The 41,863-nt window shown below is 42.5% G+C and carries 53 protein-coding genes, 1 tRNA gene and 1 pseudogene; 48 read left to right on the top strand and 7 right to left on the bottom strand.

Annotated elements, in window-relative coordinates:
* Window positions 1-233 precede the first annotated feature (233 nt).
* Window positions 234-1,021, bottom strand: a protein-coding gene (locus ACKTSF_RS12215) for an IS5 family transposase (protein ID WP_407889814.1) whose coding sequence is annotated in 2 segments (ribosomal slippage) — window positions 234-763 and window positions 763-1,021 — 789 coding nt in all. Because the reading frame shifts where the segments join, the coding sequence is not laid out codon by codon here.
* Window positions 1,022-1,978: 957 nt separating this feature from the next.
* On the opposite strand from ACKTSF_RS12215, the gene ACKTSF_RS12210 reads away from it, so the two are divergent.
* The gene (locus ACKTSF_RS12210) at window positions 1,979-3,427 is read left to right on the top strand and encodes an S-layer protein (RefSeq protein WP_407889812.1); all 1,449 of its coding nucleotides are present in this window, start codon (window positions 1,979-1,981) and stop codon (window positions 3,425-3,427) included.
* A gap of 351 nt (window positions 3,428-3,778) precedes the next feature.
* Here ACKTSF_RS12210 and ACKTSF_RS12205 read toward each other — a convergent pair whose 3' ends face one another.
* The 3 genes from ACKTSF_RS12205 to ACKTSF_RS12195 form a co-directional block, all read right to left on the bottom strand.
* On the bottom strand, window positions 3,779-4,060 hold the full coding sequence (locus ACKTSF_RS12205) for a putative quinol monooxygenase (RefSeq protein ID WP_407889810.1): 282 nt from the start codon (window positions 4,058-4,060) through the stop codon (window positions 3,779-3,781).
* A gap of 59 nt (window positions 4,061-4,119) precedes the next feature.
* On the bottom strand, window positions 4,120-4,431 hold the full coding sequence (locus tag ACKTSF_RS12200; RefSeq protein ID WP_407889808.1) for a hypothetical protein: 312 nt from the start codon (window positions 4,429-4,431) through the stop codon (window positions 4,120-4,122).
* A gap of 126 nt (window positions 4,432-4,557) precedes the next feature.
* On the bottom strand, window positions 4,558-5,265 hold the full coding sequence (locus ACKTSF_RS12195) for a helix-turn-helix domain-containing protein (RefSeq protein ID WP_407889806.1): 708 nt from the start codon (window positions 5,263-5,265) through the stop codon (window positions 4,558-4,560).
* 153 nt (window positions 5,266-5,418) lie between these two features.
* Here ACKTSF_RS12195 and ACKTSF_RS12190 point away from each other — a divergent pair, with 153 nt between their 5' ends.
* From ACKTSF_RS12190 to ACKTSF_RS11960, 47 genes and pseudogenes are all read left to right on the top strand, one after another.
* Window positions 5,419-5,655: a helix-turn-helix domain-containing protein gene (locus ACKTSF_RS12190; RefSeq protein WP_258115716.1), complete on the top strand. Its 237-nt coding sequence runs from the start codon at window positions 5,419-5,421 to the stop codon at window positions 5,653-5,655.
* Between the two features lie 19 nt (window positions 5,656-5,674).
* On the top strand, window positions 5,675-6,391 hold the full coding sequence (locus ACKTSF_RS12185; RefSeq protein ID WP_407889804.1) for a Rha family transcriptional regulator: 717 nt from the start codon (window positions 5,675-5,677) through the stop codon (window positions 6,389-6,391).
* A 15-nt stretch (window positions 6,392-6,406) separates the two neighbouring features.
* Window positions 6,407-6,571: a hypothetical protein gene (locus ACKTSF_RS12180; RefSeq protein WP_407889802.1), complete on the top strand. Its 165-nt coding sequence runs from the start codon at window positions 6,407-6,409 to the stop codon at window positions 6,569-6,571.
* Window positions 6,561-6,764 carry a hypothetical protein gene (locus tag ACKTSF_RS12175; protein WP_407889800.1) on the top strand — a complete coding sequence of 68 codons (204 nt, stop codon included), beginning with the start codon at window positions 6,561-6,563 and terminating at the stop codon, window positions 6,762-6,764. Before ACKTSF_RS12180 ends, ACKTSF_RS12175 begins: the two co-directional genes overlap by 11 nt.
* A 109-nt stretch (window positions 6,765-6,873) precedes the next feature.
* On the top strand, window positions 6,874-7,164 hold the full coding sequence (locus ACKTSF_RS12170; protein WP_407889798.1) for a hypothetical protein: 291 nt from the start codon (window positions 6,874-6,876) through the stop codon (window positions 7,162-7,164).
* Window positions 7,155-7,367, top strand: coding sequence for a hypothetical protein (locus ACKTSF_RS12165; protein ID WP_367296617.1), 213 nt, complete (start codon window positions 7,155-7,157; stop codon window positions 7,365-7,367). Before ACKTSF_RS12170 ends, ACKTSF_RS12165 begins: the two co-directional genes overlap by 10 nt.
* Before the next feature lie 2 nt (window positions 7,368-7,369).
* A complete protein-coding gene (locus ACKTSF_RS12160) occupies window positions 7,370-7,855 on the top strand; it encodes a siphovirus Gp157 family protein (protein WP_407889796.1) in 486 nt (161 codons plus the stop codon).
* 9 nt (window positions 7,856-7,864) lie between these two features.
* Window positions 7,865-8,548 carry an ERF family protein gene (locus tag ACKTSF_RS12155; protein ID WP_407889794.1) on the top strand — a complete coding sequence of 228 codons (684 nt, stop codon included), beginning with the start codon at window positions 7,865-7,867 and terminating at the stop codon, window positions 8,546-8,548.
* Complete coding sequence (gene ssb, locus ACKTSF_RS12150; protein WP_407889792.1) at window positions 8,541-8,972, top strand: single-stranded DNA-binding protein; 432 nt, start codon at window positions 8,541-8,543, stop codon at window positions 8,970-8,972. The genes ACKTSF_RS12155 and ssb overlap by 8 nt, the downstream gene beginning before the upstream one ends.
* Window positions 8,973-8,986: 14 nt before the next feature.
* Window positions 8,987-9,703 carry a putative HNHc nuclease gene (locus ACKTSF_RS12145; RefSeq protein WP_407889790.1) on the top strand — a complete coding sequence of 239 codons (717 nt, stop codon included), beginning with the start codon at window positions 8,987-8,989 and terminating at the stop codon, window positions 9,701-9,703.
* A complete protein-coding gene (locus tag ACKTSF_RS12140; RefSeq protein WP_125766135.1) occupies window positions 9,669-9,860 on the top strand; it encodes a hypothetical protein in 192 nt (63 codons plus the stop codon). The genes ACKTSF_RS12145 and ACKTSF_RS12140 overlap by 35 nt, the downstream gene beginning before the upstream one ends.
* A 15-nt stretch (window positions 9,861-9,875) precedes the next feature.
* The gene (locus ACKTSF_RS12135; RefSeq protein WP_407889788.1) at window positions 9,876-10,574 is read left to right on the top strand and encodes a helix-turn-helix domain-containing protein; all 699 of its coding nucleotides are present in this window, start codon (window positions 9,876-9,878) and stop codon (window positions 10,572-10,574) included.
* A gap of 1 nt (window position 10,575) precedes the next feature.
* Window positions 10,576-11,346, top strand: coding sequence for an ATP-binding protein (locus tag ACKTSF_RS12130; protein ID WP_407889786.1), 771 nt, complete (start codon window positions 10,576-10,578; stop codon window positions 11,344-11,346).
* Window positions 11,347-11,515: 169 nt separating this feature from the next.
* A complete protein-coding gene (locus tag ACKTSF_RS12125) occupies window positions 11,516-11,917 on the top strand; it encodes a hypothetical protein (protein WP_407889784.1) in 402 nt (133 codons plus the stop codon).
* A 233-nt stretch (window positions 11,918-12,150) separates the two neighbouring features.
* On the top strand, window positions 12,151-12,354 hold the full coding sequence (locus tag ACKTSF_RS12120; RefSeq protein ID WP_407889782.1) for a hypothetical protein: 204 nt from the start codon (window positions 12,151-12,153) through the stop codon (window positions 12,352-12,354).
* The gene (locus ACKTSF_RS12115; RefSeq protein WP_407889780.1) at window positions 12,351-12,707 is read left to right on the top strand and encodes a DUF3310 domain-containing protein; all 357 of its coding nucleotides are present in this window, start codon (window positions 12,351-12,353) and stop codon (window positions 12,705-12,707) included. Before ACKTSF_RS12120 ends, ACKTSF_RS12115 begins: the two co-directional genes overlap by 4 nt.
* Window positions 12,688-12,885, top strand: a complete 198-nt coding sequence (locus ACKTSF_RS12110; protein ID WP_407889778.1) for a hypothetical protein — start codon at window positions 12,688-12,690, stop codon at window positions 12,883-12,885. The genes ACKTSF_RS12115 and ACKTSF_RS12110 overlap by 20 nt, the downstream gene beginning before the upstream one ends.
* Before the next feature lie 130 nt (window positions 12,886-13,015).
* Entirely contained in the window at window positions 13,016-13,441 is a 426-nt protein-coding gene (locus ACKTSF_RS12105) for a DUF722 domain-containing protein (RefSeq protein WP_407889776.1), read from the top strand.
* A 73-nt stretch (window positions 13,442-13,514) separates the two neighbouring features.
* Window positions 13,515-13,572 (top strand) — tRNA-Ser (locus ACKTSF_RS12100).
* Between the two features lie 389 nt (window positions 13,573-13,961).
* Window positions 13,962-14,141 carry a hypothetical protein gene (locus tag ACKTSF_RS12095; RefSeq protein ID WP_407889774.1) on the top strand — a complete coding sequence of 60 codons (180 nt, stop codon included), beginning with the start codon at window positions 13,962-13,964 and terminating at the stop codon, window positions 14,139-14,141.
* The gene (locus tag ACKTSF_RS12090; RefSeq protein ID WP_407889772.1) at window positions 14,111-14,401 is read left to right on the top strand and encodes a DUF2829 domain-containing protein; all 291 of its coding nucleotides are present in this window, start codon (window positions 14,111-14,113) and stop codon (window positions 14,399-14,401) included. Before ACKTSF_RS12095 ends, ACKTSF_RS12090 begins: the two co-directional genes overlap by 31 nt.
* Window positions 14,379-14,891: an HNH endonuclease gene (locus ACKTSF_RS12085; protein WP_407889771.1), complete on the top strand. Its 513-nt coding sequence runs from the start codon at window positions 14,379-14,381 to the stop codon at window positions 14,889-14,891. Before ACKTSF_RS12090 ends, ACKTSF_RS12085 begins: the two co-directional genes overlap by 23 nt.
* A 6-nt stretch (window positions 14,892-14,897) precedes the next feature.
* Window positions 14,898-15,212, top strand: coding sequence for a hypothetical protein (locus tag ACKTSF_RS12080; RefSeq protein WP_407889769.1), 315 nt, complete (start codon window positions 14,898-14,900; stop codon window positions 15,210-15,212).
* 163 nt (window positions 15,213-15,375) lie between these two features.
* The gene (locus ACKTSF_RS12075; protein ID WP_203561595.1) at window positions 15,376-15,831 is read left to right on the top strand and encodes a phage terminase small subunit P27 family; all 456 of its coding nucleotides are present in this window, start codon (window positions 15,376-15,378) and stop codon (window positions 15,829-15,831) included.
* Window positions 15,832-15,865: 34 nt separating this feature from the next.
* Window positions 15,866-17,772 (top strand): annotated as a pseudogene (locus ACKTSF_RS12070) (terminase large subunit).
* A complete protein-coding gene (locus ACKTSF_RS12065; RefSeq protein ID WP_407889767.1) occupies window positions 17,762-17,959 on the top strand; it encodes a DUF1056 family protein in 198 nt (65 codons plus the stop codon). Before ACKTSF_RS12070 ends, ACKTSF_RS12065 begins: the two are co-directional and overlap by 11 nt.
* Before the next feature lie 2 nt (window positions 17,960-17,961).
* A complete protein-coding gene (locus ACKTSF_RS12060; RefSeq protein WP_407889765.1) occupies window positions 17,962-19,116 on the top strand; it encodes a phage portal protein in 1,155 nt (384 codons plus the stop codon).
* Window positions 19,094-19,825: a head maturation protease, ClpP-related gene (locus tag ACKTSF_RS12055; RefSeq protein WP_434056357.1), complete on the top strand. Its 732-nt coding sequence runs from the start codon at window positions 19,094-19,096 to the stop codon at window positions 19,823-19,825. Before ACKTSF_RS12060 ends, ACKTSF_RS12055 begins: the two co-directional genes overlap by 23 nt.
* Window positions 19,825-21,057 (top strand): phage major capsid protein, encoded by a 1,233-nt coding sequence (locus tag ACKTSF_RS12050; RefSeq protein ID WP_407889761.1) that lies wholly within the window; start codon window positions 19,825-19,827, stop codon window positions 21,055-21,057. Before ACKTSF_RS12055 ends, ACKTSF_RS12050 begins: the two co-directional genes overlap by 1 nt.
* Window positions 21,058-21,079: 22 nt before the next feature.
* Window positions 21,080-21,406 carry a head-tail connector protein gene (locus tag ACKTSF_RS12045; protein WP_407889759.1) on the top strand — a complete coding sequence of 109 codons (327 nt, stop codon included), beginning with the start codon at window positions 21,080-21,082 and terminating at the stop codon, window positions 21,404-21,406.
* A complete protein-coding gene (locus tag ACKTSF_RS12040) occupies window positions 21,390-21,746 on the top strand; it encodes a phage head closure protein (protein ID WP_407889757.1) in 357 nt (118 codons plus the stop codon). Before ACKTSF_RS12045 ends, ACKTSF_RS12040 begins: the two co-directional genes overlap by 17 nt.
* Window positions 21,739-22,185, top strand: coding sequence for a phage tail protein (locus ACKTSF_RS12035; RefSeq protein ID WP_407889755.1), 447 nt, complete (start codon window positions 21,739-21,741; stop codon window positions 22,183-22,185). Before ACKTSF_RS12040 ends, ACKTSF_RS12035 begins: the two co-directional genes overlap by 8 nt.
* Window positions 22,182-22,556 carry a DUF806 family protein gene (locus ACKTSF_RS12030; protein ID WP_407889753.1) on the top strand — a complete coding sequence of 125 codons (375 nt, stop codon included), beginning with the start codon at window positions 22,182-22,184 and terminating at the stop codon, window positions 22,554-22,556. The genes ACKTSF_RS12035 and ACKTSF_RS12030 overlap by 4 nt, the downstream gene beginning before the upstream one ends.
* 16 nt (window positions 22,557-22,572) lie before the next feature.
* Window positions 22,573-23,196 (top strand): phage tail protein, encoded by a 624-nt coding sequence (locus ACKTSF_RS12025; protein ID WP_407889751.1) that lies wholly within the window; start codon window positions 22,573-22,575, stop codon window positions 23,194-23,196.
* A 119-nt stretch (window positions 23,197-23,315) separates the two neighbouring features.
* Window positions 23,316-23,717 carry a phage tail tube assembly chaperone gene (locus ACKTSF_RS12020; protein WP_407889750.1) on the top strand — a complete coding sequence of 134 codons (402 nt, stop codon included), beginning with the start codon at window positions 23,316-23,318 and terminating at the stop codon, window positions 23,715-23,717.
* Between the two features lie 41 nt (window positions 23,718-23,758).
* Window positions 23,759-23,908 (top strand): hypothetical protein, encoded by a 150-nt coding sequence (locus ACKTSF_RS12015; protein ID WP_156405762.1) that lies wholly within the window; start codon window positions 23,759-23,761, stop codon window positions 23,906-23,908.
* A 16-nt stretch (window positions 23,909-23,924) separates the two neighbouring features.
* Window positions 23,925-29,213: an aggregation-promoting factor C-terminal-like domain-containing protein gene (locus ACKTSF_RS12010; RefSeq protein ID WP_407889748.1), complete on the top strand. Its 5,289-nt coding sequence runs from the start codon at window positions 23,925-23,927 to the stop codon at window positions 29,211-29,213.
* Window positions 29,200-31,194: a distal tail protein Dit gene (locus ACKTSF_RS12005; RefSeq protein ID WP_407889746.1), complete on the top strand. Its 1,995-nt coding sequence runs from the start codon at window positions 29,200-29,202 to the stop codon at window positions 31,192-31,194. Before ACKTSF_RS12010 ends, ACKTSF_RS12005 begins: the two co-directional genes overlap by 14 nt.
* 16 nt (window positions 31,195-31,210) lie before the next feature.
* Window positions 31,211-33,805: a phage tail spike protein gene (locus tag ACKTSF_RS12000; RefSeq protein ID WP_407889744.1), complete on the top strand. Its 2,595-nt coding sequence runs from the start codon at window positions 31,211-31,213 to the stop codon at window positions 33,803-33,805.
* Window positions 33,802-34,812, top strand: coding sequence for a tail fiber domain-containing protein (locus ACKTSF_RS11995; protein ID WP_407889742.1), 1,011 nt, complete (start codon window positions 33,802-33,804; stop codon window positions 34,810-34,812). Before ACKTSF_RS12000 ends, ACKTSF_RS11995 begins: the two co-directional genes overlap by 4 nt.
* Window positions 34,809-35,048 carry a hypothetical protein gene (locus ACKTSF_RS11990; RefSeq protein WP_407889740.1) on the top strand — a complete coding sequence of 80 codons (240 nt, stop codon included), beginning with the start codon at window positions 34,809-34,811 and terminating at the stop codon, window positions 35,046-35,048. Before ACKTSF_RS11995 ends, ACKTSF_RS11990 begins: the two co-directional genes overlap by 4 nt.
* A complete protein-coding gene (locus ACKTSF_RS11985; RefSeq protein ID WP_407889738.1) occupies window positions 35,041-37,692 on the top strand; it encodes a hypothetical protein in 2,652 nt (883 codons plus the stop codon). Before ACKTSF_RS11990 ends, ACKTSF_RS11985 begins: the two co-directional genes overlap by 8 nt.
* A 14-nt stretch (window positions 37,693-37,706) precedes the next feature.
* The gene (locus ACKTSF_RS11980) at window positions 37,707-38,066 is read left to right on the top strand and encodes a hypothetical protein (RefSeq protein WP_407889736.1); all 360 of its coding nucleotides are present in this window, start codon (window positions 37,707-37,709) and stop codon (window positions 38,064-38,066) included.
* Window positions 38,066-38,251 (top strand): XkdX family protein, encoded by a 186-nt coding sequence (locus ACKTSF_RS11975; protein WP_407889734.1) that lies wholly within the window; start codon window positions 38,066-38,068, stop codon window positions 38,249-38,251. The genes ACKTSF_RS11980 and ACKTSF_RS11975 overlap by 1 nt, the downstream gene beginning before the upstream one ends.
* 58 nt (window positions 38,252-38,309) lie before the next feature.
* On the top strand, window positions 38,310-38,738 hold the full coding sequence (locus ACKTSF_RS11970) for a hypothetical protein (RefSeq protein ID WP_407889732.1): 429 nt from the start codon (window positions 38,310-38,312) through the stop codon (window positions 38,736-38,738).
* Window positions 38,731-39,549 (top strand): GH25 family lysozyme, encoded by an 819-nt coding sequence (locus ACKTSF_RS11965; protein ID WP_407889730.1) that lies wholly within the window; start codon window positions 38,731-38,733, stop codon window positions 39,547-39,549. The genes ACKTSF_RS11970 and ACKTSF_RS11965 overlap by 8 nt, the downstream gene beginning before the upstream one ends.
* A complete protein-coding gene (locus ACKTSF_RS11960; RefSeq protein WP_267668862.1) occupies window positions 39,549-39,821 on the top strand; it encodes a hypothetical protein in 273 nt (90 codons plus the stop codon). The genes ACKTSF_RS11965 and ACKTSF_RS11960 overlap by 1 nt, the downstream gene beginning before the upstream one ends.
* Window positions 39,822-39,972: 151 nt before the next feature.
* Here ACKTSF_RS11960 and ACKTSF_RS11955 read toward each other — a convergent pair whose 3' ends face one another.
* The 3 genes from ACKTSF_RS11955 to ACKTSF_RS11945 form a co-directional block, all read right to left on the bottom strand.
* Entirely contained in the window at window positions 39,973-40,125 is a 153-nt protein-coding gene (locus tag ACKTSF_RS11955; protein ID WP_407889728.1) for a DUF5388 domain-containing protein, read from the bottom strand.
* Window positions 40,126-40,217: 92 nt separating this feature from the next.
* Window positions 40,218-40,451 carry a hypothetical protein gene (locus tag ACKTSF_RS11950; protein WP_125765999.1) on the bottom strand — a complete coding sequence of 78 codons (234 nt, stop codon included), beginning with the start codon at window positions 40,449-40,451 and terminating at the stop codon, window positions 40,218-40,220.
* Window positions 40,444-41,232 (bottom strand): ParA family protein, encoded by a 789-nt coding sequence (locus tag ACKTSF_RS11945; protein WP_125765998.1) that lies wholly within the window; start codon window positions 41,230-41,232, stop codon window positions 40,444-40,446. Before ACKTSF_RS11945 ends, ACKTSF_RS11950 begins: the two co-directional genes overlap by 8 nt.
* Between the last annotated feature and the right edge of the window lie 631 nt (window positions 41,233-41,863).

The raw sequence follows: 41,863 nt of genomic DNA, 5'->3' as shown, positions 1-41,863 counted from the left end.
CGACCGACGAACTAAGGGGAAACCTTAGCGTAGAATTGTACTCTGGTTCAGTTATTCCAAATAGCTGATTCCAGGGAACAATTCTGCGCTCAAAACGTCACTCCCTCTAAACTGAATGGAAAACCGTAACCCGTCAAGTCAAATTCCAAAGAAAAAAAGAAAGTTGGTGGAATTGTTGGAATGTAAGGATTACATTGTTCCATTGAATCCAGATGTGATCGTTAAGAAGCTGTCTAAAATCTCTTAAGTAATAGTGCTAAAAACGCTAAAACGACCATTTGCAAATTGGTGGTTAATTGACGCTCACAATTTTTCCAAAGTCGCCGACAATTCTCTAGCCAACTAAAAGATCGTTCGACTACCCAACGTTGGGGCATGACTTCGAATCGATGCAACTCATTGCGCTTCGCAACCTGCACGGTTGCGTTTAAATTACTGGCTACATCGAGCTGAAAATTAACGCCTGAATAACCACCATCAACTAAGACATTTTGAACCTGGCGTAAATGCATGGCATGTAAAGCGATCATTGCACTGGCCCCGTCTCGATCAGAGACGTTCGCTCGCGTCATGTGAATGGCCTGCGGAAAGCCATTGATATCAACTGCCAGATGGCGCTTAATCCCCGAGATTTTCTTACCAGCGTCGTAACCTTTGTTTTCAGCAGTAGCGGTGTTTTTGACGCTCTGAGCGTCAACGATAATAAAGGAAGTTAAAGCTGAACGTCCTTGGTAAGTTCGCCGAGCAATGACAATTTTTTTAAAACTTGTTCCAATAAAGAATCAGCCGTAGGCTCAGCTTTAGTTGACCAAATTTTGTAATAGTTGTAAACTGACCGCCATTCTGGGAAATCACCGGGGACTTGACGCCATTGGCAACCGGTTTTCAAGACATATAGGACCGCACAGAAGACCTCGTAGAGGTCATATTTTCGAGGCTTAGTTCGCTTACGAAAATTTTCTAAAGCTGGTCGAATTAATTCAAATTGTTGCCGAGTAATATTGCTGGGATAATTTTTCATAGCTTAAACTCGCTTTTTACATAGAAGTATATCAAAAATCATAGATCTTGGACAGCTTCTAAGAAGACAATCTATCGGAGTTCTGCAAGAATTACTGAGCGACAAAGGAACCAAGTGAAGAGAGTTTTGCGTAGTCAAGGGTATCAGGGAAGAATTAGTAGTATTCGATACACTCGGGTAAATTACAAGTATTCCTTTAAAGTATCAGTGAAGTATCGGGGAAGTGTTGGAAAATTTTTGGTTAATACAAAGAATGAGACAGTTGAATTTAAGGGAACGGTCTAGGAGTAATACCAGTAAATTTCACAAACTTCCTTTCCCCAATTAAAGCCAATCTGCGACCTATACCACTTCTTTTTTGGACAAGTTCACAATCAAAAAATAACGGAATGTGGAAGTACCGCGGTGAATGTGGGTTACTTGGGATAAGCCACATTATGTAAAGTAAGAATCGGTATAGCTAATTGTATTATCAACCATAGCATGTTAAGCAATGAGATGATGGTAAGTGTTATTGGGTTTGCTTGTTATCTACTACTGTTAGTAACTTAATGGAAACGTTCTTCTTTCTATTCTTATTGACATTATATTAAATAGATGTTAGTCTACATTAAGTGATTTCTTTAAAGTTGGTTTTTATTCTTCCTTCTTTGAAGATTGGACGCTCCTTCAAGCAGGGCGTCCTTTTTTATTACAAATATTTCATCATCATTGCTTTTTTGCTACATATAAGATATAATTGTACCTGCATAGATGAATCCATGATTCTTCCCTTCCGCTGACCTGTTGAAGGGTTTTTTTGTGCACTATTTTAGTGATTATGACTTTTTCGTGAATTTTTTAAAGTTTTCTTTTGGCATAGTTGGTAACGTATGCTATAATTGCCGTTAGCAAGAATGATTGTGGACATTTACATAATGTTTTTGCTAAAAAGAAATTATTAGGAGGTTTTCATCTATGCGTTCATCATTCGCAAAGTCTATTTATGTAGGCGCTGCAGTGTTAGGTTTAGCTGGTCTTTCAGCTGTTACTACCACTACTGCAAGTGCTAAGAGCTATGCAACTGCCGGTGCTTACACCGCTCTTGCAGACAAGAGTCAAAATGTTACTGTAACTGGTACTAATGCCATTTACTCAAAGCCAGGTACTGTTAAGGGTGCCAAGGTCGTTGCTTCTAAGAAGACAGTTGCTAAGTTAGCTGCTTCTAAGAAGTCTAGCGACACTTTCTACGCATACGGTACTAAGACTACTAACCGTGGTTCCGTATACTACAAGATCGTTACTATGGACAAGAAGTACCGTGGTTACGTTTACACAGGTAAGACTGCTGGCACATTTACTGCCGGGATCAAAGCTGCTGAAACTACGACTGCTGCTACTACTCCAGCACGTACTACCGGTTACTACTTGAAGGATGTTTCAAAGCATACTCTTTGGACTGCTCCTAAGAATACTGATATCCATGCCAAGAAGGTTCGTCTTTACGGTGTTGCCAAGACTGATCCATTCACAGTTGATAAGGCCGCAACTAAGACTAAGGAAGGTTCTTTGTACTATCACGTAACTGATAGTAAGGATTCTTCAATCTCTGGCTGGATCTACGCTGGCAAAGGTTACGACACTACTATCACTGATAACACTAAGCAAGACTTAGGTGGTTTGTCATTGAATATTGCAGCCGCAACTGCCAACCCTGACAACAGTGTCAACGTGGTTTATCGTGATGGGGCCAAGACTGTGTCAACTATGACTTGGGTTAACTCACCTGTAGCTAACGCAAATCCTACTAAGGCTGGGGACTCTGTTGACGGTTTTAAGGACGTTTCCAGTAATACGCTTTCCCAATTCGTTACTAACAATGTACCAGCAAACTACAAAGCATCTAACATTGCTACTGCTACTGCTGGCGTGAAGTTCGGTAACACTATTTATGTTGACGTGACTGCAGCAGCCACTTCTAAAGTTTCCTTTGTTGTTGATAATTTGGCACTAGACGCCACTAGCGGTAAAGAAGTCACACAAAATCAAGCAGACGCTGTTGCTGGTAAGCTTACTGCAGGTACTAGTTTAACTTCCAAGGACATTACGGCTACTTTAAGTCCAGTAGCTAAGGATGAACTGAGTGGAGTTAAGGGTACTCAATTCTCTCCAGATCAATTGAACAAGATCGTTGCTGGTATCACATTGGGTAATGGTACTAAGACGTACTATGCATCTAATGGTGACGCATATCACTATACTTTTGCTATCACGACCAAGGTTGCTAAAGATGGCGCAAAGTCAAACACTTTTGCCACTGATAACCGCTTAGCATTCCCTGGTGACACCTTGAAGGCTAGCGTTACTGCTACCTTGACACACGGTGCTGCTTCAACCGCTGCTTCAGACAACAGCTGGATTGCTTAATCAGTTTAAATAGTTGTTTAAAAGGTAAACCCAAATGGGTTTACCTTTTTTGTACATAAGTATCAAGTTTAAAAGTGTTTTCCCTGCATATTAATTGGTTCCGACAATGTTGGCTTAGCCTTCTTACGTGGCATATTTTCCTTATGCCGCTTATATAGCAAGTAGAAACATGCGCCGGAAATTATCAGTAACGCTGGCCATGATGTAACAATCTTCCAGACATCAATCAGCAATACGATGCCTATGATCCACCATATCCACTGTGTGAAGAACTTGTATCCTGCCCATATAACTATGAGTGTTAGCAGTAAAAGCATTGTGAGCGCCTCCTGTAACAGATAACTTCGATAATTAGTAGTTCATGCGCGTGATTTCGGGAGCTGACGTTAAATAATCATTAATGTGATCTAAGAAATTTTGAAAGTGAGGAGTTTCATTGTGGGATTCGACCGCTGTTTGATCCTTCCAATGTTCAATTATTTCGTAATCGTTGTCATTGATCAATGATTTAAAGTGGCCGTAGAATTCATTGCCAGTTTCCTTTGAAGAGCAGACAACCAATTCGTGTACAAATGCCTCATACTGTGACTTCATTTCGGGTTTAACATGCAAAGCAACGTTAATAATTTTCATAGAATTACCTCCTGATTAGTATAATCATACCGCTAATATCGAGTGCCATTGGTATTTATTTAAACAAAATCCAGATCCATTAGGGATTCTTCCAAGTTATCAATGGTTTCATTGCGTTCCATATAATCAAACCAGCCATCATAAGATTTTCGCTGACGGGGCTTCATGGCTGAACTCAATTTGGCTTGGATATTGCTAATGAATTTGATGACAGCACTGCTGGTCTCATTTTTAATGCGCAGACTATTCCACTTTTTATTGGTGGGGCGGTCTGCGTTTTGTTCGTTTAGGAACGCAGCATATTTATCCCGAAAATTGTCGACAATCTGGCTATGTGCTTCCAAGTATTCTTCTAATTCAAACGTTGTCATAATAGCAACCTCCATATTTAAGTTGTGAATCAACTGATTACACAGGACTCGGACCCATGACCAACCACCCGGCTAATCAAACGTATGTTCTTTTTGAATGCTAAGAGAAGTCCCCATGTAGGGGACTTATGAAAATACAACGCCTAATACTTTGACGCCAGTCTCTTTATTAACTTTGATATTAGGATATTGTGGGTTGAGTGATACCAGCGTAGCTTCACCATCAACTACTGACAGCTTTTTCAGATACGCACAACCGTCCATAACCGCGGCAATGATCTGACCATCACGGTAATCGTCTTCCTTCTTGACGAAGACAACTTGCTTGTCCTGATAGACAGGTTCCATTGAGTGGCCGTTTATCTGGAAGGCATAGTCATAATTGCTGGGGACAGGCTTATGTACAGTTACAGTGAATGGCTTAGTAGAATCATCAAGGAACTCACCAACACCAGCAGAGAGGACACCGTTGGCGGTAATTTCGAGGGTATCATCGTCTTTAGGAAACTTGATGACGTTAGATTTACTAGAAGATGACAACTTTTCCTTTGCGAATGAATAAACATCTTTTTGCTGGTCAACAGATAGCTTAGAAACGACTTTCAAAATCATATCAGCATAATCATCATCGGCACCGTACATTAATGTTTTTATATCAACATTAAATAAATCAGACAGTCGTTCCAAATCATCGACCATGGGGCTTCTACTTCCTGATATCCAACGTGAAATGGCGGAAGTAGTTTTTCCAAGTTTGCTTCCTAATTCAGCCATGGTCATGTTGTTTTGCTTTCTGTAGTAATCAATCATTTGAGGAAGAACTACTTTAGCCATGTTTACCATTCCTTTCATAATTTTTTATTACTACTTTAGTTTACCATTTTTTGACAAATAGGCAATATATTTTTGACAAATCGGCAATTTTTTTATTGACAAATTGGCAACAAGATATATACTAGATATTGTAATAAGGAAGGAGGCAATGCGATGGGAAAGACATATAAGCCATTAGACGAAAAGCTTGTATCTACTGGTTTGAGAATGAATTATATTGCCAATAAAATGGGAATTGACATTTCTTATCTATATAAGCTGAGAGTTAATCCATCCAATATATCAGCAATACAGCTTGACAAAATGGCAAATGCTACGGGCATAGACTTTTTAGTCTTATTGTCTGTAGTAAAAAAATTTAATCGTGAAGTTGACAAATTGGCAAGTTGACTAGAAAGGAATGAACCACATGAACGAATTAGTAATTATGAAAGACAAGCAAGCAGTTACTAGCAGCTTGCAGGTAGCAGAAACATTTAGCAAGCAGCACAAGCATGTTCTTGAATCAATTGACAAACTGGCGGCCGAAAATCCGGCCACGAAATCCATGTTTGCCACAGGTGCTTATGAGAATCGTGGTAAGCAATATCCAATGTATTACATGAACCGCGACGGATTTACCTTGTTAGCAATGGGCTTCACAGGAGACAAGGCACTGCAATTCAAACTTCAATACATTAAGGCGTTCAACGAGATGGAACAGCAAGCTAAATCCAAACAGCAACTACCATTGCCGAAAGATTACCCAAGTGCATTACGAGCCTTGGCTGATTCGATGGAAGAGAATCAGAAGCTTAAGCCGGCTGCGGATTACACTCAAAAGATCCTTGCTAATCCAGGATTAGAAACAATCTCGGTAATCGCTAAGAACTACGGCTACTCACCGTGTGAGTTTAACAAGCTGCTGAATGGATTAGGCATTCAATACAAGCAAGGTAAAACATGGCTGTTGTATGCCAAGTATCAGGATCAAGGCTACACACACGTTGAGCCTTACGGATACACCAACAGTGATGGTATTGACAAGGTACGCAACACAATGAAGTGGACGCAGAAAGGGCAACGTTTCCTTTATGACTTTCTCGAATCAAAGGGAATTATGCCTAAAGTTGAGCAGACAGCATAAGAAAGGAATGGTTATATGTACGAAGTTTACCTGCTAGTTGGCTTCCTAACCTTCTGGCTAACGGTAATCGTGCTGATTGCCTCAGCTGGTTATCAACTACGGAAGTCAGTGGTACGTGCCGGCGGATGGGCACCATTTTGGAAAGACTTCTTTGGAATGGAGGATCAACATGAAAATTAATGTTGGTGACAAGGTCAGTTACGAAGATACGTATGCCTCAGGTATCAAGATGGTGTCTGCTGGTGTTGGCAAAGTAGTAGAACTCAAGCCAGACGTTTACGGAAAGTCGAATAAGCAAATTGCTGTCATTATGCAACGTGGCCATGAGCCATTTGAAATGTTCACTAACGGATTGGAGGTCGTCGATCGATGAAACTATGGCATGAAAAAAGAGCCCTGACCTGGACGTCAGAACTCGAAGAGATGAAACGTTTGTCAAAACTATTCTATGACAATTCTACTCAGAAAGTGGGGCATTGGCAATGGCTTTAGCACCAGACGCAGCAACGTTTGATTTTGTCCGGTATATGAATCGGCTGGAATCGCAGCCTGAGACGGGACTCATGGTCAAAGATACCAATGGCGACCCCATGATTTCTGGTGAAACTTATTGGGAAGCAGAAGGCCGATATGTGCCAACCGATGAAGATTCAATGCACGACTTTTTAGATGCTGAGGGTGAGGATTATGGAACCCAGATTGATTGGGACTATGACCATCTGGCAACCATCTTGGAAGATTTTAAAAGTGCGGAGGTGATCTCATGGACGTAGTCAAGGTACACACAAGCAGCCGTTTTCAGCCTAAAGCAGTGGTCGTTAGTAACTTAGCTGAATTAGATGACATTAAATCCGATCTATTCAAAGAAGTTCAACTGTTGGCCGAGAATGATCGACTTAGCAATGATGAGATTGATCGGCTATACAGCATCAGCGACGAGCTTGTTGCCTGGTCACCCAATTTGGAGGAGGAATAAGCATGAATCTATACGAACTTGATGGCAATCTATTGAATGTCGTTGAATTGGCCAGCAGTGCCAAACCAGAAGATCAGCAGTTGTTCGATGACACAATTGAGAGCTTGCAAGATAGCATCGCTGACAAAGCAATTGACTACGGAAAAGTTATTAAGCAGCTGGTAGCTGACAAAAAGCAACTGACAGACAAAATTAAACACGACCAAGAAAGAAATCGTGCGCTGTCCAACAATATTAGTCGGTTGAAATTGGCACTACAGCACGCGATGGAAACAGCAGGCAAAAACAAAATCAAAGATATTGACCTGTCTATTTGGATTCAAAATAACCCCGTTAGCGTTGCTGTGACGAACGATAAAATTATTCCTGATGAATTTACCGAGGTAGAAAAGAAACTGGATAAAACGGCTATTAAACAGGCGCTAAATGATGGTGAAGAGGTTCCTGGAACCAAGCTGGTACAGACACGGTCAATTCGAATTAAGTAGGAGGAAGTTATGGAAAAAAGCGAATCAATTAAAAACTTGGCCACCAGCATGGCACAATTCCGCAAGAATTTACTCAAAGCACAGCCAAGTAAAGATGGGAAAAGCCACTATGGGAATTATGTGACTTTGGAAGACTTAACCGCTGCAGTAGATAGGGCGCTGCCAGAGTCATTAGGTTATACGCAGGAAGCGACCAGCGATCCTAATGGTGTATCTATTACGACTATGGTTTTTGATGCTAGTGGCGAGTACATCATTTACAATCCGCTTTGCATGCCAGTACAGCGTAAAGACGCGCAGGCATTCGGATCTGCTGAAACTTATGCACGACGATATAGTTTATCAGCAGCATTCGGCGTATCCGCTTCTAAAGATGACGATGGACAACAAGCAACTAAAGCGGCTCCTAACAACCGTACGGAACAACAGCCAGCTCATAGGAATAACGGGACACAACAAAGCAATCGTCAACCCCTGTATGTAACTAAACAGCAGGCCACAACACTTAATGGATTGTTTGAGGCAATGAGTAAGGCAGCAAGTTCCCCAATTGAAGCCGTTAGAAACGGTTATCTGGAAAAATTAAACGTTAGCCAGGTCAAAGATTTGACGCATGATGGTGCTAACCAACTGATCAGACTAGTGACTGTTCAATTAAAAAAGCAAAGTGAAAAGGGGAATTCTAATGATTAATAACGTAACACTGACAGGTAGGCTTGGAAAAGATGTGGAATTAAAATACACCGAAAGTGGTTTAGCTGTTGCTTCGGGAACTTTGGCAGTTAGTAGACGGTTCCAAACAAAAAATGGCGAACGTGAGGTTGATTGGATTAATTTCGTCATCTGGAGAAAAGCTGCAGAGGCCTTCGCTAACTTCACCCACAAAGGGTCACTAGTTGGACTAGAAGGCCGTATTCAAACACGCAACTATGAAAACCAGCAAGGCCAACGCGTATACGTCACAGAAGTTATTGTTGAAAACTTCTCGTTCTTGGAATCAAAAAACTCTACTGTCAACGGCAGTTATCAAAATAATCGACCACAAAATAATACGAGTGATCCGTTTGCTAACAACGCTGGCAATGTTGACATTCAGGATGATCAGTTACCGTTCTGATTTGAGGTGATTAAATGCAGCGGTCACGATCAAAATACTTTGAACGGAATGGAAAGTCATACTTGTTAGTTGAGCTTGATCATCAGCCTAATTTAGACCATATCGAGACCGTTAGCGGTTCACGTGACCAACTTTACCTGGATTGGGAAATAGCCGACACACGCAAAGCTAGGCCACAACAACGACGCCTATTCTTTGCCCTGCTAAATGATATTGCTGATTACTTCGTGGTGCCACAAGACTTCCTGAAAGCAATGTTTTATGGCCAATATCGTGAGTATACCAACGGTAATGAGATTAGCCTGTCAGACACGACAGAATCGTCTGTGAGCGACGCTAACGTGTTACTCGACCTAGTTATCGACTTTATGTTTACGTGGCGTGTACCGTTCAAACAAGGCTATGAATTGCTACCGAGAGAGCAAGAGTATTACCAATATCAGTGTTGCCGCCATCGTCGGTGCATGGTGTGTGGCCGTGAACATTCGGATATTAACCACGTTGATACAGTTGGATCTGGCCGTGATCGGAATCATCTTGACCATACGCAACTACGAGTTAACTGTTTGTGCCGAGAGCACCATACAGAATGGCACAAAATCGGGCCGACAGCGTTTGGCGAGAAGTATCACATTCCAGTTGCCGGGATTAAGTTGGACGAAGAGACGTTGAGAAAGATTGGAGTTATAGGAATTTATGGAAGTGACAATAACGCGAGTCAAAAAGTATAACGCAGCTTGGAATAACGTTGTCTCCGTAGACGGTGTACCGGTGGCCATCGCTAAATCAGCACATCGAGCTGGTCAGATTGCAGCATATATTCAAGGCTTGCCAGCTGAGGTTAATGACTTGTGGTTAAAACGTGAGCTTAACAAGCTACAAAAGTGATTTGGAGGAATTGTTATGGGAAAACCAGAAAAGCCCAATTATTACGCTATCATTCCTGCAAGCGTTAGATATGATAATAACCTTCCGAGCAAAGCTTCTTTGCTTTATGGAGAGATTACGGCTTTGTGCAATCAAAAGGGTTACTGCTGGGCAAGTGATAGCTACTTCGCCAATTTGTATGGAGTAGGGAAGTCAACTGTTCAAACTTGGCTCAAAGCTTTAGAAGACGATGGACATATTTCACGAGACGTTATTTATAAAGAGGGTACACGTGAAATTGAGCATAGGTATATCAGAATTTCGGTGGAGGGTATACCGAAAAATCAGGGTACCCCTATACCGAAAAATCAGAGAGATAATATTACAAGTATTAATACTACAGTTAATACTACAAGTAATAAAAAGAATAGTGCAGCTGTCGCTGCACCTTCCTCAATTGAGTCTGACTTTGAGGAAATCTGGTCAGCTTATCCCAACAAAAAGGGAAAGAAGCAAGCTTTTAACCATTACAAAGCTTGGCGTAAAAAGTCAGCAAAGCATTCCAACGATTATCTTTTCAACCAGTTAAAACTGTACAAGCAATATATTGCTCAAAATAAAGATTGGTATCGCCCTATGGATGGATCAACATGGTTTAATGGCCGGTTTGATGATGAGTATCAAGTATCGACTGAACCAAAACATGAGGGCCGCGAGTATTGGACGGGAGGTTAACATGGAGCACGTTACTTTTGACCATGAATATATTCAACGACTAGCCAATGCCCACCATGTTGACCTGAACCACTTGCCAACTAAAGAAGAATTAGATCATAAGACGGCCGAACAAGCAGCTCAACAATTGAAACGGGACAAAATGGCCCGGTACTATAGCTACTCGGTTTGGTCCGGAAACATACCGCTCAAATTCTCGTTTGGCAACTGGGATATTGCTAAGCAGGACAATCCACACTTAGCTAAGTCATTAGGCAAGAAGGCATTCGTGTTGGCTAAGCAATTAGAAAACCAAAACTTTAACGTGGCTATGATGGGTGATCGTGGCGTTGGCAAAACATCTTTAGCACTAGCGATGTTGGACCACCTGATGATCCATGGACATAGTGGCATGTTTGTATCAACTACTGAGCTGCTAAGAATGGTCAATGACAAATATGAGGACACTTCAATTCGGCCCAAACTGATCAACATAACACGTTCGATGATTGAGGTTGATGTATTGATATTAGATGATTTTGGCACGGAAGGCGGTATGACCGGCAACGTTAAACCGGTTCATAAGGATCTGCAAGACATCATGTATCGAGTGTCTAACGCTAGAGTTGATTTTAATCACAACACCGCTAAAGGTATCACCATCATTACGACCAACAACACCAAAGGACAGCTAAAACAGATGTATGAAGGCAAGTTCATTGATCGTGTATATCCAGACAGCCCGGAACAGCAATTGATTTTTGATGGTATGAAAGGAGTGCGTAATGTATGAGCGAATGCCCATTGTGTCATGGAACTGGCGTTGTTTACCACTGTACGGCAAGCACCGTAACAGCTATCCCATGCCCAAATTGCAATGAAGCTTTGAAAGAACGTCGTAAACGTGAATTTGAAGAACTAAGGAACGAAGCAAAACGACTATTGAGAAAGGGGTAGAGATTATGTCATCAAACAAGAAAATGGCGGCCACAATCAGGGCTGCTTACGCCAATTATGGCGACGATCCAGATGATTGGCCGAAGGATGTTAAAAAGAAGATCCGTGGACAAACTGAGGAACAGCACACCGCTGAAAATAAGATCCTACGTCACCTGATTTTACACGGATACACCAACAAATATATTGCGCAAGAACGGTCCAAGACACCGCATTATCTACAGAAATTACGTAGCAGAATGAAAAATCGTGACGAATTGGATTACCAAGCCACGCCAGATGAATTAGCACAGCTAAAATACAACCTCGATCACATGGATTGGCCTAGCAACCCAAGAATTGCTAGCGCTATGGGACGCGACAAAGATTGGGTGCGCTGCATGCGAGTGAAGCTACGGGAGGTATAGTTATGGCAAAATTAGGACGCGACGAATTATATACAATAGCGAGATGGCGACGATGATTAAGTTTAAGGATTCGGATTGTTATCCAATAAAGTTTGACCTGTTTAGACTAATTGCAATATCTGACAAGTTAACTTTTCCGATGGTTTGGCATGAAAAATATTGCTTGAAGAAAGTTATTCAGATTGACAAAGACAGCATATTTATACTTGGACGAGAATTAGCGGAGGCAGACAATGTTTAATTACAATTACAGCAATGAAGTTGAATGGATTCAAGTTCCAGATATTGATGGTGGATTAGTTTGGATCAATTTAGCAACCGTGGAAAGAATCTACCAGACTAGTGATGGTTCGACATTTGAATGTGCTGACACGGTTACTAGAACAACTGTCCCATTTGAAAAAATTTCAGACCTGTTGGGCGGAGGCAGACGATGACAGAAATTAGACCAGACTATTACCGCGGTAGTGATGGCAAAGATTTATTTGACCGATTTGAGGCTGGACTTTTGTCCCGTGAGGAAACTATCGGCTTTTACAAGGCCAATGCCATCAAGTATCTAACTCGCGAAGCGGATAAAAATGGTGAAGAGGACTTAGATAAGGCCTTGACTTACATTGGTCGGCTAAAACGGTTTAAGTATCCGAAGAATGTTGATACAACTACTGATGAGACGCGCGGAAATTATAAGTTTGATAATGATCGTTACCGAAAACATCAGGAATTTGTTACTCAGGAATGGCTGGACGGGTATCAAGTGGAGGCACAGCATGACACACGAACAGATTGAGTATCGCGATTATATTATGCAAGGCATGGCAAGCTATGGTGGCGATGTGGCACAGGCACTAGTGTGGTGCGGCAATCACTTTAACAATCTTAGCAACAGCAAACGCAACATGATTAACAGGTTGTCGGCGAAGGAACGCAACCAGGTTATTCATGAGCTGACAATGGCGGTGTATTGATAGGAATAGCTGAGTTTCAATCCATATTAAGCGATCACAGCGTGCCTAAGGAAGTTTACATTGCTTTGGGTATGCTGAGCAATGTGGAGATTACTAACGTGCTACACGGCCATTTTAGGAGGAATGATTAGTGAAACGATCGACGATTAGAACAGTTGAGGACATCTTACGGGATTATCCTAAGATTGATAAGTACATTGAACAGCGTGAACAGGAGTTACGTTATCCGGTAACACCTGTTGATGAGAATGTTGGCGGTGGTCGGGCGCAGAACAGATTCAACGACAGCACAGAACGATTAATTATCACGCTAGATGAGGACAAGCGGATTAATGCACTGAAGAAGCAACGCCAAGTTATCGATGACTGTTTAGATGAAGTGGGTCCCGATACGCAAGCAATTATTGACGAGCAATATTTTCGGAAATATCCGCGCTATACCTTAACAGGAATGGTCGAAAATAACATGCTGAGCGTTGGTAAGTCACGAGCATATAAACTGAAAAATTTGTTTATAAAGAAGTGTGCTAAAGGATTAGGATTATACGATTTATGAAAAGTGGAAAAAACCGAGAAAATTGAACCCTAGTTTGGGTGTAAATTGGTACCATAAGCGATTGATGAAATGGGCGTGCATAGCTCAACGGAAGAGCAAAGAAGATACGGGTTCGACTCCCGCTGCACGTGTTGCAATTAAGTTAGGTCCCGTAATGTATAAAGGCTAGTACGCACAACTTATAATTGTGAAATGTTTTGGGTTCGATTCCCACCGGGACCATTGGTCAGCAACCGCGGTATTGCGCAATCCCAAAATGCGAGTTCTATACGCTAAGCTAAAAGCGTAAGTCGACGGGTGGTTGAAACGTGGCTGAATAAATTCCCCACTAATGGGGACTGCCCACGTCAGGAGGCTCATTACCGCGTGTGGTTCGATTCCACACCAATCACATATACGGTCGTCTCAAACGAGGCGGCCTTTTAATTTGGAGGAATTGTAATGAGAAACTATCAACGGAACAACTTAATATTCGGCCTGCTGATGGTGCTACTCATTATTGTGTTGGAGGTGTGGATACATGCGACACACTGAGTATGGCTATGTTAGTCCAGAAGAGAATCGTTGCTATCGTGACTTAGAACGTTGGTTGGCTGACAAGAAGAAACGTGAGCGTCGTGCTAAGAAGCATGGCGCTTTTAGTTTGGATGAAAATAAGGAGGAACCATCATGGATTTTGGAGAAGCAATTAAAGCATTAAAATCAGGCGAGCAGTTAAAGCGTAAGGGTTGGAACGGTAAGGGTATTTTCATTGCCTTAATGCCAGGGAACTCCTTTGAGGACTGTGGCGGGCATAAGTGCATGACACACGACTACATCTACATTGATACCACCGGATTGAAAACCACAAATGATTCAGCACCATTGGATCGTGTGCCATGGTTAGCCAGTCAAACGGATATGCTGGCTGATGATTGGGAAGCTGTTGGTGGTGATCATGCCAAGAGTAAGACGCTGTAGACAGCCAGGATGTCATGCCATGGTTAACTTTCCTGATCATTATTGCCAACAGCATTACGAGCATGAAGCAGAGTACCTAGCAAGTCGAGAGCGTTGGGCACGTAGCCACGATAAGCATTACACGCACAAGTACAACACGGTCACACGTAATCGCGATGACACTAAGCGCCAGCAATACAACTTCTATCGTACAAGACAATGGTCACATCTAAGACAACAAGTCCTAGAGCGTGACCATTACTTGTGTGCGTATTGTCGTTTGCAGGGAATCATCACGGCTGCTAAAACAGTTGATCATATTGTGCCAATTGAGTACGACCAAGCACTCAAAGCAAACGTTGATAACCTTGCTGTCATCTGTGGTAAGTGTCACCGACTCAAGACGGATTGGGAAAAAGGCTACTATGGCACAGGACAGGGCAATGAGCTAAGACAAGTTGCTGAGATTACCGATGTGAGCGCTATCAATGTATTGATGAATAAGGAGTGATTAACAATGGATTTGAAACAAGAATACATGCGAAAAAAGTATGATGCAATTCCAAGCTATGAAGAAGTTAAGCTTGCTATGAATAGTGAACTAACGGATGAACAGATTAAAACTGCTGGACTAATTATTAAGCAAGCGGTGTTTTACAACTTATGTGCTGCACACATTGATTTGATTAAATTTACACCAAACCAAGCTAATTCCATGCTCAGACTGCTTAAAGCCAAAGGGTATTCGGACTGTAAAATTATGGTGAACGGTAACACACCTGATTATCTGGCTGTCCAGTTAAACACGTCTAATTTGCGTTCTAAGGAATAATACAACAATCAGGTGTAATGTATCGAAAGCTAAATAAAAATCACCCCCGCCCCCTATTAACGGTCGAGAAGAGCGCACACAATACCTTAATCTTGTGACACAAACGTTTTTTGAAATATTTTAGGTAGGGGGGGTCACCCAATAATGAAAGGAGGCAGAGAAAATGAAAAAAGCGGATAAAGACGTCAACAATGGTCAATTAACGCGCACACCGCCAGCTTACTTAGGCCGGCAAGCTAAGGTCGTTTGGCGTCGATTAGTACCTTTTTTAGAGGATAACACCCCAGTTAAACGCATTGATAGCGGACTTGTGGAACAATATGCTTCTCAATATGAGATTTACCGCAATGCGTATAAGCACATTCAAAAGAACGGTGAAGTCCAAGCAATCTATAAGACGTTGCAAGACCAGACTGGTAAAAAAATCGGTCAGGACTTTACAGGTTATAAGCGTAATCCTATGACACAAATTTACGATTCAGCGGTTAAAAATCTGACTAAACTAGGCGCTGAATTGGGACTATCTCCTAAGTCACGTAGTGATTTGCTTAAACTTAACTTAGACGATCATAAAGACGAGCGAAGCATTAGTGACCGCATGAAAGAGTTTCTAGGATGATAAAAAAGACTACTTCTCGAAGGAGGTGATTAATTTGCGCATTGATTTAACCCAAACCCATGATGTTATTGGAGCTTATCAAGCGTTAGATTGTTCAGAAGTTCGCCAGCAATACACTGATCCAGGCACAAAATATGCTTTTGAAGTCCTGGATGAGAAGGTAATTACTGGTTATTTGATTAAGTTAGCGGCTTTTCGCCATATTAGAGACTTGCAACGACAAGGTAGCGTTGAATTTCCATTTGCTTACTCGGTAAAACGAGTGGATCAAGTACTTAAATTTGCTTCCATCTGTCCGAACGTTGATACAGGCGAACCAACTAAGCTTATGCCGTGGCAGGAATTCATTATGGCTATGCTAATTGGCTGGCGTAATGATGACGGCGGCAAGCGTTTTTCACGGGCTATTGTTTCAGTTGCGCGAGGTTGAATGGTCAAGGTAAGACGTACTTGATGGCAATTATCACCGCCTATAGCTATTTAATTGAGTCATTGGACTTGTCTAATCAAGATTACTTAGTATCGTCTATTAACTACAAGCAGACGAGTAAGATTCTGGGGTACATTAAGTCGATGTTAGCCAAGATTGCAACCATTGAGCCGTTTAAAACGCTAATGTATGATAGTGGATTAGATACACGGACGCTGTCCTCACAGGCCGATCAAGTCACGATGAGCAAGACTAATAACAAGCTACGGGCGATTAGCCATGAGGCCGGTCAGTACGACTCGTTTCATTTCACAACTGCAATTTTTGATGAAATTGGTGAAATTAAGACACGGCAGAAGATTTCTAAAATCGTTTCAGGCCAAGTTAAGGTGCGTAATAAGCAATTTGTTCAGATTTCAACAGCTTATCCCGATCCAACCGTGCCATTCCATGATGATGAACGCATGATTCAGCAAGCGATGGAACAGGACTACTTGCGTGATGCTGATACTTACTTAGGCCTGATTTGGGCCCAAGACAGCTTAGACGAGACGTTTAAGCCGGAAACCTGGGTAAAAAGTAATCCTTTGCTTGATTTACCAAGCCAATATGAAGTTTTAATGAACGGGCTGACAGATAAGCGTGATTCTGACGCGTTGTCAGGCACAATTAATGATTTTCAAAACAAAAACCTTAACCTTTGGCTAGAGCAATCAGTGGACAGCTTTCTCAAGCTGCCTGACGTTGAAAAAGCCATTGTGCCATCGTTTAGTTTCGATGATCGCCAAGTCTACATTGGCTTTGACTACTCAATGTTTAGTGATAATACGGCTTTGGCATTTGTGTTTCCTTATCAAGATGCTAAGGGCAAACCGCGATGGTTTATTTACCAGCATAGTTTTATCCCGTGGCAAAAGGCTGGATCGATTGAAGCCAAAGAAAAACAAGATGGCATCAACTATCGTGATTTGGCTCAAAAGGGTTTCTGTACGATCAGCAGCCACCCACAAGGACTGATTAATGACGAACAAGTCTATCAGTGGCTGCTTAACTTCGTGGATCGTCACCGGTTAGAGGTGGTCTTTTTTGGTTATGATGCCTGGGGCGCCACACCAGCTATCAAACAGCTAGAGCTTAATTCTGGTTGGCCGTTAGAAGCTATTCGTCAACGAACCAGTGAATTGAAAGACCCAACCAAGTTTTTACAAAAGATGTTTGTCGAAGGGTCAGTTGACCGGCTTGATGATCGAATTATGGAAAAGGCGCTACTGAATGCTGAGATTTATGAAGACAAGATCGGCATTCAGGTTGATAAGGCTAAAGCCACGCTAAAAATTGATGTGGTTGATGCGCTGATTGATGCCTTGTACCAAGCCATGTATCACTTTGAAGACTTTTCAGATGTGAACAATCCTGATAAGCAAGTGGAACGTATGAATGAAAAACAAGTTCTTGAATGGTTTAACAATCCAGATTCGGGGCTGCTAGGAGATGATACTGATGATATTTAAACGCTTTTTTGCCATGATTTGGCACTATTTCGACTTTTTATGCTTCGTAAGTGCCCTAATTGTGGCAGACTACGGGGCCTTTTTATTTGGCAAGCCTTGGGGTGTCATGGCAGTAGCGGTGACACTTTTTGTAATTGGCTGGCTGTCAGAAGTGATTAACACGTCCCAGAGTGAAGGAGGTGATTAAAAATGCCAGTTTTTAAGCCACCTGAGATTAAGAACCAAGTGCAAAGTGTGCCCGTTGAAGATAGCGACATTGTTAATTTCTTAAACCCCAATGGTCAACGTGATTATGTCAGTGCAACAGACGCGTTAAAAAATTCCGACATTTATTCGGTAGTCAGTCAATTATCCGGTGATCTGGCGACGGTACAGCTTAGTGCCAATATGCCACGAGCGCAAGGTATTTTGAACAATCCCAGCAGCACAGCCAGTGGTCATGCGTTCTGGCAATCAATGTTTGCCCAGCTACTACTAGGCGGTGAATGTTTTGCTTACCGATGGCGCAATCGCAACGGTTTAGATATGCGTTGGGAATACTTGCGGCCCAGCCAAGTTGAAACGTACTTGTTGGAAGACGGAAGTGGCCTAACTTATACCGTGACGTTTGACGAAACACAATTAGGTGTACGGCAATACGTACCACAGGGCGACATGATTCATATTCGGTTAACTGGTATTAACGGCGGTCAAACAGGTATTAGCCCCTTAGAAGCACTAACTAGTGAGCTACAGATTAAGGACGCTTCCAATGACTTAACCTTAGCTGCTTTAGCACGTTCGATAAGCGCGCCTGGTGTGCTATCTATTCAGCATGGCGGCCTGTTGAGTGAAAAAATGAAAGCTAGTCGATCGCGTAACTTTATGAGGCAGGTCAATAAGTCAAATGGCGGACCAGTTGTAATTGATGAGCTGGAAGAATATAAGCCACTCGAGATGAAAGCTGATGTAACTAAGCTGTTAAGCCAGACTGACTGGACAAGCCGCCAGATTGCTAAAGTGTTTGGTATTCCGGATAGCTATTTAAACGGCCAAGGTGATCAGCAAAGCAGCATTGACCAGATCAAAGGCATGTACGCCAATGCGCTCAACCGTTATATGCAATGTATTGTATCTGAGTTGGACAGCAAGCTGAACGCGACTATCACTGCCAATTTACGGCCGGCAATTGATCCATTAGGCGATGCCTTTGCCACGACACTATCTGGATTGGCTAAGGACGGCACAATTGCTAATAATCAAGCGACATGGGTACTGCAACAATTGGGATACTTCCCTGCAGATATGCCAGAAGCTATTCACCCAGTGGAAGGAGGTGGAAATAACGAAGAAGGTAATGATTAAAGGTAACGTAGTTGATGATGAGACAGCCGGTTTCTATCAATTCTTTGGTATGCCAGCTGTATCACCAGCCGGCGTGTCGGATGTGCTAGATAGCGCGGGTCCTAATGACGATGTAGAAGTTGACATTGCGTCTAACGGAGGCGACGTGTTCGCTGCTAGCGAGATCTACACGATGCTAAAAAATTATCAAGGGAACGTCACGGTTAATGTCCAAGGATTAGCTGCTAGTGCTGCTAGTGTGATTGCGATGGCTGGCGACAAAGTCTCCATCTCACCCACAGCACAAATTATGATTCATAAGGCATGGTCAGGCGTCCAAGGCAACGCGGATGACTTATCGCATGAGTCGAATGTGCTAGACAGCATTGATCAGTCTATTGTTGCAGCGTATGTTGCTAAGACTGGCATGGACGCTGATGATGTGTTGCAATTAATGGCTAATGAAACCTGGATGACAGCACAAGACGCGGTTGATAAAGGCTTTGCTGACGAGATTATGTTTGTCGATGACAAGCAACCTCAATTCACTAATTCAATTTCAGAGATTCCTTCTAAGGCAGCAATCAACAAATTTATGAATCTGATTTCTAAATCGCAACCCAAACCTACACAACAACCTACACAACCTAAAGAAAGCCAACCTGCTAATGCACTAATGCAAAGCAAGTTGGCTATTTTGATGGGTAAAAATAAAGAGGAGGCCAACTAATGGCTACGAATATTAATGACTTAAACGATGCCTGGATTGCCCAAGGGCAAAAGGTATCGGATCTGAATGACAAGCTTAATGCTGCCGTTTTAGATGATAAATTTAACCAAGAAGAATTCAAAAACATGACTGCAGAACGGGATAATGCGGTTTCCCGTCGTGACGCTTTACACACACAACTGGAAGAAGAACGTAAGGCACAAGAGATTGCTAATATGGCTGATAATGATAAGAAACCATTAAACGATCAAGAAGTCAAAATTGAAGATGAGTTCATTAAGAACTTCCAAGGCATGATTAAGGGTGATCCCAAGGTTATGAACTTGATCACATCTTCTACTGATGAATCGGGTAACGCAATCGGTCTGACGATCCCTCAAGATATTCAAACTGCGATTAATACGTTAGTTCGTCAATACGATTCTTTGCAACAATACGTTAAGCGAGAAGCTGTTTCAACACCGACCGGGTCACGGGTTTGGGAAAAGTGGACAGACGTTACTCCGTTGGCTGACTTAGATGATGAAACGGCTAAAATCGGTGACAATGATGATCCACACTTGACACTGATCAAGTACGCTATTCATCGTTACGCCGGAATTAGCACGGTGACGAACTCCTTATTAAAGGACACAGCGGACAACATCATGGCTTGGCTATCACAATGGATTGCCAAGAAGGTTGTAGTTACTCGCAACGCTAAGATCATTGAAGTAATGAACAAGGCGCCAAAGAAGCCGACCTTAGCTAAGTTTGATGACATCATTACGATGATCAACACGGCCGTTGATCCAGCTATCAAGTCTACTTCAGTCTTAATGACGAACACGTCCGGGTTTAACGTGCTGTCAGAAGTTAAGGACGCAATGGGCCGTTACTTATTGCAGCCAGACCCAACACAACCCGATCGTTATTTAATTCGTGGAAAGCAAATTGTCGAAGTGGCCGACAAGTGGTTGCCAAACACTGGTACGGCTTCTGCACCAGCTTACCCACTGTATTACGGTGATCTATCACAAGCTGTGACGTTGTTTGACCGCGAAAACATGTCCTTGCTGACGACAAACATCGGTGGTGGAGCCTTTGAAACCGATCAAACTAAGATTCGTGTGATTGATCGGTTTGATGTGGAACCAACGGATACCGAAGCTTTTGTTGCTGGTTCATTTGCGGCGATTGCTGACCAACCAGCGAACTTTGCAGCAGGTTCTACAACCACACCTGGTAAGTAATAATTAGTAAGGAGGGAGCTAAATGCCAACACTAGATGATTTGAAATTATCATTACGCTTAGATGGTGATGCTGATGACGAACTTCTAAAAGGTTACCTAAATACGGCTGAAAGCTATATCAAGCAGGCGATCGGCACAGAATTAGATAGTTTCTATGAAGATGCCAGTGTGGTTGATTTATTTACCACCGCCGTGATGGCATTGGCCTCAGCCTACTATAACTATCGGAGTTCGTTAGTTCCGACCACGGCAATTAGTATTAATCTACCGGTTGATTCGATCATTGGGCAACTGAGAGGGCTCTATGATCTGAAAATGGAGGCGATCACTGATGACCAAAGCAATTAATCCTTCACGAATGACGTTCCGCATCTCCTTTGGTCATGATGCTGATACTGGCGAGGTTAATCCGAATACTGGCACGCCAATTCAACAATTTTCAGCAGATTTCAGCTGTTGGGCGGGCCAGTGGTCGTTGAATGTGCAACAGCAATTAACCATAGCCGGAGCTGGGATCACTAATGCAGTGGTCTTTTTTATTCGCCATAATCCGGCCGTTAACGAGACGCTGCAAGTTCAGTGCGGATCTGATCTGTACAAGATTGACAGTATTGCGGCGGATGACGGCTTACAAAATGAGGGCTTTGATTTAATCACGTGCCATCGGGTGGTGACTAAGCATGGTTAGTCACATTAGCAATGAAACATCTTTTGACCACTTGCTAGACGATCTTGCAGATGGGTTTGGACGTAAAGAACGGTTTCAAGCCAACAAAGCTGGGGCAAAAAAATTCACCCAAATTATGAAGCCCAAAGTTCCTTATCGATTTAATTTGCGTAAGGGAGAAACAGCCCATCTGCGCGATTCCCTGCTTAATGTGGAACATGCGAATGGGTCGGTCGATGTTGGTTTTACTAAGAAAAGCATGAAGGGTTACGTGGCTAGAATCATCAATGATGGTTGGATTCCGAAGCCACCAGGCGGCCGTGCTAAGCAATCAAATTATGATCCGGTAGCTGGAAAGCATTTTTGGGAAGCAACGCAACGTGAAGCTAAAGGAGAAGTTGGCAAGGCTGTAGCTGCTTCGTTAAAAGCAACAATGGATAGGAAGGTGCATAGCCAGTGACGTTAGCCAGTGAGATTCGTCAGGTAATTGTTAATTCTATTGAAAAACTACCAAACGTTAGTAGTGACCAGATTCATACATTCGGAATTAAAGCCAATGATTGGACGGACGATAAGCCCGTCTTTTTAATTACAGAAATTTCAAACAATGAATCTGGATATGGTGATAATGAGGCTACTTATCTACAGCAGCAAGCTCAGGTGCAGATTTACTATCCAAAAGATTATGCCGGTGATATAGACGACTTAGAAAATCAGCTAAAACAAGTAATGCGTTCAGATCATTATTACTGCTTTGACGATAATGGTCATATTTTGACCCCAGATGATGGTCAATTGATGGCAACTTTAAAATTCAACCACAAAAAATAAAGGAGAGATATTTAACATGGCAAAAGCAAAAGACGGCGGGTATGTAGGTGTTTCCTATGCTCGCTTTGCATTATTAGATGCTACGGCTGGCAAAGCGTTAACTTCTGGGATTCCAGGTGCTGATGCTAATGGCATTTACAAGGTTACGACATCTAAAGATGGTGGTGTTGCTAGTGCGGTCCTATCCGGATTGGCACCTTCTGTTACCCGCATTTGGGGGAACAACTCTGTTGCCGATATTTCAGTCGGCAAGGCTCAACCAAGTGTTGCATTGACAATTAACTTCTTAGCTCATGATGTGCTGGCAGCTATTTTGGGACGGGAAGCTGACGGTAAAGGTGGTTACGATCTCGAAGGTCACCCAGTCGATGTAGCGGTAGAAATCGTTTCAGAAACAGTTGCTGGTGGTGGTATTCACTTCGGATTCTACGACGGATACGTCACTGCTGGTGATTTATCACTAGGGACTAACAACGAAAACGAAACACGAGTCAACGATGCACTCACTTTCACGCCATTTGCTAATGACGACAATCATGTTGGCAAAATTTACTACGATGGTGAGACTGGATTTGATCAAAGTGTTATTGATAAAGAAATTTTTGGTGTAACACCGGCGAGTAGTCCAACCAACGGTTAATTCTGTTAGCACGGATTTAAGCCATGTAACTGTTAATGCTAAGTAACTAAATAGTAGTCGCCTAAGAAAGCTAACAATACCGAATGGGGCGGCTTTTTTTATTATGAAAGGAAATATTTATGATTGAATACATTGAATTTTCAGCTCCTGAAATCGGACTAAACGAAACGAAAAAAATCAAGCCTAGCAATCGTAATATGCGCAAGATTTGGAACTTACAACTGATTCAAGCCAAAGCATTTTCAAATGAAGACAAGGAACCGCAAACATTTGATGATCTACAAAAAGAACATGATCAAGCAATCGAATTATTAGATAAGACAGAAGAATTTTTGACAACCACTTTAGGCCTTAACAAAAAGCAGCAAGATCGATTAGAAGATTTAACCAATGATGAAATTGGCGAGCTTTCAGGTCGTTTGCAATACGCTTTGTCGGACATTAACCCAAATGCCGAAGATACAGACAAGGAGGACGAACCGGACCCAAAATTAGACGGCGAAAACGCATCCGAGAGTTAGAAAATCAAATTGAAGACTTTGATTACTATGCGCAGCAACTGATGATCAATAAGGGAATGTCCCCTGATGAGTTCGACGATGCTAATTTCCATCGGATGCAAGAAATTCTTCAAGCCCGCGATCCTGACGAACGGCCAGAAGACCCAATGGAAATGCTTAAGAGGTTAGGAATCACCCCAGGAAACATGTAGGAAAGGAGGAGCAATGGTGGAAGAAATTCAGGGATATAAGTTTGGCATCGATCTTGATGACGGCGGTATGACACGCTCCCTAAAGGAGATACGTAACGAAGCCAAGCTATTAAAGACGGCTATGAAGTCTAACTTTACTGAAATAAAGTCAGGCGGTGATGCCATGAAGGCTTATGCCGGCAAAGTGGCTGATGCGAAACGGGCTATCTCCGGTCAAGAGGCAGTTATTAAAAAACTGCGAGAGCAACAAAAAGGCCTAGATATGGACACCGAAAAGGGACGTTCAGCCTATGTGCGCTATGAGAATCAGATTAAGCGAGCAAAAACTGAGATTAGCAATTTGTCGGCGCAACAGGAACGCGCTAAGAAATCTACTGAACTTTTTAAATCTGGTGTTCTTGACGTTCAGCGTAGTACCCAATTGGCAACGCAAGCCAGCAAAGCATTTGTAGAACGACTACAGGCTGAAGGGCGTACGGCTGACGCAGTTACCGCTAAGCATAAGGGACTACAAGAATCTTATTCTGGCATGAACAAACAGCTGGCTATCGAAAAGCAACGGCTTAATCAGGTGGCGGAAGCTAGCGGAAAAAGCTCTGATGAGTACCGCAAGCAGTCCATTCGGGTCAATGAACTAGGCACTAAGCTGGCTCACACTAAGACGGAGCTAGCAGACGTTCGGCGCCAAGATAACGCACTTCATCCGACAGGAATTAACCGGTTGATTGCTGCTACTGATCGTGCTAACCATAAGACAGAAAAAGCTGACCATTTGTTTGGCAAGATATTCGGAGCACACTTATTGGCTAGCGGTGTCATTAACGCATGGCAGTCATTGACTAACCATATTAGTGAAGCCGTTAAAGCGGGTGCTGATTATGAAAAAGAACAGCAAAAAATGCAGGCTACTTGGCTAACCTTGACAGGGACAGCAAAAAAATCTGATTCGATGGTTAAAACAATCAATGAATTGTCAGTCAAGACAGGTCAGGCCGTGGACGTTGTTAATGAGTTAGAACAAGGGTTCTATCATTTGCATTCCAGCAAAAAAGAATCTGATGAGCTAACTAAATCGATGTTAAACATGTCTGATGCCGTTGGATTGAACAGTCAGCAAATTCAAGCAGTTACACAAGACATGGTCAACGGCTTATCCCGTGGTAAGGCTAATGCCGGCATGCTTAACCAAATTAGCCAATATTTCCCGATGTTCCGGGAACAATTGGCAAAGTATGAAACACAAGTTCATCACGGAAAGAAAGTCACTGTAGCAGATTTAGCTGCCATGGCAAAGTCCGGTAAAATTTCAGCTAATGACATTGAAAAAACATTCAATCAATTAGGATCTGGAAAGTATGATAAAGCTGCGGACAATATGCTTAAAACGATGGTGGGCATGGAACGAACTATCAAAGCACGTGTGCCCGCGTTATTAGGTGATATGGAGAAGCCAATTATGACGGCCAAGAATCCGTTATATGCGGCGGTGGCTAAATGGGTTTCTGATCCGCGAACGGACAAAGAATTCACTAAAGTGGGTCGGTCTGCTAGTCAAGGAATCAACACGATTACAAAGGCATTTGCACAAGCGTTCGGTATTAAATCAGCCCCGCAAGCTATGAATCGTGCGATGAACTCATTGGCTAAGGGAGTTACTGATGCCTCAAAGTCAATTGCCAAAAATGCTCCTGAAATCAAAGATTTATTGGTAACTCTTAAGAGTTTAGGCGGAATTGGTTTTAAGACGCTGATTGATTCGTTAAAAATTGCCAATTTTCTATTGAAGCCATTTGTTAAGCTGATCGGTGGTAATGCCGACACGTTCGCTAAATTTGCCGCAACTTGGTTTGTTGCTAGTAAGGGGCTTAAGGCTTTCAACAAAGGGCTGAGGACCGTTCAAGGATTTAAGGATATTTTTGGCAAAGCTGCTGAAATATTTGGCTTAAAAAAGGAAAAAGCTGCTATTGATGAAGAGACAGCCGCGCTAAATCGTAATAGCCGAGCCCGCCAAGAAAATGCTGATACAAGCGTTGGTGGAAGCACTGGCACTGGCAAAGTGTCCAAAGCTGAGAACGCTATTGAAGACGTGACAGAATCAGCAGGCGGAGGCGTTGGCAAGGAAGCAAAAGAGCTTACTCGTGTTGAAAAATATGGTTCCAAGACTAAGGGGCTTAGTCGCTTAACTTCTAAACTACATGGATTCGGTGAGCTCGGGAACGTTACTAAAGCTGGTAAAGTGCTTGCTGGATCAGTTGGCCTATTTGACGTTTTAAATGCCGGAACCGATCTAATTGGCACTACTAAGAAAACTGCTGGGTCACATGTTGGTGCAGCTGGCGGATCACTTGGTGGCACGGCTGCTGGTGCAGCTATTGGGACAATGATTGCTCCCGGAATTGGTACGGCCATTGGTGCTGGTCTTGGTGGGATTGCCGGTGAGGGCATCGGTCGCAAGTTAGGTAAAGCTATTCAAAAAGGGTTATCATTCCAAAAAATACATGTTCCTAAGCTATCTGATGGTTCTGCTTTTGACAAACTAACTAAGACTGCAAAAAGCCATTATAAAGGATTAGTTGACCAAGATACCAAGAATCTTAAGCTGCTGTATAAGAATGGCGACATTACAAAATCCGAATATCAGAAGCGTCTTGCTATCATTCAAAAAAACGAGTCCAAAATGACTCGCTTATCTTCCATGTCTGAAAAAGATCGTAATGCCATTACAAAGTATTATGCACAGTCACGTCAATCACTTACCGAAAAGTGGAATCGCAAGATTCTGGCTGACCAGAAAAAGTATGGCAAAAACTCTAAGGAAGTTGCCAAAGACGAAGCAGCGAAAAAGAAATCTTTGCAAAAACAGGAACTTAAATTTGCCACATCGGTAACTGCTAAAGAAGCACGGCTTCATACGACACTTGATGGAAAAATTAAGCTTTCTGCTAATAAGCAAGAGTCAATCATTAAAAAGCTGACCAAAGAAAAAGGCAAGCTGTCTAAAAAGCAACTAGAACAGGCCTTGATTGATTCTAATAAGGAGCGCAAAACCGTTTCTGCTAACGCCAACAAGCAGTATAAAACTTCTGTTCGGGCTGCTTATAAGAAGTATGCCGAAACCGTTAAGGCTGCCAAAGATGAATACAAGGGTAATTCTAGCTACGCCAAGAAGCAACGGGCGGCAATTGAGAAACATGCACACGCTCAACGTGACCATGCCATTGCAGCTGCGGAGAAGCAACGCCACGATACCGTTAAAAAAGCTGATGATCAGTATAATAAAACGGTTGATTATGCGCATAAGCAAAATAAAGGTGTTACTAAGCAGTCGGCCAATCAATATCAAAATACCAAAGAAAATAATAGAAAAACGAAAGACAATTATTATTCAACTTGGCATGGTATCTGGAAGACCGTTGGCAACTGGGTTGGAAAGCTAATTGGTGGGCTAAACAAGGGTGCTGTTAAGGGGCAGAACCAAGTGTTCAAACAATATGGCGGTACTAATACGTTAGCCCCAATCACGGCTTCTTACTATGCAACTGGTACCGGTGTATTGGGTGGCCTGCGCCGTGCGATCACTAAGCCTACGCTAGCTGTTCTCAATGATGGACATGACTCACCAGAAACAGGTAACCAGGAGGCCGTTTTGCACCCAGATGGGGGCGCGGAACTAATTCACGGGAGTAACACCATGAAGGTTCTAGAACCCGGTGCAGAAGTTCTTAACGCATCTGAAACTAAGCTGATGAGTCAGCTGGGATTAATGCACTTTGCGTCCGGTACGGGATTCCTCAGTGGTCTGTTTAAGTCAGTAGGTAAGGTTGGCAGCTTCTTTAAAAATGCGTTTGGTTCCTTGAAAGACAAACTAAAAGCCATTACAGGTTTTACTAGTAATGCTACTAAGAGTTTCAATTCAACCTTTAACCCAGACTTTAGCGGTCTAAAAGGTGGCGTTGCCAAGGGATATGCACACCTTGCCAACCACAAGGTCAAGAATCAAGGCCAAAAATGGTGGTCAGCGGCATGGAATGTAATTAATGACGCTGCTAGTGCCAGTGGCGGTGGTGGCCCTGTGGCACACACGCCCGGCTCCGGGTGGCATATCACGTCCGGGTTCGGCTATCGTGGGGCCACTAGTGGCGGAATGTCTGTTCATGATGGTGTCGATTTCTCTGGCGGCAAGGTTGTACATGCCCTAGAAGATGCCGTGGTTACAGAAGCCGGTCCGGGCCGGTGGCTAGGCAACAATGGTGTTGGCGAAATCATCGGTACTAAAGGCGGACGCTTGCGCCTGATTTATCAAGAACTCAATGGCAAGAATGCTCATGGTGCTGACTTGCTTGTGCATGCAGGCGACCATGTCAAACGTGGGCAAGCCATCGCTAAGCTAGGCCCTAGTGGTACTCACGTGCATATTGGAGCAACTACAGAGGGACTGTGGGATCATGGTGGTTCGTCCACTAAGGGCTGGTTGGATGTCACTAAACTTCACGGCAGTTATGGTAACAAGGCAGCAAAAAAGATCACCAGTGGGCTTACCAAGTTTGCCACGAAGCAACTCAAAGGTTCCGGTGTTCTGTCTTGGGTTAAGAAGTTTTTGGAGCCTTTAACCGAGGCAGCCGATAGTTCTGGTAGTGGGGATAGTCCCGCACCAACTGGGAGCCACAAGCACTGGTTGAAGCAAGCAGGGATTCCAGAAAGCCAGTTTGGCATGTACAACTATATTGTGAGTCATGAGTCTGGGTGGAACCCAAAAGCTCGTAATTCCAGTGGTGCTTATGGCTTGCCCCAGTCCTTGCCAGCTAACAAGATGGCAAGCGCTGGATCGGATTGGCGAACTAACCCCATCACCCAGCTAAAATGGATGAAGGGCTATGTCAAAAAGTATGGCGGAATTAATGGTGCTTACAAGTTCTGGCAATCTCACCATTGGTATGCCAACGGCGGATTAAGCCAAAGAGAAAAGTTGGCCCATATTTCCGAGGGAAACATGCCTGAAATGGTCATTCCACTGTCTAAGCTGAAGTCTTCAAGAGGCTACGAGCTTCTGGGTAAAACGGCGGCTATTATGGCTAAGCGAGATCACTTAGAGGTGCAATCCAGTAACGACAACAAAAGCTCAGATAAGTTGATGGACAAGTTAGATCAAGTCATTGGGCTTATGCAAAGCTTGCTCGTTGGTCAACAGAACCCAACACCGGCTGTCGTATCTGCTAACGATATCTACAGTGGGTATAACCAAGTAAAAACGAAAAAGAGTCTAAGCAAAAATCTAGGAAGGGGATATGTAAATGGTATTCAGTAGAACAGCCATGGTAGATACATTTGATTATGCGTTTTCTGAAGATGGTTCGGATGGGTTTAACAGTTTCAAAGACTTAGAAATTCTAGTTAACCACGTTTCGAAGCCGATTGCTCCCACCATCACTGAATCCTTCCAAGACGTCCCTGGTAGATATGGGGGCGTTTTTTTAGGGAATTCATACGGAGAAAAAGAGATTGATATTCCAATTACAATCATGGCTAGCAGCCGTGATGAGTACAACCGTAAGATGGACAACCTATCTAAAGCCATCATTAATACGCATGACGATGCCGATACTCAGTACCCGTTACGGTTCAATGACCAGCCAGAGGTAGTCTATTATGGTCACTTTACAGCCATTCCTACCCCAACCTTTATCAATGAAGGGGTACAGGACTGTACAACTACGCTTACCTTCATGCTGGCTGACCCACGGGGGTTTCTACCTCAACGGGACATTAAGATTACCAGTAATGAACAGATTATCAGTCCAGCTGGTAATACCGCCGTTCAACCAGTTATCCATATCATTCCCAAGACTGACCTGTACTACTTCGGTTACACATTGGGAGACCAATATGTAGCAGTTGGGTACCATGTTGACGATGGTTCAACGGTTACTGATGCTGGTGGCAATGTCACTAGCTTAACGCCTCACCAAGAATTACAAGTACACGACCCTTGTAACTCAATGAGCACATGGTTTCAAGCTGGTACCGATACCCAAGCAATTAAGGTATACCGTGGGGAAAATGATGGTAAAGCAACCGCTACAGCAACGTCTTTAATGGTCGCTAAGGATAGTAAAGGCCATTACAACTGGGGTACAGTCGGCAAGCACAAGGACTTCTACGGCCCCGTTATTATCCACCAAGGTATTCCCAAGATTAGCAATTACTGGAAGGTATCCATGCGGTTCCACCATATCAAGCGGATGGAAAATGAACGGGCCATGGGTAAGGTTGAAGGCTATCTGCTGGATTCTAATGGCAATGTTTGTGGACGAATGGGGATTACTGATTATGCACAAGGCCGGTACCCCCGTGGTTACATTCAACTGGGGAGTTCATTTAATGCCACCAAGGATAGGGGCAAGTACCTCACCCTTCTATATAACGAGGGTGGACGCAAAACTAATGGGCAAAATCATCATGATATAAAGGTCCATTTAACTAAAACGGTGAAAGGAAAATCCACTTCTAAGGCTAAGACCAAAGCTAAATCAGCCAGAATGTATCAAGCCACCCTTAAGCGGGAATCCTTCAAGGCCAAAGCTAAGAAGAAAAAGAAAAAGAAAAAGAAGGCAACTAAGAAGGTTACTAAGAGGAAGTCCGGTGGTAAGCGTAAGTCTACCAAGGTTTCTAAGCCAAAAGTTAGGACTAAGTCCAAAACTATTAAGACTTATGTCATGGAGACCACGTATATGAACAAGGATGCTTATTCAAACTTCTTCGGTGAGTTCTCATTGGAACGCCAAAAGAAAACTATTGGCGGAAAAGTCTATGACAACTGGGTGGCCGAGATTAACGAATATAATCCTAAAACTGGGGTTGTTTTCTCAAAAAATACTGAGGGTAAGGTTCACATTCATACTGAAAAGTTAGATAAGTCGGGCAAGTTTGGCTTTGCCTTGGCTAACGTAGCCGCAACCTTTATGAAACATGATATTAAGGAAGACTTGGTTAAACCACCAGTTGGATATTATTCTGACTTTGAAACGCTAACCGACCTCAAAATATACACTTCTGATGGATCAGATGACCCCGATGACATTCCCCATGTAATTGCCCACGCCGGTGAAGAAATTATCATAGATTCCGCTGATAACGCGGTTACCGTGGCTGGTAGAAATGTCGATAAGTATGTGTCATGGCTATCTACCTTCCCTTCAATTGAAGGTGATGTTAGCCAAGAGATGCACTTCACTCCTGACCCAGCAAACGCAGATATAACGTTGGAGTACAAGCCAGCGGTTAAATAGAAAGGAGCTAAGACGTGTGTACGTCATTCTTGATAAGAACCTCAAACGAGTCGCCACCTTAGATACGGCGACTGATACGAATATATTCTGGGGTGAGACTATTCAGCAACAACTTGCCGATGATAATAGCTCAAACGACAGCATTGCCGAAGCCAGTCTAGCTAATACCTCTGACCCCAACGCTAACAGCAAGTCATGGAATGATACCTTTACCGGTCTCACCATGGTAGCAGACAGTCCAGCGGCTCAATACCTGAGAGTAGGCAATCACTTAGCGGCTTATGACCAAGCGAATGACCGCTGGAGAGTGTACCGGATATATACCGTTGATGAAACCATGGACAATACCTCTGGAACTAACCTTATCTCAGCTGATGCCATTAACCTCTTAATCTGGCGACTGGGGAAGACAATTCCCACTAAGAAAGAGATTAAAGAGTGCTCATTACCAGCCGCTATGCACTGGATAATTGCTGGTACCGGGATAACACTGGTTGATAATGCAACCTCTGGACTACTTTCAGATTTTTCCATTGATGGTGAGAGTTCATCTCAAACTTTGCTTCAAACAATCCTGACGACCTACGATTGTGAAGCTGATGGGTACGTAAAATTAGATAGTTCTGGAATTGTGGTTGATACCATTCTGGAATTGTCCGATCAACGGGGACAGAACACCGGTAGACGTATCACTTATGGTGACAACATGCTTAGTATTAAGCGAGAGACAGTTGATACTACCTTGATTACCAAGTTGTATGTCTATGGTTCCGGTGGAGCTTCAATCAGTACCGCTAAAGGTAACGGTGGTCGTAATTTTGTCACTGATTCCTCTGCTAACGCCCTGTACAACAATGATGCCAACACTTGGCTGGAAGGCAGTATTACCAGTTCTACGGTAAGTGAACCCGATGCCTTACTATCGTTGGGATTGAAGACGTTACGACTGTATAATCACCCACGGGTCAATTATTCCGTTGATGTAACGTCAGATTTTGATGCCCAATTAGGCGATACCATTAAAGTAATCGACCTGACTATGAGTCCAGTATTAACCTTGCAAGCCAGAGTTATTCAACGGACAACTTCCGAGAGTGATCCAACTCAAAACAAGGTAGTTATCGGGGAATTTTCAACGGTTACAGTTGTTACTCCCAATTTCATTAAAAATATGGAACAGCGGTGGAACGACCACGTAAAAAAGCTGTTTGAAGATGCCAAAAAGAACCAAAATGCTGCTAGTATCAGCCTAATAACCCCACTGGGTCAATCATGGACGAATACTGATACCAGTAAGCGAGTCATTGCCCGATTGTTCATTGAAGGGGAAAATGTTACGTCCTTCTTATCAGCCGCGGCTTTCAACTGGGAGTATATTCAACAAGATGGTACCCATAATCTGAATTGGGAGAGTCAGCACTCAAAAGACGGCTATGAAGTCACCATTACCCCACCATTTGTCGGTAGCTTAGTGGTATCAATTGATGATGCCTTCGTGAAGGACGAGTCAGAAATGTGGATAGACACTGGATCCAACGCTGATGGTACCTTCAAAAAGTTGTGGGAGACTACCGATGGTAATCCTGATGAGTTCGGCAATAATCATGTTGGGGCATTGCAATTCTCGTACGTTATGAGCAATGGTGAGGTACTCGCCAGCTATGCGTACAAAGGAAAGCAAAATCAGTCCAATTTAAGTGATTGCCAGTTCTTACATTGGAGTTCTAAGGGTGTACTAATGGATTCCATGATCGTTCAAGGCGGCCAACATGGCGCTTCCTTCGGATATGATGAAGTAAACAACCTTATCTACTCCCAGATTAAGGATTTAAGTGGTGGTAAAAATTGGCTGGCAACCTTCCCATACACGCCTCATGCTGTAATTAATAGCGATTCCAGTACCGTGACTAAGTGGTGTGAGATGGAAACATATGTCCGGCCTAACGTTGACCTAACCAATGGATTATGGATTGGTAGTCAGATGGACGGCACGGTTGAAGTATGTAAAATATCTGACTTAAAAGCTGGCAATTACTTCCCAATTATCCGATTCAAATTGCAGGACTTCGGCTGGAATCCGGTACCAAGTGGGGTCACCAACAATGGCAAGTATAATACGATTCAAGCTAATTCAATTTCATATCCGTACGCCTTCTTTACAGCAGGAGACGTCAACAATAAGGATGACCGACTAGTAATGTGTATCAATCTCATTACCCAGTCAGTCATTTTTAATTACCAGATTGAACCCTCACAGGATATTCAGCTGACTGTACCGATTGAGTATGGTGGTCACTTTGAACCAGAAGGGATATACCCGGACTTAGCTCATGACCAGCTAATGATTGGCTTCAACGTCAGTGAGTACCGAGATGCGGCTCATAATGTCATGATTAGTCACTCTGGCTTATGGTCAATTCCAATCGGTATCCGCGATGATAGCAAGGACTTATCCATCGCGTACCCAGCCGAAGATGAAGGAGAAAACACCGAGGTAGAAGAACCAGTGGTAATCCCTAATGATAATGACGATTCAGATAGTGCCAGTGATGACGATTCTGCTTTCAACATTGATGACGGTGAGACTTATCAGGAGGTGGTCGAAGGATGATTATTGCAACAGGTTCAGTCGATATTAACGAAGCAACTAAGTTAGCCCAACAAGCCTCAGATAGCGCCGATGATTTAGCCGAAAAGATTAAAAACCTCAAGACTTCTCTTGACGGAACAATTATCGAATCAACCAACACCCCATTCGATGATGGTGAAGAACATAACGATGGCGATATGTGGCTGGTAATGAGTGGTGATGTCGCAACTAGTATGTATATCTATTCTGGTGGTAGTTGGACACTTAAAAAGTGGGACGTAACTAGTCTTGCGGTTGAATATCTGTCAGCCCTATCAGCCAACTTAGGTAACGTTCAAGCTGGGAATATTAATGGAGTCAATATCTCCGGGAGTACCATTAATGGTGGCACGATTAGTATTGATTCGGGAATAGACAAGTTCACGATGAATAATGATGGATTTGAAGCTAGTAACCTGATTAGTGGGTATACAACTGATGTCTACGGCGGATTGATTACGCTATCTAAAGGTAACACCGGAGTTATCTCCCTAGACACTTCTAATGGAATTAATAGCAAAGGATTATCTATTAGCGGACACACCATAGCATGTGATGATAGTGGTGCCTTATACCTTGAAAAGCAAGGTGGAGGTGGAAGTGTAACAGATATCCATGCCGCTGATGTTTATTCAAATGGTACCAAGTTGAAGTCCGCCTTATCTGCTAAGCGAGATGTGACAGATTATTCTCCAGATGAAGCCTTATCTGCTGTCATGAATACTGATGTAAAAAAATGGAGGTACAAGGATTCCGATAACTCTGCTGATTCCCAGCATATTGGACCGATTATTGATGATGTTAATTCAATTGGTAAAAAGTCTGCAAGTATTGCTAACGATATGATTAGCACGGATGAAAACGGGAATTACTTCTTAAACGAGTCCAATACCATTTCAATTTTATTGGCGGCCTTAAAGAAGTCCAACCAGCGAATAGATGAGCTCAGCTACCGAATCGCACAATTAGAAAGGAAGAATGCTCAATGATTACAAGTTTGGATGTCAAACAGAACTCAGATAACACCACTCACGTTGTCTACACGGTTGTTTTCAACGGTACCAACCACCAAGCCTACGGTAACTTTGATGCTACGGCTGATGAAGCTTCATCAGCCTTCTCTGGGTCAACCAAGGAAGATATGTGGGCTGGGTTCAAGAAATTGGTGCTAACCCGGTTGAAAACTGAAGCTACGAATGCCCTAGGAGGCGGTATTAGTGAGTAAAGAACTTTACTTTACCGATGGCAACAATGAGGTTAAATACCTCGATACCACAGCCAGCTTCAATCTGGCGATTACCCAAGATGGTTCAGCATTCGACTTAACTAATGCCACGGCCATTGATGTAAAGGTTGCTAACGACACCGGTTATGTATTCACTAAGTCGATTGATATGGCTACAATTAAGCAACCATTAGCCGGATTGATTACCATGCCAGTTGATGCCGAAGTTATGAACGCCTTAGTACCCGATGATTACACAATTGAAGTGTGGGTGACCTTATCCAGCCTGATTACCCCGGGTAGTCAAGAAGGATTAACTGATACTGGTTCAACCACGACTACTGCTACCCCAACGACTACTACTACCTCATCAACAACAACCAATACGACTACGTACAACGCCATCTTCCCAAGCGATGACCCACAAGGATTCACCATTACTGAGAATGTGATGAGCGATTCTGGGGACGTTATCCCGGTTATGAGTTTGGACGATTTCCAACAGGAATTTGACCAGCTTAAAACTGACTTAACTAATCAAGTTTCCACGTTGCAAGGTCCAAAAGGTGATACCGGACAAGGACTAGAGATTAAAGGTAAAGTTAACACTACTTCCCAGCTTCCAGCAACGGCTAGTGAAGGTGATGGTTATTTAGTTAACGAGGAATTGTATGTCTGGACAAATGGGGCTTGGAAAGATTGCGGATCACTACAAGGTCCTCAAGGTATTCCAGGAAAAACTGGTACAGGCGTTTCATCGACGACTATTCAATATCAAATTGCAAATAGCGCAACAACAACACCAACCGGAACCTGGTCAAATAGTTTAATCGCAACTACGCAAGTTAATCCATTTTTATGGACGCAAGTAACCTTAAATTATGATGATGGAACTTCGAAGTCATTCTATCTCGTATCGTCAAAAGGTAACAAGGGTGACACTGGTGCAACAGGTGCTACTGGTCCAGTTGGTCCACAAGGTCCTGTTGGTGCTGGATTGGTTGTAAAAGGCACAGTAAGCAATGCTTCCCAATTACCAACAACTGGTAATCAAGAAGGGTACTGTTATTTTGTTGGAACAGATTTGTACGTTTGGGATGCTGGAGCATGGAAAAATTGCGGTAATGTAAGTCCTGATTTAAGTAATTATGTAACTGTTACTGATTTGAACAATGGACTTAGCACTAAAGTTACTGATAACAAAAATGGCACAATTGAAGTTAATGGCAGCTCTATTACACCTGCTGATGATTCCAAAGTTTTACATTCAACTGTAACTGACTTAAAGTCAACTGATATGAATACTGTTATCACTGCTGGGTTTTATATGTTACGTAGTGGAACTAATGGAATACCAAGTGGAGATGGCCATACTATTTATCAGGTAATTCCTTATTATTTGTCAAATGGGGTTCAACTTGCATACGGAACAAATAATAGCATTTTAGGAATGCGTTCTTGGCATTCATATAATAATTTTACTAGTTGGGTTCAGTTTGCTGATGACAGCAAGGTAGTTCATGACAATCATGATGGAACCATTAGCATAAATGGAGATTCTTTTACTCCGGCAGTGTTAGATTCTGCGCTAAACAAAAATTCTCAGCCAATTAATACAGATGTAGATACTTTGGCTAAACCCGGATTATATTATGTTTCTGGAAGCGCTCCTAACAATCCTTTTAAAGCGCTTATGATGCTGGAAACTAGAATTCAATATGATTGGAGCCTATTTAGAGGATTTCAGATTGCATATGAAATAGGAGGAGCTTCCTCAAGAATGGCAGTCAGAAGTATATACCCAGATGGTAACATCACAAGTGTCGGTCATGATGCGTTACCGTGGGTGCTTTTATCTGACGATTCCAAAGTTGCCCACCTATCTGGAGCTAACAACTTTGATACCGTTCCAACTGTCAACAATAATCCGTTACTTCTCGCAAGCAGTTTGCCATCTGACCTAGCACGAACAGGTTCAGACCAAGAGTTTACGGGTAAAAATACTTTTGATGCAGCACCAATTGATAAAACTACGGGTAATCCATATATCACAAAAGATGGGGTACCTGCTGTTCCATCAACGCTTGCCGATACTACTAAGCTATCTAACTTTACTGCCGGATTGCAAAGTAATGGTACAGCAGTAGCTACAAAATCAGATGTTACAACCGCAATCAGCACCGCTACGGCTAACATGGTTGACTCTACTAAAGCCACAAACTTTACTGCGGGATTACAGGTAAAGGGGGTTGATGTCGCAACCGCGGCTGATTTGAAAAGCGTTGAAGACCAAGCTTGGCGTAGATTAGCCGACAATTACATTACTTTGTCATCAGGAACTTTAAATTCTAACTATTTTTTGTATAAAATTGATTCTGATAAAAAGTATTTGTATGTACTAGGTGGAATAGTAGTCAATGGGAGTTCTGTAGTAACTGTGACGATAGATTTTAGCTGGTTGGTTAAAAACGTTAAACTTGATTCTAATAGTTATTTACAATATTACGGAAATATCCCCTTAAATAGATATAATAGTTCTGTAACAGGAAATAAGTTAATATTTACAACTAATAGTAGCTATGGAACTAGCTCGTTTAGTATATCCAGTAACGCACCACACGTGATTTATGATGAATTAGTTTAGAAAGGAACGATTACATGTTTATTTATATCACTTATGATACAGATGGTTTCATCACAGCGTACCAGAATGCCGAAGCAGACGGGTACACGAAGGTGTTCATTCTTGATTCATGGATTACCCAGTTTGTACAGCATTCCGACAAGTTCCGGTACGATACGGATAAAAAGGTGGTACTCAATCCGGGTAACTTGCCAGAATTATCCCTTGATGAGTTAAATACCAAGTATTCTGATGTGTTGAAGACTAGTCAGGAAGCGGTTAACTCAGCCACTACCTTAGCACAACAGCAAACGGTATCCGCCACCAGTATCAATCAATTACAGAAGTCAATTACAGCACTTGCACTCAGCCAATCAGCAAAGGGGACGGCATAATGGTTCAAATTTATAAATGGGCATATCAAGATTGGAAGACAATTACCAAGGAAACGTTAGCAACAGTCGTTGGATTACCAGACGGGATTACCGCTGAAGATTACAAAGCTATCACCGGCGAAGCATATGTAGCACCAACTCAAGCAACGACAACTCAATCAACGACAACAAGCACCACTAACTAGCAGTTACTCAGCCAGTTAGTCAGTGCTTTTAATTTACGCAAAATTAGGAGGATAAAAAATGTTCAAAGAAATTACAGATGTGTTCAATTGGCTTAATAATGCGGGAGTATTTGCCTTCTTACTAGTGTTAATTCCCGCTGTTTACAAGCTAGTAAAGCCACTCTTAACTCGTAAGGTACAGACGGAAAAGAACGTTCATGTCAAGCAAGGATTAGAAGTTGGCTTAAACTTGGCTAACACGATTGTACCTGAAATGGCAGTCATGGCTGGCTTATCTCTGTCTGATCGCAAGAAGGAAGCAATCCGCTTCGTTAATGCTCAATTAACGGCCAACGGCTTTGACTTAGATGTTCAAACTATCTCAGGATTAGTTGAGAAGGCTTATCAAGCTTACAAGGTAGCCGGTGGGGATAATCATGCCCCAATCTCTGTACCAGCAACAACGGAGGTCATTACCCCATCAGAAGGGACTGATAGCAATGACTAAAAAGATTGTTGACCTGTCATCATACCAAGCCGATTCCTTAGCTTACATGAAACAGCTCAAAGGTTGGGGCGCTGATGGGATTATGGTCAAGTTGACTGAAGGAACTGGCTATCTCAGTCCCAAGGCTGGCAACCAGATTGCCAATGGATTCAAAGTATTCAATACCGTAGGGGTTTACCACTTCTTTCATGGTCGGGGAACGGCTGAAGCTCAATACTTTCTGGCTTGGGTGAAGAAGATGGGATTAGATAAGTCCACGGTACTTGCAATCGATGTTGAAGCACCCGACTTACACTATTCCACAACCAGCCAGGTTAACGTATTCCTTCGGTATCTGATTAGTCACGGGTACAAGAATGTGATTACGTACGGATCGGGTAGCTGGTTCAATGCTGGCCGAATTAATCGTTCCCAACTGGTAGATAAAGCAATCTGGGTTGCGGCTTATGGTGTCAGTCAACCGGGAGTAGCTAATGCCAACGCTTGGCAATATACCGACAACTGGCACGGGGTAGATTGCAGTTATGATTTCGATGGTAAGCTTTCAGGTAAGGCTACCAAGGTAACCCATAAGAAAGCCTCATACTGGGCTGATAACGGCCTATACGAAGTGATTACCCGTAAGGTTAATGTGTATGGTAAGCCAGCCCTAGACAAGGCTAATAAGCGCCGTGTTCACTTTACTAAGGGCAGTACCATCTACGGTAAGGCCGTCAAGTATGGCAAAGTGTATCGAATTAAGACTGACGTTGGCTATATCTCAGCTAACAAGGACTATGTAAAGCTGGTCAGAAAGTCGGGTGACCAGTAATGACCTTTGATCGTTGGATTGAATTAATCACCTTGGCTTTGGCTGTAGTCGCGGGTATCTATGCAGCGTTGATGGTGGTCATGAAGCCTTTCACGGATAGGCTCCAAGACATTGCTCAAAGTATGAAGGATAGTAGCCAGCGGATTGAGCGTCTGTTTGATTCGCAAAATACGCTGCGTCAAGATTTTATCGCTAGCAGAAGTGAGCACAAAGTTATCAACGAACGCTTAGACAATGTCGAAGGCGATGTACGTGAATTGAAAAATAAATAGTGCTAGGATTAAGTTAATCCTCCAAAGTTGACACAACCGAAAAGCCACTCATCTCATCACGAGGTGGGTGGCTTTTTTTGTGTGCATTCTGCTTCATTTAAACGGACAAGTATACGTCTAAAAGATGAACGTGTCGTCTGAGAGCGCGATATTATTTTCCCCTAGTTCGGGCGTCTCTACTCTCCAGAATATCTAATTGAAAAGTAAATTTTTGCTTGTCTTCAGCGTCTAAAGAATCAATGAGATAGTCTAATGCGTTATCATGCAATGGGCTTTTTGACGCTGATAGTTTGATCTGAGACATCTTCATCAAATATAATAGTTGCTCGTTTTTTATTCATCAAAGCACCTAGAATTTTTGTAATTTAAAATAAATAATTTATTTTTTATTTTAAATTATTTATTATCTTCGTCAAACTCGCCTGAATTGATAGCGTATTTAAGCATAGAGTCAATAACATCAACTATCTTAGCTTCCTTATGATAGGCTATATCTTTAATCATTTTATACGTACCTTCACGTACTTGTACGGGCCTAGTGACTTCTTTTTTTTGTTTAAATGGGCTTTCATTGTCGCCTAGTTGTTGGTTAGCTTGTTTTGCTAATTTGCCTAAAAAATCATTAGCCATTTTCCATTTCTCCAATCCGTTTTAGTTGTTCTTTTAGTACCATATCGTACATTCCAATTGCTCGTTTATCCCAGTGGTCTTCATTTTTGATGCCTTCGTTTGAAAACAGCTTAACTCGTTCCTGCTGCCAAATTCTGTTGGAAAATACAGCGTCTCCAAATGAATCTATGGCAGCTTGTGTTATTTCTTTATCAACTTTGGCATCTTTTTTAACAAGATAAAGAATTACACCAGCAACGTTAAAAGATGCTTGATAATCACTTTTTAGTTGAAACATATACTGCGCAGTTTTAAGGACAGATGTGTAAGCTTGCTTTTGAGTTTGCAATACTAACGATATATAGTCACTAGCTAAGATTGCGTTATTGGTAAAAATGGAGAGTGTTGGTGGAACATCAATAATAATGTAGTCAAATTGTTCTTTAAAGCTCTTGATCAGCTCGCTTAATATAAGCATGCGGTCATGAGACTTAATTTTTTCAGCTTTGCCAGGCCATAAACTTAGTTCCCAATCAGCTGGAATTATTGAGATATTATCGGTTAGAGTAACTACTGATTTACTTAGATCAAAATTTAATAGTCCGTTGTAAAGAGACACAGCCGGTTCAATTTCTTTGTTAAATGTGGCTTTCATAATTTCGGTAGCGTTTGCCTGTGGGTCGAGGTCAATCAGCAAAACTTTGTTTTTGTTGGCACCTAATAAATATGTGTTCATGACGCTTAGTGTAGTCTTGCCTACGCCACCTTTAAAGTTAAAATGTAACAATGTTTTAGCTCTCATAGTATATCCTCCAATGACGCAATGATAACACAATAATAAGATAATTTAAAATAAATAATATGTAATTTAAAATAAATAATTTATTATTTATAATTTATTAGAAGTTTGACAAACTATCGATTCAGGGTTACCATTACTTCGTGTACATCAATAAATAATAAGTCTAATAAATTATATACAAAAAAACACCCACCAATGGGAGTTGGTGAGCGCCACAAAAAAGTCATCTAAGTTACTGACTATTATATCATGGCCGGTGCGATTTTTAAAGCCCTAGGGGACAAGCTGGGGTCTAAATCCAAGGGGACACGTTTGCCAGTGCGACTTCAATAAGTCTGGCTATACCACAACAAGGTCATCTGTACGGCTGGGTGGTGAATGGTGAGCGCGACCATTAACGGCGCGGGTGGTAAAACGAAGCTTCGGCTTGGTGCCATTGATTAGTTGGTGATCGAACAAACATAAATACGTATCGTCAACGCCTACTAGGGCGTTTTTTAGTAGGCTAAACCGAAAACGTAGGTTTATAATGGATGGTGGTAGCAATACCGCAATTGTACAGACAAGCGACGGGCGTTAACGACCGACGAACTAAGGGGAAACCTTAGCGTAGAATTGTACTCTGGTTCAG

This window comes from Levilactobacillus muriae, from assembly GCF_045862015.1.
Classification (GTDB): domain Bacteria; phylum Bacillota; class Bacilli; order Lactobacillales; family Lactobacillaceae; genus Levilactobacillus; species Levilactobacillus muriae.
This window is presented reverse-complemented; position numbering and strand designations above follow the sequence as displayed.

What these genes read in the sequence shown, in the direction of transcription:
- ACKTSF_RS12210 (WP_407889812.1), top strand. Translation starts at nt 1,979, where the DNA reads ATGCGTTCATCATTCGCAAAGTCTATTTATGTAGGCGCTGCAGTGTTA.
- ACKTSF_RS12205 (WP_407889810.1), bottom strand. Translation starts at nt 4,060, where the DNA reads ATGAAAATTATTAACGTTGCTTTGCATGTTAAACCCGAAATGAAGTCA.
- ACKTSF_RS12200 (WP_407889808.1), bottom strand. Translation starts at nt 4,431, where the DNA reads ATGACAACGTTTGAATTAGAAGAATACTTGGAAGCACATAGCCAGATT.
- ACKTSF_RS12195 (WP_407889806.1), bottom strand. Translation starts at nt 5,265, where the DNA reads ATGGCTAAAGTAGTTCTTCCTCAAATGATTGATTACTACAGAAAGCAA.
- ACKTSF_RS12190 (WP_258115716.1), top strand. Translation starts at nt 5,419, where the DNA reads ATGGGAAAGACATATAAGCCATTAGACGAAAAGCTTGTATCTACTGGT.
- ACKTSF_RS12185 (WP_407889804.1), top strand. Translation starts at nt 5,675, where the DNA reads ATGAACGAATTAGTAATTATGAAAGACAAGCAAGCAGTTACTAGCAGC.
- ACKTSF_RS12180 (WP_407889802.1), top strand. Translation starts at nt 6,407, where the DNA reads ATGTACGAAGTTTACCTGCTAGTTGGCTTCCTAACCTTCTGGCTAACG.
- ACKTSF_RS12175 (WP_407889800.1), top strand. Translation starts at nt 6,561, where the DNA reads ATGAAAATTAATGTTGGTGACAAGGTCAGTTACGAAGATACGTATGCC.
- ACKTSF_RS12170 (WP_407889798.1), top strand. Translation starts at nt 6,874, where the DNA reads ATGGCTTTAGCACCAGACGCAGCAACGTTTGATTTTGTCCGGTATATG.
- ACKTSF_RS12165 (WP_367296617.1), top strand. Translation starts at nt 7,155, where the DNA reads ATGGACGTAGTCAAGGTACACACAAGCAGCCGTTTTCAGCCTAAAGCA.
- ACKTSF_RS12160 (WP_407889796.1), top strand. Translation starts at nt 7,370, where the DNA reads ATGAATCTATACGAACTTGATGGCAATCTATTGAATGTCGTTGAATTG.
- ACKTSF_RS12155 (WP_407889794.1), top strand. Translation starts at nt 7,865, where the DNA reads ATGGAAAAAAGCGAATCAATTAAAAACTTGGCCACCAGCATGGCACAA.
- ssb (WP_407889792.1), top strand. Translation starts at nt 8,541, where the DNA reads ATGATTAATAACGTAACACTGACAGGTAGGCTTGGAAAAGATGTGGAA.
- ACKTSF_RS12145 (WP_407889790.1), top strand. Translation starts at nt 8,987, where the DNA reads ATGCAGCGGTCACGATCAAAATACTTTGAACGGAATGGAAAGTCATAC.
- ACKTSF_RS12140 (WP_125766135.1), top strand. Translation starts at nt 9,669, where the DNA reads ATGGAAGTGACAATAACGCGAGTCAAAAAGTATAACGCAGCTTGGAAT.
- ACKTSF_RS12135 (WP_407889788.1), top strand. Translation starts at nt 9,876, where the DNA reads ATGGGAAAACCAGAAAAGCCCAATTATTACGCTATCATTCCTGCAAGC.
- ACKTSF_RS12130 (WP_407889786.1), top strand. Translation starts at nt 10,576, where the DNA reads ATGGAGCACGTTACTTTTGACCATGAATATATTCAACGACTAGCCAAT.
- ACKTSF_RS12125 (WP_407889784.1), top strand. Translation starts at nt 11,516, where the DNA reads ATGTCATCAAACAAGAAAATGGCGGCCACAATCAGGGCTGCTTACGCC.
- ACKTSF_RS12120 (WP_407889782.1), top strand. Translation starts at nt 12,151, where the DNA reads ATGTTTAATTACAATTACAGCAATGAAGTTGAATGGATTCAAGTTCCA.
- ACKTSF_RS12115 (WP_407889780.1), top strand. Translation starts at nt 12,351, where the DNA reads ATGACAGAAATTAGACCAGACTATTACCGCGGTAGTGATGGCAAAGAT.
- ACKTSF_RS12110 (WP_407889778.1), top strand. Translation starts at nt 12,688, where the DNA reads ATGACACACGAACAGATTGAGTATCGCGATTATATTATGCAAGGCATG.
- ACKTSF_RS12095 (WP_407889774.1), top strand. Translation starts at nt 13,962, where the DNA reads ATGCGACACACTGAGTATGGCTATGTTAGTCCAGAAGAGAATCGTTGC.
- ACKTSF_RS12090 (WP_407889772.1), top strand. Translation starts at nt 14,111, where the DNA reads ATGGATTTTGGAGAAGCAATTAAAGCATTAAAATCAGGCGAGCAGTTA.
- ACKTSF_RS12085 (WP_407889771.1), top strand. Translation starts at nt 14,379, where the DNA reads ATGCCAAGAGTAAGACGCTGTAGACAGCCAGGATGTCATGCCATGGTT.
- ACKTSF_RS12080 (WP_407889769.1), top strand. Translation starts at nt 14,898, where the DNA reads ATGGATTTGAAACAAGAATACATGCGAAAAAAGTATGATGCAATTCCA.
- ACKTSF_RS12075 (WP_203561595.1), top strand. Translation starts at nt 15,376, where the DNA reads ATGAAAAAAGCGGATAAAGACGTCAACAATGGTCAATTAACGCGCACA.
- ACKTSF_RS12065 (WP_407889767.1), top strand. Translation starts at nt 17,762, where the DNA reads ATGATATTTAAACGCTTTTTTGCCATGATTTGGCACTATTTCGACTTT.
- ACKTSF_RS12060 (WP_407889765.1), top strand. Translation starts at nt 17,962, where the DNA reads ATGCCAGTTTTTAAGCCACCTGAGATTAAGAACCAAGTGCAAAGTGTG.
- ACKTSF_RS12050 (WP_407889761.1), top strand. Translation starts at nt 19,825, where the DNA reads ATGGCTACGAATATTAATGACTTAAACGATGCCTGGATTGCCCAAGGG.
- ACKTSF_RS12045 (WP_407889759.1), top strand. Translation starts at nt 21,080, where the DNA reads ATGCCAACACTAGATGATTTGAAATTATCATTACGCTTAGATGGTGAT.
- ACKTSF_RS12040 (WP_407889757.1), top strand. Translation starts at nt 21,390, where the DNA reads ATGACCAAAGCAATTAATCCTTCACGAATGACGTTCCGCATCTCCTTT.
- ACKTSF_RS12035 (WP_407889755.1), top strand. Translation starts at nt 21,739, where the DNA reads ATGGTTAGTCACATTAGCAATGAAACATCTTTTGACCACTTGCTAGAC.
- ACKTSF_RS12025 (WP_407889751.1), top strand. Translation starts at nt 22,573, where the DNA reads ATGGCAAAAGCAAAAGACGGCGGGTATGTAGGTGTTTCCTATGCTCGC.
- ACKTSF_RS12020 (WP_407889750.1), top strand. Translation starts at nt 23,316, where the DNA reads ATGATTGAATACATTGAATTTTCAGCTCCTGAAATCGGACTAAACGAA.
- ACKTSF_RS12015 (WP_156405762.1), top strand. Translation starts at nt 23,759, where the DNA reads ATGATCAATAAGGGAATGTCCCCTGATGAGTTCGACGATGCTAATTTC.
- ACKTSF_RS12005 (WP_407889746.1), top strand. Translation starts at nt 29,200, where the DNA reads ATGGTATTCAGTAGAACAGCCATGGTAGATACATTTGATTATGCGTTT.
- ACKTSF_RS11995 (WP_407889742.1), top strand. Translation starts at nt 33,802, where the DNA reads ATGATTATTGCAACAGGTTCAGTCGATATTAACGAAGCAACTAAGTTA.
- ACKTSF_RS11990 (WP_407889740.1), top strand. Translation starts at nt 34,809, where the DNA reads ATGATTACAAGTTTGGATGTCAAACAGAACTCAGATAACACCACTCAC.
- ACKTSF_RS11980 (WP_407889736.1), top strand. Translation starts at nt 37,707, where the DNA reads ATGTTTATTTATATCACTTATGATACAGATGGTTTCATCACAGCGTAC.
- ACKTSF_RS11975 (WP_407889734.1), top strand. Translation starts at nt 38,066, where the DNA reads ATGGTTCAAATTTATAAATGGGCATATCAAGATTGGAAGACAATTACC.
- ACKTSF_RS11970 (WP_407889732.1), top strand. Translation starts at nt 38,310, where the DNA reads ATGTTCAAAGAAATTACAGATGTGTTCAATTGGCTTAATAATGCGGGA.
- ACKTSF_RS11965 (WP_407889730.1), top strand. Translation starts at nt 38,731, where the DNA reads ATGACTAAAAAGATTGTTGACCTGTCATCATACCAAGCCGATTCCTTA.
- ACKTSF_RS11960 (WP_267668862.1), top strand. Translation starts at nt 39,549, where the DNA reads ATGACCTTTGATCGTTGGATTGAATTAATCACCTTGGCTTTGGCTGTA.
- ACKTSF_RS11955 (WP_407889728.1), bottom strand. Translation starts at nt 40,125, where the DNA reads ATGTCTCAGATCAAACTATCAGCGTCAAAAAGCCCATTGCATGATAAC.
- ACKTSF_RS11950 (WP_125765999.1), bottom strand. Translation starts at nt 40,451, where the DNA reads ATGGCTAATGATTTTTTAGGCAAATTAGCAAAACAAGCTAACCAACAA.
- ACKTSF_RS11945 (WP_125765998.1), bottom strand. Translation starts at nt 41,232, where the DNA reads ATGAGAGCTAAAACATTGTTACATTTTAACTTTAAAGGTGGCGTAGGC.